At 49.6% G+C, this 57,671-nt stretch carries 51 protein-coding genes and 1 other RNA gene (2 of these 52 cut by a window edge); 30 read left to right on the top strand and 22 right to left on the bottom strand.

The genetic code is table 11. The features are described 5' to 3' along the window. Positions 1-322 carry the final stretch of a tRNA lysidine(34) synthetase TilS gene (tilS, locus tag ABC502_RS02190; RefSeq protein ID WP_345914752.1) on the top strand. It extends 1,019 nt beyond the left edge of the window, so the window shows 322 of its 1,341 coding nt (coding positions 1,020-1,341); its start codon lies beyond the left edge, outside the window; the stop codon is at positions 320-322. A 5-nt stretch (positions 323-327) separates the two neighbouring features. On the opposite strand, the gene ABC502_RS02185 is transcribed toward tilS, so the two are convergent. Together ABC502_RS02185 and ABC502_RS02180 are read right to left on the bottom strand one after the other, a co-directional pair. After that, positions 328-1,227 carry a GGDEF domain-containing protein gene (locus tag ABC502_RS02185; RefSeq protein WP_330087916.1) on the bottom strand — a complete coding sequence of 300 codons (900 nt, stop codon included), beginning with the start codon at positions 1,225-1,227 and terminating at the stop codon, positions 328-330. A gap of 153 nt (positions 1,228-1,380) precedes the next feature. Further along, on the bottom strand, positions 1,381-2,523 hold the full coding sequence (locus ABC502_RS02180) for a patatin-like phospholipase family protein (protein WP_330087915.1): 1,143 nt from the start codon (positions 2,521-2,523) through the stop codon (positions 1,381-1,383). 171 nt (positions 2,524-2,694) lie between these two features. Here ABC502_RS02180 and ABC502_RS02175 point away from each other — a divergent pair, with 171 nt between their 5' ends. Then, positions 2,695-3,597 (top strand): DUF3014 domain-containing protein, encoded by a 903-nt coding sequence (locus tag ABC502_RS02175; protein WP_345914751.1) that lies wholly within the window; start codon positions 2,695-2,697, stop codon positions 3,595-3,597. A 181-nt stretch (positions 3,598-3,778) separates the two neighbouring features. Then, positions 3,779-3,875: signal recognition particle sRNA small type (gene ffs, locus ABC502_RS02170), an RNA gene on the top strand. 11 nt (positions 3,876-3,886) lie between these two features. Here ffs and ABC502_RS02165 read toward each other — a convergent pair. Continuing rightward, a complete protein-coding gene (locus ABC502_RS02165) occupies positions 3,887-4,147 on the bottom strand; it encodes a late competence development ComFB family protein (protein ID WP_330087912.1) in 261 nt (86 codons plus the stop codon). A 134-nt stretch (positions 4,148-4,281) separates the two neighbouring features. Between ABC502_RS02165 and ABC502_RS02160 the strand changes: the two genes are divergently transcribed. Next, on the top strand, positions 4,282-5,376 hold the full coding sequence (locus ABC502_RS02160; protein ID WP_330087911.1) for a tryptophan 2,3-dioxygenase family protein: 1,095 nt from the start codon (positions 4,282-4,284) through the stop codon (positions 5,374-5,376). Here the strand turns inward: ABC502_RS02160 and ABC502_RS02155 are convergent. From ABC502_RS02155 to dinG, 4 genes are read right to left on the bottom strand one after another with little or no spacing between them, the layout of a single operon-like run. Then, on the bottom strand, positions 5,350-6,279 hold the full coding sequence (locus ABC502_RS02155) for a histone deacetylase (RefSeq protein WP_345914750.1): 930 nt from the start codon (positions 6,277-6,279) through the stop codon (positions 5,350-5,352). The genes ABC502_RS02160 and ABC502_RS02155 overlap by 27 nt on opposite strands. Before the next feature lies 1 nt (position 6,280). Continuing rightward, complete coding sequence (gene priC, locus ABC502_RS02150) at positions 6,281-6,832, bottom strand: primosomal replication protein PriC (protein ID WP_345914749.1); 552 nt, start codon at positions 6,830-6,832, stop codon at positions 6,281-6,283. A gap of 1 nt (position 6,833) precedes the next feature. Further along, on the bottom strand, positions 6,834-7,613 hold the full coding sequence (locus tag ABC502_RS02145) for a TSUP family transporter (RefSeq protein ID WP_345914748.1): 780 nt from the start codon (positions 7,611-7,613) through the stop codon (positions 6,834-6,836). An 11-nt stretch (positions 7,614-7,624) separates the two neighbouring features. After that, positions 7,625-9,667 (bottom strand): ATP-dependent DNA helicase DinG, encoded by a 2,043-nt coding sequence (gene dinG, locus ABC502_RS02140; RefSeq protein WP_345914747.1) that lies wholly within the window; start codon positions 9,665-9,667, stop codon positions 7,625-7,627. Positions 9,668-10,122: 455 nt separating this feature from the next. On the opposite strand from dinG, the gene ABC502_RS02135 reads away from it, so the two are divergent. Together ABC502_RS02135 and ABC502_RS02130 are read left to right on the top strand one after the other, a co-directional pair. Beyond that, positions 10,123-12,978 (top strand): TonB-dependent receptor, encoded by a 2,856-nt coding sequence (locus ABC502_RS02135; RefSeq protein ID WP_345914746.1) that lies wholly within the window; start codon positions 10,123-10,125, stop codon positions 12,976-12,978. Positions 12,979-13,208: 230 nt separating this feature from the next. Continuing rightward, entirely contained in the window at positions 13,209-14,978 is a 1,770-nt protein-coding gene (locus ABC502_RS02130) for a tetratricopeptide repeat protein (RefSeq protein WP_345914745.1), read from the top strand. Positions 14,979-15,076: 98 nt separating this feature from the next. On the opposite strand, the gene ABC502_RS02125 is transcribed toward ABC502_RS02130, so the two are convergent. Together ABC502_RS02125 and ABC502_RS02120 are read right to left on the bottom strand one after the other, a co-directional pair. Then, positions 15,077-17,941, bottom strand: coding sequence for a TonB-dependent receptor (locus ABC502_RS02125; RefSeq protein WP_330087904.1), 2,865 nt, complete (start codon positions 17,939-17,941; stop codon positions 15,077-15,079). Positions 17,942-18,182: 241 nt separating this feature from the next. After that, positions 18,183-18,545 (bottom strand): TraR/DksA C4-type zinc finger protein, encoded by a 363-nt coding sequence (locus ABC502_RS02120; protein WP_330087903.1) that lies wholly within the window; start codon positions 18,543-18,545, stop codon positions 18,183-18,185. A gap of 408 nt (positions 18,546-18,953) precedes the next feature. Here ABC502_RS02120 and apt point away from each other — a divergent pair, with 408 nt between their 5' ends. The 7 genes from apt to adk all read left to right on the top strand — a co-directional run bounded on the left by apt (position 18,954) and on the right by adk (position 27,651). After that, positions 18,954-19,502, top strand: coding sequence for an adenine phosphoribosyltransferase (gene apt / locus ABC502_RS02115; RefSeq protein WP_330087901.1), 549 nt, complete (start codon positions 18,954-18,956; stop codon positions 19,500-19,502). A gap of 24 nt (positions 19,503-19,526) precedes the next feature. Further along, positions 19,527-21,614, top strand: coding sequence for a DNA polymerase III subunit gamma/tau (gene dnaX, locus ABC502_RS02110; RefSeq protein ID WP_345914744.1), 2,088 nt, complete (start codon positions 19,527-19,529; stop codon positions 21,612-21,614). 55 nt (positions 21,615-21,669) lie between these two features. Then, positions 21,670-21,996 carry a YbaB/EbfC family nucleoid-associated protein gene (locus ABC502_RS02105; RefSeq protein ID WP_330087899.1) on the top strand — a complete coding sequence of 109 codons (327 nt, stop codon included), beginning with the start codon at positions 21,670-21,672 and terminating at the stop codon, positions 21,994-21,996. 14 nt (positions 21,997-22,010) lie between these two features. After that, the gene (gene recR / locus ABC502_RS02100) at positions 22,011-22,613 is read left to right on the top strand and encodes a recombination mediator RecR (protein WP_330087898.1); all 603 of its coding nucleotides are present in this window, start codon (positions 22,011-22,013) and stop codon (positions 22,611-22,613) included. A 141-nt stretch (positions 22,614-22,754) separates the two neighbouring features. Beyond that, positions 22,755-24,677 carry a molecular chaperone HtpG gene (gene htpG / locus ABC502_RS02095; RefSeq protein WP_345914743.1) on the top strand — a complete coding sequence of 641 codons (1,923 nt, stop codon included), beginning with the start codon at positions 22,755-22,757 and terminating at the stop codon, positions 24,675-24,677. 164 nt (positions 24,678-24,841) lie between these two features. Then, positions 24,842-26,773 (top strand): methyl-accepting chemotaxis protein, encoded by a 1,932-nt coding sequence (locus ABC502_RS02090; protein WP_345914742.1) that lies wholly within the window; start codon positions 24,842-24,844, stop codon positions 26,771-26,773. 233 nt (positions 26,774-27,006) lie between these two features. After that, a complete protein-coding gene (gene adk, locus ABC502_RS02085; protein ID WP_330087895.1) occupies positions 27,007-27,651 on the top strand; it encodes an adenylate kinase in 645 nt (214 codons plus the stop codon). A gap of 58 nt (positions 27,652-27,709) precedes the next feature. On the opposite strand, the gene tpx is transcribed toward adk, so the two are convergent. Further along, positions 27,710-28,321, bottom strand: a complete 612-nt coding sequence (gene tpx, locus ABC502_RS02080; RefSeq protein ID WP_345914741.1) for a thiol peroxidase — start codon at positions 28,319-28,321, stop codon at positions 27,710-27,712. A gap of 117 nt (positions 28,322-28,438) precedes the next feature. Between tpx and ABC502_RS02075 the strand changes: the two genes are divergently transcribed. Together ABC502_RS02075 and ABC502_RS02070 are read left to right on the top strand one after the other, a co-directional pair. Next, positions 28,439-29,458, top strand: coding sequence for a response regulator (locus ABC502_RS02075; RefSeq protein WP_345914740.1), 1,020 nt, complete (start codon positions 28,439-28,441; stop codon positions 29,456-29,458). Positions 29,459-29,460: 2 nt separating this feature from the next. Then, positions 29,461-30,453, top strand: coding sequence for a diguanylate cyclase (locus tag ABC502_RS02070; protein WP_345914739.1), 993 nt, complete (start codon positions 29,461-29,463; stop codon positions 30,451-30,453). On the opposite strand, the gene ABC502_RS02065 is transcribed toward ABC502_RS02070, so the two are convergent. The 4 genes from ABC502_RS02065 to sodB all read right to left on the bottom strand — a co-directional run bounded on the left by ABC502_RS02065 (position 30,448) and on the right by sodB (position 35,984). After that, a complete protein-coding gene (locus ABC502_RS02065; RefSeq protein ID WP_330087891.1) occupies positions 30,448-31,962 on the bottom strand; it encodes a SpoVR family protein in 1,515 nt (504 codons plus the stop codon). The two genes, ABC502_RS02070 and ABC502_RS02065, sit on opposite strands and share 6 nt — an antisense overlap. Before the next feature lie 20 nt (positions 31,963-31,982). Further along, positions 31,983-33,251 (bottom strand): YeaH/YhbH family protein, encoded by a 1,269-nt coding sequence (locus ABC502_RS02060; RefSeq protein ID WP_345914738.1) that lies wholly within the window; start codon positions 33,249-33,251, stop codon positions 31,983-31,985. A gap of 19 nt (positions 33,252-33,270) precedes the next feature. Continuing rightward, on the bottom strand, positions 33,271-35,193 hold the full coding sequence (locus ABC502_RS02055) for a PrkA family serine protein kinase (RefSeq protein WP_330087889.1): 1,923 nt from the start codon (positions 35,191-35,193) through the stop codon (positions 33,271-33,273). A gap of 206 nt (positions 35,194-35,399) precedes the next feature. Beyond that, positions 35,400-35,984, bottom strand: a complete 585-nt coding sequence (gene sodB / locus ABC502_RS02050; protein WP_330087888.1) for a superoxide dismutase [Fe] — start codon at positions 35,982-35,984, stop codon at positions 35,400-35,402. Between the two features lie 246 nt (positions 35,985-36,230). Between sodB and ABC502_RS02045 the strand changes: the two genes are divergently transcribed. After that, a complete protein-coding gene (locus ABC502_RS02045) occupies positions 36,231-36,575 on the top strand; it encodes a Grx4 family monothiol glutaredoxin (RefSeq protein WP_330087887.1) in 345 nt (114 codons plus the stop codon). Between the two features lie 39 nt (positions 36,576-36,614). Here the strand turns inward: ABC502_RS02045 and rnt are convergent, their stop codons facing one another. Next, positions 36,615-37,286, bottom strand: a complete 672-nt coding sequence (rnt, locus tag ABC502_RS02040; protein ID WP_345914737.1) for a ribonuclease T — start codon at positions 37,284-37,286, stop codon at positions 36,615-36,617. Positions 37,287-37,400: 114 nt separating this feature from the next. Here rnt and ABC502_RS02035 point away from each other — a divergent pair, with 114 nt between their 5' ends. Beyond that, positions 37,401-38,276, top strand: a complete 876-nt coding sequence (locus ABC502_RS02035) for an OmpA family protein (protein WP_330087885.1) — start codon at positions 37,401-37,403, stop codon at positions 38,274-38,276. Here ABC502_RS02035 and ABC502_RS02030 read toward each other — a convergent pair. The 4 genes from ABC502_RS02030 to mnmC form a co-directional block, all read right to left on the bottom strand. Then, positions 38,273-38,620, bottom strand: coding sequence for a hypothetical protein (locus ABC502_RS02030; protein ID WP_330087884.1), 348 nt, complete (start codon positions 38,618-38,620; stop codon positions 38,273-38,275). The genes ABC502_RS02035 and ABC502_RS02030 overlap by 4 nt on opposite strands. 83 nt (positions 38,621-38,703) lie before the next feature. Beyond that, positions 38,704-39,105 carry a response regulator gene (locus ABC502_RS02025; RefSeq protein ID WP_330087883.1) on the bottom strand — a complete coding sequence of 134 codons (402 nt, stop codon included), beginning with the start codon at positions 39,103-39,105 and terminating at the stop codon, positions 38,704-38,706. Next, positions 39,098-39,727 (bottom strand): response regulator, encoded by a 630-nt coding sequence (locus ABC502_RS02020; RefSeq protein WP_345914736.1) that lies wholly within the window; start codon positions 39,725-39,727, stop codon positions 39,098-39,100. The genes ABC502_RS02025 and ABC502_RS02020 overlap by 8 nt, the downstream gene beginning before the upstream one ends. Before the next feature lie 62 nt (positions 39,728-39,789). Further along, a complete protein-coding gene (mnmC, locus tag ABC502_RS02015; RefSeq protein WP_345914735.1) occupies positions 39,790-41,652 on the bottom strand; it encodes a bifunctional tRNA (5-methylaminomethyl-2-thiouridine)(34)-methyltransferase MnmD/FAD-dependent 5-carboxymethylaminomethyl-2-thiouridine(34) oxidoreductase MnmC in 1,863 nt (620 codons plus the stop codon). Between the two features lie 169 nt (positions 41,653-41,821). Here mnmC and fabB point away from each other — a divergent pair, with 169 nt between their 5' ends. From fabB to purF, 10 genes are all read left to right on the top strand, one after another. Beyond that, entirely contained in the window at positions 41,822-43,036 is a 1,215-nt protein-coding gene (fabB, locus tag ABC502_RS02010) for a beta-ketoacyl-ACP synthase I (RefSeq protein ID WP_330087880.1), read from the top strand. A gap of 72 nt (positions 43,037-43,108) precedes the next feature. Next, entirely contained in the window at positions 43,109-44,224 is a 1,116-nt protein-coding gene (locus ABC502_RS02005; protein WP_330088012.1) for a 4-phosphoerythronate dehydrogenase, read from the top strand. A gap of 30 nt (positions 44,225-44,254) precedes the next feature. Continuing rightward, positions 44,255-45,274 (top strand): aspartate-semialdehyde dehydrogenase, encoded by a 1,020-nt coding sequence (locus ABC502_RS02000; RefSeq protein ID WP_330087879.1) that lies wholly within the window; start codon positions 44,255-44,257, stop codon positions 45,272-45,274. 242 nt (positions 45,275-45,516) lie between these two features. Next, positions 45,517-48,042, top strand: a complete 2,526-nt coding sequence (locus ABC502_RS01995; protein WP_345914734.1) for a FimV/HubP family polar landmark protein — start codon at positions 45,517-45,519, stop codon at positions 48,040-48,042. Between the two features lie 129 nt (positions 48,043-48,171). After that, entirely contained in the window at positions 48,172-48,966 is a 795-nt protein-coding gene (gene truA, locus ABC502_RS01990; protein WP_345914733.1) for a tRNA pseudouridine(38-40) synthase TruA, read from the top strand. A gap of 138 nt (positions 48,967-49,104) precedes the next feature. Further along, the gene (accD, locus tag ABC502_RS01985; protein WP_330087876.1) at positions 49,105-49,965 is read left to right on the top strand and encodes an acetyl-CoA carboxylase, carboxyltransferase subunit beta; all 861 of its coding nucleotides are present in this window, start codon (positions 49,105-49,107) and stop codon (positions 49,963-49,965) included. Between the two features lie 19 nt (positions 49,966-49,984). Continuing rightward, entirely contained in the window at positions 49,985-51,271 is a 1,287-nt protein-coding gene (folC, locus tag ABC502_RS01980) for a bifunctional tetrahydrofolate synthase/dihydrofolate synthase (RefSeq protein ID WP_345914732.1), read from the top strand. Next, the gene (locus ABC502_RS01975; protein ID WP_345914731.1) at positions 51,268-51,921 is read left to right on the top strand and encodes an SPOR domain-containing protein; all 654 of its coding nucleotides are present in this window, start codon (positions 51,268-51,270) and stop codon (positions 51,919-51,921) included. The genes folC and ABC502_RS01975 overlap by 4 nt, the downstream gene beginning before the upstream one ends. 58 nt (positions 51,922-51,979) lie before the next feature. After that, positions 51,980-52,468, top strand: coding sequence for a CvpA family protein (locus tag ABC502_RS01970; protein WP_330087873.1), 489 nt, complete (start codon positions 51,980-51,982; stop codon positions 52,466-52,468). 44 nt (positions 52,469-52,512) lie between these two features. Next, positions 52,513-54,030 carry an amidophosphoribosyltransferase gene (gene purF, locus ABC502_RS01965; RefSeq protein ID WP_330087872.1) on the top strand — a complete coding sequence of 506 codons (1,518 nt, stop codon included), beginning with the start codon at positions 52,513-52,515 and terminating at the stop codon, positions 54,028-54,030. A 60-nt stretch (positions 54,031-54,090) separates the two neighbouring features. On the opposite strand, the gene ABC502_RS01960 is transcribed toward purF, so the two are convergent. Beyond that, the gene (locus ABC502_RS01960; RefSeq protein ID WP_345914730.1) at positions 54,091-54,690 is read right to left on the bottom strand and encodes a Yip1 family protein; all 600 of its coding nucleotides are present in this window, start codon (positions 54,688-54,690) and stop codon (positions 54,091-54,093) included. 228 nt (positions 54,691-54,918) lie between these two features. On the opposite strand from ABC502_RS01960, the gene miaE reads away from it, so the two are divergent. After that, positions 54,919-55,692: a tRNA isopentenyl-2-thiomethyl-A-37 hydroxylase MiaE gene (gene miaE, locus ABC502_RS01955; RefSeq protein WP_345914729.1), complete on the top strand. Its 774-nt coding sequence runs from the start codon at positions 54,919-54,921 to the stop codon at positions 55,690-55,692. A 100-nt stretch (positions 55,693-55,792) separates the two neighbouring features. Beyond that, positions 55,793-55,963, top strand: coding sequence for a hypothetical protein (locus tag ABC502_RS01950; RefSeq protein WP_330087869.1), 171 nt, complete (start codon positions 55,793-55,795; stop codon positions 55,961-55,963). Positions 55,964-56,021: 58 nt separating this feature from the next. Here ABC502_RS01950 and ABC502_RS01945 read toward each other — a convergent pair whose 3' ends face one another. Together ABC502_RS01945 and ABC502_RS01940 are read right to left on the bottom strand one after the other, a co-directional pair. Then, the gene (locus tag ABC502_RS01945) at positions 56,022-56,759 is read right to left on the bottom strand and encodes a UDP-2,3-diacylglucosamine diphosphatase (protein WP_330087868.1); all 738 of its coding nucleotides are present in this window, start codon (positions 56,757-56,759) and stop codon (positions 56,022-56,024) included. Further along, positions 56,752-57,246, bottom strand: a complete 495-nt coding sequence (locus ABC502_RS01940; RefSeq protein WP_330087867.1) for a peptidylprolyl isomerase — start codon at positions 57,244-57,246, stop codon at positions 56,752-56,754. Before ABC502_RS01940 ends, ABC502_RS01945 begins: the two co-directional genes overlap by 8 nt. Positions 57,247-57,367: 121 nt before the next feature. Between ABC502_RS01940 and cysS the strand changes: the two genes are divergently transcribed. Continuing rightward, on the top strand, positions 57,368-57,671 hold the 5' end (the start) of the coding sequence (gene cysS, locus ABC502_RS01935) for a cysteine--tRNA ligase (RefSeq protein WP_330087866.1). 1,097 nt of this gene lie beyond the right edge of the window; 304 of the gene's 1,401 nt are visible here — the first part of the coding sequence; it begins with the start codon at positions 57,368-57,370; its stop codon lies off the right edge, out of view.

The raw sequence follows: 57,671 nt of genomic DNA, 5'->3' as shown, positions 1-57,671 counted from the left end.
AGAGGTGCTGGATTTACCTGCAGGCCTTGGACAATTGCATTTTGTTTACGCTGAGAGTCCACCTGCGGCAGGCTGGTTACCATTGCCAGCCACTACGGATTTGCTTATTTGTTTTGGCCGTTTGAGCCTTAGCTTTAAGCCTGCGGGCGCGCTTCATAGTAAGCCTCTTAAGCAATGGTGCAAGCACTGGCAATTGGCTCCCTGGCAACGGCCTTTATTGCCTTTACTGCTGCATGACAATCAGCTTATCGCTGTGGCTGGAAAGGCCAGCGCTATTGCAGCAGAGTCTGCAACTTTGTGGTGTCGTTTCACTCAGCCATAGCAGTGTCAGGCTTGGCGCACCCGGTTCTTGCCGGCATCCTTGGCTTGATACAAGGCTTTGTCTGCAGCAGTGAACAGATCGCTGGCGCTTTGATTTGTTTGCCAACGGGCAATGCCGACGCTGGCTGTGACCTGATGCTGTTGGCAAAAGTGTTGGCGCAAAATCGCTTTAACTAAACGCCGGCCAATCAACTCGCTGCTGGTAACATCGTCACCAGTGAGTAAGACAGCGAATTCATCCCCGCCAAAACGGAACAAGGAGTCGGTAGCTCTTAGGGTTGAATGCATAGCGCTGGCTACGGCAATCAAAATATCGTCACCGGCAGTATGCCCAAAGCGATCATTGACTTGTTTAAAATTATCCAGATCCAGCAGCAGCACCGCACATTGTCCTTGGGTACGTTTGGATAGTTGGATTGCCTTGTCCAGGCTGTCATCAAAGAAGCGACGGTTACCAAGGCCTGTCAGGGTATCTTTAAGAGCCATTTGTTGCAGGCGGGTAACAATCAGAGCATTGCGTAACGGATACAGCCACTCTACTTCCAGCACTTGCAGTTTTTTGCACACCAAAGGTGTAAAGGGTTGATCGCTGCAGTACTGCAGCTTAGCTAAACACTGATCTTTTAGCATGAGCAGGCTACGCTGCTGGTACCTGGCCTGGGCTGACCCAGCGGCCTGAAACTCACCGACAGCTGTCTGCAACTCTACGCCGGATAGTGGCAGAATATTGCCAGCAGCCATCGCAAAAAGTTGCAGCTGCTCTTGCAGATCCAGACTGGTTTGTAACTGTGCCAGCAGTGTCTGATGTTCTTGCCCTTCACCACTATGCCAGTATTCATCCGTCGCAATAGCCGCGTAACTTAAGGCATGCGGCAGACTGATTTCAGAAAGTAAACACAAGCTCATATCTGTATCTCGCTTCAGTAGATACCAGTTTTATAAGCAATTACTAAGCCAATATAATTAAATGCTATGGATCAATCACTTGATACAAGCTATGGCTCGCAGTTGTTCTGCTACTGCCTGGATGACGGTTTCTTGACGATGAGTCAGTCGTTCCTATGTCTGTTGCAGGAACTGCATGATGTTGTCCAGTTGATGCATGCCGTCTTCATAGCCACAATCGATTAAACGGCGGGTGTACTCCTGTTCGAACAGCAGATAACTGGCAAGGCTGGAGTCAGAATGCTGACCAATACCCATCAACCGGAAGATGCTGCGAACGGCGATAGGCAATGATAAATAATGCTCGCTGGCAATCTGATTAAAGTTCTGACTGGGATTGATCAGCAAGCTATCAATGGGTTTTAAATTGGTTTGGATCTGGTGTTGTCGCATCGTTTCAATCGTATTGTTGATACGCTGCATTCGCTCGAGATCGGAGTTCAGGGTGTCGGCAAAGATGGTATCCAGCAAATGCCCTGCGATGGTTGCAAGTCCGGGGTGGTGAGGCAGCCGCTCACTAAAATCATGACTTCGGGGTTGCTCCAGGCCGATCACCAAAATTTTTTCTGCTCCTAAATGGATGGGAGCCGATAATGGCGAGAGCTGATTTACAGAGCCGTCACCAAAGTATTGCTGGTGGATTTGCACCGACGGGAACAGCACCGGAATGGCAGCCGATGCCAGCAAATGGTGAAGACCTAGCAGGGTACGCTGACCGCACCGTTTTGCGCGTCGCCATTCATCGGCGCTGTCAGATTGAAAAAAAGTGATAGAATCACCATTGTTGTAGCTGGAGGCGGTGACGGATACACTGGATAGATAGCCACCCAGAATATTGCGATCAATACGCTTTAGATCCAGGATCTTACTGAGCAACTGCTTTAATGGCGTGTTATCAAAGACGCTCACCGGGCGTTTATTGGCATAATCAGCCTGAAAAGCACTAAAGAGGCCACGCAACAGATGCCGGAATACACGCGGATAATCTGAGTAATAGACTTGATTCGTATGGAACTGCCGCCAGACCCATTCAATTTTTTTCACCCCCAGATGAAAGCACGATGCATAGCAAGCAATGCCGGTGCCATTGATGGCGCCGGCTGAGGTACCACAAATAATATCAAATGGGATTTTGCTGTTACGTGGGTACCGGGTCGCTATCGCTTTTAGCACCCCCACCTGATAAGCAGCCCGGGCACCACCACCCATCAGCAACAGGGCTGTCTTTTTTCGTGCTGTGGATGTAGTTGGACTCATGAGGCTGAACTTTTACTCCAATCAAGGCTCTGTTGACTTAACTTGCTGGCAATCTGGCAGATATTGCATTTCATCGTGGCCATTGTATGCTGAGCAAGATAGGAATGCGACCTGACTTTAGTCTGGCCGCAGAGCTGAATGAATGCAACTTTTACCTGCAATGAGGCAACTATGTCAGAGCACGAATCGTCTGAAGCATCCGCATCTGGTCAGCACTTGTATTATCTGGGACTGGCCGCTGTCGTCTTGGTAATCTTGGTTGCTGTTTGGTTACTGTTTCGGGGGGACCCGGAAATATCTGAACCAGAGGTGAGGCCAGTAGCTGTGCCTGAGCAGCCGGAAATAACCGAAGCACCGCCGCCACTGCCGGTTGAACCAGTGTTTGAACCCAGGGAGCCTGAGCTGGTGGTAGAGCCCATAGTGAGCCATGAGTCGGCTGTAGATGATGGATTGCAGGAGGATGAACAGCGTCAGGTTGCCCCTGAGCCAGAACTACCGGCCTTAAATGAATCGGATGCAGCCGTAAGTCAGTCGCTGTTGCAATTACCATGGCAACCTGGTTTGGCTGGTATCTTTGTGCGTGAAGATATGGTGCGCCGTTTTGTGGTACTGACAGACAACATCAGCCGGGGACAAATAAGCAGTGAGCATTTGGTGTTGCAAACGCCGCAGCAGCCTTTTGCTGTTAAGCGGGATGGGGAACAGCTGCTGCTGGACCCTGCTGGCTTCGTGCGTTATGAACCTTATCTAAGGTTATTGGAAAGTGTGCCGGCATCGGCTCAGGTGGCGTTATTGCGCCAGTACCAACCGCTGTTGGATGAAGCTTTTGATGAGCTGGGTTATCCGGATACATCTTTTGAAAGCCGTTTGTTGGAAGCTATTGATTATCTGCTGGAACAGCCTGTGATGGATGGTGTCTTTGAGCTGGAGCTGCCCAGTGTGATGTATCATTTTGCAGAGCCTCACCTTGAAACAATGAACGATGTGCAAAAGCAGCTGATCCGGATCGGGCCAGCAAATCAGCGTCGATTGCAGCAGCAGTTGATAAAGTTGCGTCAGGAGTTGCAACAATGATTCGAACGGCTAATTCGTTGGCGCTTGTCATCGGATTTGCAGCAAAAAGCGGCGGCTTTTAAAGTCTGATAAGCTGCACAACTGATGTTTTGTTGTGCAGCCAGTACTGTGGTAGTTGCAACTAAGGCCGGATTTGCGCATAATGCGCGCCTGCCATCTTGATGGCACACTATGGTAACCCCATGGGTCCTCTCGCAATGCTAGTAGGTGAACCCGGTCAGGTCCGGAAGGAAGCAGCCGCAGCTTATGACGCATGTGCCGGGATGTGGCTGGTGGGGTTGCCACCCACCTACCTTTGATTGCTCAAAAACTCCACTGCTTTGCGCACGGCTTCCTCCACTTTCATTTGCATCTCAAAACGCTCACTTTGTGGCAGGTAAAAAGCCATATCGACTTCGTAACGGATGTAGCGCGGCGGCAGCTGATTAAGAATAATGCAACACAAATCTGCCAGGTAGTCCTGATCTTTGTCAATATCCAGGCCCTGTGCCGAAATATATTCCAGCACCAGCTTTTCGTAATAATTATGAATATCATCATTCATTGTCATAGGTAAGGCCTCATTCGTAAAGCAGAAAATACTGTTACCAAGCATAATCGGCTTTCTGAAAAAAAACCACTGCATTGGTAATGCAGTGCTGCGTTGATACAATGGCGCTACTTTATCAGTATGAGCAAAGAAATATGCAAAAAAATCAAAAGCCTTGCTATTACGGCGACTATCTGCAGCTGGATAGCATCCTGAATGCTCAAGCGCCGGAAAGTGCCAATTACCATGCTGAAGCGCACGACGAGACCCTATTTATCATCGTGCATCAAGTCTATGAACTTTGGTTCAAGCAAATTTTGCATGAGTTGAAAGCAGTGTTGGCTGTGTTCGCCGCCGAGGAAGTCAAAGATGAGCAATTGACCGGCATAGTGCATAAGTTAAAGCGGGTGATTAGTATTCAACAATTGCTAAACCAGCAAATTGCAGTGATGGAAACCATGACGCCGCAAGACTTTATGTCGTTTCGTGATTACCTGGTACCTGCTTCTGGTTTTCAGAGTGTGCAGTTTAAAATGTTGGAAATAGGTCTTGGCTTAAAAAGCGATTACCGAATTGATTTTGATAAAAACTCATTTTACACCCGTCTGAACGAGAAAGATCGGAGTTTTCTGCAGGCATTAGAGCATCAGCCCAGCTTGTTCGAGTTGATCGAAAAGTGGTTGGAACGTATGCCGTTTCTGGAGTTTGGTGACTTTAGTTTCTGGCAATTGTACCAGCAGGCGACTCAAGCCATGTTGGATAGCGATGAAGCCATTGTGTTAGGCATTGAGCAGTTGGCCGACCAGGAGCGGGCTTTGCAATTGGCCGAAATCAACAAAACCCGGCAAAAATTTGCGGCCTTGCTGAATGAAGCAGAGTATCTGCAGTTACAGCAGCAGGGAGCCTTCCGGCTGAGTCAGCGTGCAATGTTGTCGGCGCTATTTATCAGCTTGTATCAGGAAGAGCCGGTGTTTAACCTGCCATTCCAGTTGTTAACTTGCCTGACAGAAATCGATGAAAACCTGACGATCTGGCGCTACAAGCATGCCATGATGGTACAACGGATGCTTGGTACTAAGATTGGCACTGGTGGTTCTTCCGGTCATGATTATCTGAAGCGGACTACCGAAAAAAATCGAATTTTCACTGACTTGTTTCACATGGCCACTTTTTTACTGCCAAAAACAGCATTACCAGCTTTACCGGTAGAGCTTAAAAAGCGTTTAGGTTTTTATTTTGCTGGCGATTAGATTATTCTCAAGCTCTAAAGCGGCTTTGAACAGTTGCAGGTGAAGCTGAGTTAGGGCTGCAAGATCACGTTGATAGCCACCGCCAATCACAGCTGCCACTGGTATTTGGTGCTGACGGCAGCTTTGTAACACCAAGCGATCGCGCTGTAATAAAGCTGCCGTACTCAGTTGCAGGTGCCCCAGCTCATCCTGTTGATGGCAATCGACTCCGGCATCATAGAGTACCAGCTCTGGCTGATACCAGTTTAGCAGGCAACTGAGTGCTTGCTCCACTTCTGTGAGGTAGTCTTGCTCGCTAATAGTGGCAGGTAGCGACAGATCCCAGTCTGATTGTTGTTTATAGTAAGGGAAATTTTTGTCGCAGTGCACTGAGCAAGTGATGATATCCGGATTATCAGCCAGCATCCTTGCTGTTCCGTCGCCTTGGTGTACATCAAGATCAAAAATCAGCAGACGCTTTACCCCTTGTTGTTGCATCGATTTAGCAGCAAAGACCAGATCATTGAATAAACAAAAACCAGAGCCTTGATCATAAAAGGCATGGTGATAACCGCCACTTAAATGCAGTGCAAGTCCATGCTGCAAGGCTAGTTCGGCGCAGAGTCGGGTGCCGGCAATCGAAGCCAGGGAGCGGGCGATAAGCTGTTTTGACCAGGGAAAGCCAATACGGCGCATTGCTTTGCCATCCAACTGACCCGAGCAGAGCGCATCTATGTAATGTGGACAGTGGGCCAGTTCAAGCTCATGTTGTTGCAATGGCTTTGGTTGCTGAAATTGGCTGGCTGGTACACCAAGTGCAAGCAGTTGTTGCTGCAGTGCATGGTATTTCCCAATAGGGTAGCGATGCCGCTCTGGCAGCATTAAAGCACTATAGCTGGGGTGATAAACCAGAGGTAGTGTCATATCAGCGCTTGTGCTGCTCCTGAAATTGGATTTGTTGCTCTACTTCACTAATAGCGCGGCGGCAACGGCCGAGCCGGGCCTGGACTGCCAGTTGCTGTTGTACATCTTTATTCTGCTGCTGAGCAAGGCGTAGCATATCTTCCAGTCGTTGCTCGTACTCTTTGTACTGGCTTAGTTGATGGTAGAGATCACGGCTGGATTGGGTTAATTGCTGCACCACTTTTTGTACTTTGCGCTTAGTCACTTTAAAGTTTTTGCGGGTGTCACTGTTGGCAAAAGCACGCGTTAAAGCGTTGCACTGTGCCGCAATACGCTCGGCCAGCCGTTGTTGCTGCTCGGAGCTTGCTGCTTGTTGGCCACTGCTGCATAGTTGCAACCGATGCAGCTGCTGCATGGCTTCATCCACATAATCGGTGAGGTAGGGAGAGTGGCAACTGAACAAATCGGTTTGAAACCAGTCCTGAGGTTTGCCGGCTATAGGTACCTGATCCAGTATTTTGGCTTGTTGGCGAAGTTGCGTTAAACGTTGTTTTAACTCAGTAAGGGCAGACATACTAACTCCAGGCCTGCCAGGCCAGTCGAAGGGCAATTGCCACTACCACGCTGATAAATACCGGGCGGATAAAGCGACTGCCAAAACGAATGGCTGAATGAGCACCAAGCCAGGCACCTGCCATCAGGCAAAGCCCCATCGCCAGGCCTAGCAGGATAAATACATGGCCCAGTAACAGGAATACCGCCAGAGAAACACCATTACTAATGAAGTTCATGGTACGAGCCACACCGCAGGTAAGCAATAGGTTGATACGGTACAACGCCATGGTAGAAACCATCCAGAAAGCACCGGTACCGGGGCCTGCAACCCCATCATAAAAACCAAGCGCCAACCCCTGGCTGCGTTGTTGCCAAAACAAGCGACGGTTTTGCCTGGGCAACTCCAGTTGGTCATCCGGTACAATACGGTTAAACAGGGTGTAGATAGCTGCCAGCAAAATCACCACCGGCAAAAACTTTTCCAGTGACTCACTACTGAGCTGATCGACCAGCAAGGTACCCAATACGGCACCGATAGCGGTATAGAGCAAACTACGGCGCCAGAACACAGGATCAAACAAGCGTTTACGATAATAGGTCACGGAGGCAGTGAAGGAGCCAAAAGTCGCAGCCAGCTTATTGGTGCCAAGCGCCAGGTGAGGCGGCAACCCTGCGGTCAAGAGTGCAGGTATGGTGAGTAAACCACCACCACCGGCAATCGCATCGATAAAACCGGCCACAAAGGCAACAGTGCAAAGGATAACAAGCACACTGGGGTCGATAGCAAATTCAGCGAACAAATCGGCAGGCCTTAATAGTGAATGTTGCGTTTAAATGGCGGCAGCGCATCGAGCATTGCTTTACCATAGGTCTTGGTTACCAGGCGGCGGTCCAGAATAACAATCTGGCCGCTGTCTTGCTCCTGACGAAGTAGTCTACCACAAGCCTGCACCAGTTTCTTTGCCGTTGCAGGTACCGTCAATTGCAAAAATGGATTGCCCCCTTGTTTACTGATGGCTTCACTCATGGCTTCCTCCAGCGGCGAGGTTGGCACCGCAAAAGGCAGCTTGGTGATCACCAGATTGGTGAGCAAGTCACCCGGTAAATTGAGCCCTTCAGCAAAGCTCTGAGTACCAAACAAGATGCTGGTTTTTTGCTGCTGTACCTGCTGCGCATGTTGCTCCAGCAATTTTTGCCTGGCGACTTCTCCTTGCACCAGTATGTTGTAGCCTTGCTGTCGCAACACTGTTGCTACCTGATTCATTTGCCAGTAGGAGGCAAAGAGCACCAAACTGGCCTGGCCTTTGGGCAAATAATCCGGTAACACCTGGCATAGCTCATCCGTAAAGCCATTAGCCGTTGGCTCATGCTGCATTTTAGGCAGTAGAATACTGCCTTGCTCTGCATAGGCAAAAGGTGAACTTACCTGCAGCGTACGCACAGCTTCCATTTGGTCCAGCCCCAGTTCACGCAGCGGATAGCTAAATGAATTCAGTGCCGTTAGGGTAGCCGAGCAAAGGATGCATGCAAAAGCTGGTCGGAACAACAGACGTTCCAGTTGTGCCTGCACCCGCAATGGGCTGGCGCAGCCAAGCAGTTGATGCTGTTGTTCTGTTTGTTCCACCCAGCGGGCCTGATACACTCCAGACTGCTGTGACTCGGACCAGAGCCGCCACAGCGCTTGTTGCTGGCTAAACTTTTGATCGAAAAATGACAATTCCTGCAGGGTACTGCTAATCGAACGGGCGGGCAGTTGCTGCTCCAAAATGGCATCCCGTACTTTTTGGTGCAGTTGCTCCAGTTGATTGACCACCTGCTGGCTTGATTTTGCCAGCGACTCGGCCTGCTGGCTTAACAGCAGGGGCAAGGCGGCGTCAACAAAGCGGAACTGTGAGTTGTCCTTGAACCAGCTTGTGGTAAAAGCAGGAAGTTGCTGCTTGACTGGCTGGTAATCGCGGCGATAGTCATCTATCAGCTCCTGCAACTTAATGGCAGTTTTGAGTGCTGATTCGGGCAAATTACTTTGCATGCGCTGGCTAAATTTCAAAGCTTTCTCCAGCCATACCTCTTGTTGCAACAAAGGCGCGCTGGCAGACAAAAAACTGCGGGCGCTATCGACCAGATGATGGCCTTCATCAATCACATAAATACAGTCTTCTGGAGTTGGCAACTGCGCTGAGCCGGCTTCTAAATCGGCCAATAAAAACGCCTGATTGGTTACCAGTACCTGGCTGTCACTGATTTCAGCCCGGGCCAGGTGAAAAGGGCAATGCTGATGATGGCGGCTGCCGCGATGGCAATGGTAGGGATCGGCCTGAATGTGCTGCCAGAGCTCATCTGGTACAGCAAAAGGCAAACTGTCAATGTCGCCAAGCCAGCGCCTTTCTTGCCAGGCTGTGAGCAGTTTACTGGCTAAAGCCTGCTGCTGATTGCTTGAATCCGGGAATAGTTCAGGTTGTTGCAGCATTTCTTGCAAACGTTCAATGCAGGCATAACGCTGTCGTCCTTTCACCAAACAAAACTCAAAATCAAGGCCAGCGTGTTGTTGAAAGAATGGCAAGTCTTTTTGCACCAGTTGCTCTTGCAGTGCCACCGTGGCGGTGGCTATGACTAAGGTTTTAGTGTGTGACAACGCGTAGGGAATACAGGCCAGTAAGTAAGCCAATGATTTGCCTGTTCCAGTGCCCGCCTCTACCAGAGCAATGCGATGGTGACGATGGTAGCTACCGGCTATGGTATGGGCGATTTCGGCTATCAGCTGGTTTTGGCCAGGCCGCACACGGTAATTGGATAATGAAGCACGAATTTGCTGCTGAATAGAGCGTATTTGTTGTTGTAGATCGCGTGAAAGCATGTGATGGCTGGATAAAAATACAGTTTTTCGATTTTAACGCATATGTCTTATGTGCACTATGGTATTTTTGGCTAAGTTCAATCTGTATTCTAAAAAATAGTCTTATACAGCTGCGCTGCATGTACATAATTGTTTACGAGTGAGCTTGGTAATAACTCGGTGTGTGCCTTATTTGTTTTCTTTATGTTTTGCTTTGTTACTGTTTTGGGTTTTATTGGCAGGCGGTATGGCCTCAAAGCCAGCTATAGCAAGTCAAAACGCTTTTTTTAAGTGGCTTGAGTTCATTTCGTGGCGAAAGTTCCGTAAAAGGAGTTGACCCTGCTGAAAAATTACGTTTATCATCAATGAGCCTTAGATCGGGTTGTTCCGATTTTTGCGGAGTGCCAGACGCCGATTAAAGATCTGGTCAATGTGAAAAATAGAATCACTACTCATAGTGGTCCAGGGAGAAATACATGTATACAAATAACAAATTAAGCAAGGCTGTGCGCTTAGCTATTGCTTTTGGTGCGGCTTCTGTGTTTGCCGGAAGTGCCATCGCACAGCAAGATCAGCTTGCTGAAGAGGCTTCTGCAAATGTAGAGCGTATCAATGTAACTGGTTCTCGTATTCGCTCTACTGATATCGAGACTTCGCAACCTGTATTCACAATTAGCCGTTTAGACATTGCAAATCAAGGTTTCACCTCTGTCATTGATATCCTGCAAAACATGTCTACAGCTGGCTCACCGCCTATCAGCCGTGCTCAGCCGTTGAGCGCAGGTGAAGCTGCAGGTGGTAACTATGCCAACTTGCGGAACTTAGGTACAAACCGTACCCTGGTTTTGGTGAACGGCAAACGTCTTGGTATTACTACCAATGGCCTGCAGGATCTTTCTGCCATCCCTATGTCAATGGTTGAGCGGGTGGATGTTTTGAAAGACGGTGCCTCAACGCTGTATGGCTCTGATGCAATGGCCGGTGTTATCAACATTATTACCCGTAAAGATTTTGAAGGCTTAGAGCTTTCGTTTTATGGCGGTGAATATGACGAGGGCGACGGTGCTAAAAAGAATGTCAGCATGGTCACTGGTATTGCAACCAATCGTGGCTCAATCATTCTTGGTGCAGAGTGGCGTGATGAGAAGCAGGTTTGGGCAAAAGACCGTCCATTCTCGTCGCAAGGTTTCCCTGGTTATGATATAAACAATAACCTTACCCTGGTTGGTGCTTATGGCCGCTTCCGTTATGACGATAAGTGGTGGATCGCATCACGGCCAGGTGAGGCGGCATCTTTCCCAGATGATTTTGAAGAGCAAACCTTTGCCAACGGTGCCAGTAACCCTAACGACCAAATGCATCTTGCTGGTCCTTTGAGTGCGCGTTCAATCTATATCAGCACCAATTACAACATCAAAGACGATATCCGTTTTACCAGCGATCTTGGCTACAGTGAGCGTCGTGCCACGCGTCAGATTGCAGGCTACCCACTGCAGTCTACTTCAAGCTTTGGTAACGTCAGTGGCTGGTTCCTGGATGCTGACAGCTATTTTAATCCTGTTGGCGAGGATGTACGTTTTGATCGTCGTGGCTGGGAAGTGCCACGGGTTAGCACCAGTGATCAGAACACCCTGCGCTTTACTGCTGCGCTAGAAGGTTCCTTCGATATTGGTCATCGTTATTTTGACTGGGATATCGGTGGTGTATACTCTCAGAGTAAAATTCTGCAAACTGGCTTTGGCGACTACCAGATCCCGAATGTTGTAGCTGCGACAGGCCCATCATTCTTGAATGCACAGGGTATTGTGCAATGTGGTACTGCCGATGACCCAATTCCTGCATCGCAATGTGTGCCTTGGAACCCATTAGCCGGTCATGGCGCTGGAACTGTAGCCAATTCACTGGATGATCCAGCTGTACGAGATTTCTTATTCCCTACAACGCATGCACGCGGTGAAACAACCACCAAAATTTATTTTGCTAACATCAGTGGTGTATTGCACACTTTACCTGCGGGCGATTTGACATTTGCCGTCGGTGGTGAGTACCGCAAAGAGGATGGCTTATTTGTGCCAGATGCGATGGCGCAAGCTGGTATGACCTCTACCCTGGCTGCTGGTGCCACTGGTGGTGAGTATGATTTAAAAGAGTTTTATGCAGAGTTAAATGTTCCAATTCTTGCTGATATGGATGGAGCCAAAGAGCTAAGCGTTAGCCTGGCAACCCGTTACTCTGATTACAGCACTTTTGGTGATACCACCAATAGCAAAGTTGGTATCAAGTGGCGCCCGGTAGATTCTTTGCTGGTTCGTGCCACCTGGTCGGAAGGCTTCCGCGCTCCAACCATCAGTAACTTGTATGGCGGCGGCTCGCAGTCTTTTGTAACTGGTTTTATCGATCCTTGTGATTCTGTGTATGGTGTTGCACGCGGCAGTAATCGCTGTTTGCAGGATGTACCAGCAGACTTCCGTCAGTTACAGCAAGGTTTTGTTCCTACAGAAGGCCCGTCTGCACAGACTCCGGTACCATTTAACAGTGGTTCTAACCCGTTGCTGCAGCCTGAGACTTCAAAAACTAAGACCGTTGGGATTGTATACAGCCCAGAGTTCCTTGAAAACCTGAATGTCATCGTAGATTGGTGGAGCATTACCATTGAAGATACAATGGTTACTGATAGTGCAAACCAAATTTTGGACGATTGTTATGTCGGTTTGGAAGAAGCTCGTTGTGCCATGTTCAAGCGCGATCCTAGCACCTTTATCGTCACTGATCTGACCTTTGGTCTGCGTAACGCAGGTTTTACCAAAACAGACGGTTATGATGTGGGTTTGAATTATCGCCACGAGACTTCATTTGGTGTATTTAGCACCAAGTGGAATACAACCTATGTTAACAAATACTTGAGCAAATCAACGAATGACCCAGAAGCCAGACTGACACCATCTGTAGGTTATGGCTCTACTTTCCGGGTTCGTTCAACGCTAGGCATCAACTGGAGCCTGGGTGATTTCAGCGCAAACTGGAACGTACGTTATTTCTCTTCCATGAAAGAGCGTTGTACCTTTACAGCGGATAGATGTAATATCCCTGATTTCAGCGCTGATTGGACCAACAATACGGTAACTCCTTACCATAAAAATGGTTCAACCACGTTCCATGATATTCAGTTCAGCTACAATGTGCCTTGGGATGGTCGTATCTCTGTAGGTGCGAACAACGTGTTTGAGAAGCAAGGGCCTATTATGTTCTCACGGCCAAACTCTAACTACTCGTATTACGGTGGTTTTGATATTGGTCGCTTCTGGTACGTGCGTTACGAGCAACGTTTCTAACACAAGCTTTGACAGTGTTTGAAATGTAAACTTCAAAAACAGCATCATGCTTCATGATGCTGTTTTTTTGCATTCTGTACACGACAAAACTAGTTTACATGTACTGGTAATAAACCCTTGGTTTTGCTTGTTAGCTATCTTATGTTAAATTCAACAAGCCTACTAACTCCAGTTGTTATGAGTAAACGATGCACAACTCAATCTCATCCATGCTGAACAAAGCGCGATACTTGCTGCAGCAAAATGCTGAAGCGGAAGCGGTTAAATTATGCCAGGCGATTTTAAAGCAAGACGCCAGTCATGCCGAGGCTTTGCAGCTTTGTGCACTTGGTTTAAAGCATGCATCACCTGCTAAAGCAGATGTATATTTCCGGAAAAGTCTGCAGTGTTCCCCCAATAATAGCTACTTTCTGGGCAACTACGCCAACTTTCTTGCGGGGACAAACCGTGATGATTTGGCGGAGTCCATGTACAAAAAAGCACTATCATTCGAGCCTCGCAATCATGATACTGCGTTTAACTACGCAGTTCTGCTCGGATCGCAGCACAGGTACAAGCACGCCATTCTCCTTTTAAGCAAACAATTGACCCTGGGTGCTGAACAGGCCAGATTCTATAGCCTGCTTATTACCTACTCTGAAAAAGTCTATCAGTATGAAGATGCGTTGGCTTATTGCATGGCCGGGCTTCGGATAGACAGTTCGAATTATCAGTTGCGTTTGCAGCATGCGCAGTTATTACGAGAGTTAAGTGAACCAAAGGAGGCTCTGGCTTTACTGAAAAATTTAAGGGAGCAGTTTCCAAAGTCTGCAGAGATCCATTACCTGATTGGTTGTATTTATTTTGATCTGCAGCAGTACCATGAAGCGGAAACGGCATTAAATGGCGCTATCAGCCTGGCCCCCGATTTTCTGGATGCACATAAAGCACTGAATAAGCTATTGTGGGAAAATGGTGATGAGCGTAAGTTTTTAGTATCCTTTGCTCAAGCCAGAGCCCAAGTGTCTAATCCTCTCCGGTTATGGCTGGCCGAGGTTGAGCATCTAATCTCCAGTAAGCATCTAGCTGCAGCAGAACAGATCTTGTCTGATTTAGAAAAATCGAATCAGCAGCAGCCAGACATTCTTTATTTTCAAAGCTTAGTATCAACAGCGCAAGGAGCTTATGAGCAAGCTTTAGCTAAACTCAAGTTAGCAAGAAAGAAAAGGCCATCCCATACCCGTTACCTGATTGATGAAGCCGCTATTTATATACGGATGGAGCAGTACAAGCGAGCGTTAAGCTTGCTTGATTTAGCTCAGAAAGCTGCGCCAGATAATCAGGAAATAATTGCTTATCAGGCCTTGTGCTGGCGATTACTTGGGAATGAACAGTATGATTGGTTGTACAATACCGAACAGTTTGTCCGGCCTTTGCAGCTTGAGACTCCTGCTGGCTACGCAACACTAACCGACTTTATGGACGAGCTAAAGCTGCTTATTTCGGGGCTGCACAATGCCAAAAACCAGCCGATTGATCAAAGTGTTCGAAATGGAACTCAAACGGTAGGTCGATTATTTTCATCTCAGCACCCAGTGATAACTCAGTATCAAAACGCATTAAGAAATGCGATTCAATGTTACCTGGATCGTTTGCCTCAAGACAAGCGCCACCCTCTGCTGCGAAGAAATACTGGAAAATTCAACTTTAGTGGTAGCTGGTCTGTACAGCTTTTACGTGATGGTTACCATAGCAATCATATACATCCTGCCGGCTGGTTATCTGTTTGCACTTACCTTGAGGTGCCGCCGGCAATCTGCCGTGAGGACCCAGCAAAATCTGGTTGGCTTAAATTTGGAGAGTCTTGTTTAGCTCTGGGCGATAAAGAGTCCATTATCAAGACAGTCTGCCCTGAGCAGGGAATGAGCATTATATTTCCAAGCTATTACTGGCATGGCACAAACCCGCTTTGCGCAGATAAGCCAAGGATAACGCTACCATGTGATATTGCACCCATATGATGTTGGTCGCAGACTGTTTTATCTGTTGGCTTGGTTGAAAGAAATAAAAAAAGCAGTGAGTTACCTCACTGCTTTTCGCTTAGTGACTGATTAAATCATTAAAAGCGCAACGTGATGCTCGCATGCAGATAACGACCCAATGTATCGTAGTAACCCGCAACAGTGTTTGCATTCTGTGCAAGTGTAGCACCTACCATTGGTGGCTCTTTATCAAAGATATTATTCATACCGATGAGTAAAGCTGCATAATCAGTTAATTCAAAGGTTGCATTTACATCAAAGTAGCTTTGTGAGGCAATGCCGCTACCAATGATCTGATCAACGGAGCCCACATAGTCAACGCCCCCGAAGTAACGCCATTTTGCCTGTGCAGTCCAGAAATCACCTGTGCTGTATGACAAGGTCATTGTATGACGCCATTTTGGCTGAGGGAAACATGCCGTGCTGATTTTACCTGAACAGTCATAGATGGCTGAATCAAGGCCTGGCAGTGGCTCATACTCTTTCTTGAGACTATAGCTACCAATCAACTTAGCGGTAAAGGTACCACCCAACAAATCTGTTTGGTAGTTAGAGCTAACATCAATACCACGCCAATGACGGCTTGCTAAATTGATGTCTGGGGCAATCACATAGCCTGCGTCTCCACGCCAAAGGCCGCCAGTATTGTCCCGAACAATGTTATCACAGAAGGCTGCAATGCCTGTCAGGGCACACTGTGTTATTTGCAACTCAGGATTCACTGAGCCAATCACTTCGTCGATAACAATATCAAAGTAGTCAATGCTGAAGTTAAAGCCCTCAATCGGATTGGCTACTATACCAAAGGTATAGGTATCGGCGATCTCAGGTTTCAGGTTGACGTTGCCACCAAACAAACCATTGTATTGCGATGCAGGGCTTTCTGTGCCAGCGTTCCCATATTGGCTAGCATCCATACCAGTTAATGCACATTGCTCCTGGCTCAGGGTTGGTGAGGTACCTGCACATGGATCAGCACCGCTCCATAGACCAATGCTGGTAGACTCAAACAACTCTGAAACATTTGGCGCTCGTACTGCTCTGTTGTAACTGGCACGAACTTTCCAGTTATCAACAGGTGTCCAATCAATACCCACTTTGTAGGTGCTTTCTCCACCTGAGGTATTGTAGTGCGAATAGCGGGCACCTAAATCCAGAGTTAAATCACGTACTGCAGGCATATCTTCCAGCAATGGGATACTCAACTCACCAAAGATTTCTTTTACATTGTAACTACCTTTCAGGCTGGGGATCGGGCCGCCCTGGCCAGCAAGTTGACCTTGAGCAAATACTTCATCCGAGTTGTTCTCGAAACTAACTTCCCGATTTTCGAAACCAAGAACTGCAGCGATAGGATAAGAGTGGCTTGGCACTGTTACACCTAAGTCGCCTGTCACAAAGCCATTCACAATTGTTTGCGTCGTTATCCCTGCACGAATACCTGTGCCGCCCAATAAAGCTGCCGATTCAGGGGTAACACCGCCCGGCTGGAAAACAAGGTAGTCTGGGATACAGCTGCCAGTACAATTTGAACCTATTGCGCCTAGTGCATCAGCGAATTTCGGCGTGTAGTAGTCGTTCATGTACACTGAGCTGGATGAGGTTGAGCCATACTGCAAGGATATATCATACATCCAGTTGTCGTTCAGAGCACCCTCAGTACCTATCACTAAGCGGTAAGAGCTGTGTTCCAGGATATCTTGCCGAGGTCCACCTTCCGAGTTGCGTTTACCAATTTCAGCCCATACCTGAGTGACATCAGGACCAAACTCCGCTGCTAATTGCTCACGTTGTGCTTCGGTAAAGGCAGGGCTTGTGATGTCAAACGCAAAGCCGCGGAAGAAAGTACCAGACTCCGCAATCTGTGCTGTAGTACGGTTATGCATGTAACTCACTTCAGCGTAAGGACGGAAGCGATCACTTAGCTCATAATTAATGAAAGCTCCTAATGTATAGCGCTCATCTGGCCGCATAAAGTGGTTGATCGGAGCGTAGTTATACAAATTGTCAGCATACGGAGCGAAGCCGTTTGCAGTTTGCATCCAGAATACTTCATGGTCGTAGTCTGGTTCCGGGCCTGCGCCCTCTGTTAACTCGCGATAGGGCGAAATAAAGAAGTTAGGGATTGGCGATGTGGCTGAGCCACCACAGGCAGTACCTGCATTATTAAAGGCACAAGACGAATAGTCTCGGGCACCTTGCCGCAGTTCTTCTACTTTACGCCAGGTTGCATAGACAGTCGCATGACCTCTGCCGCCATCGAAACCGCCACCCATAGTTAAATCAATGTTGTAGGTGCGACCATCGATGCCTGTGCTGCCGGTGGGATACTCAAACCCGGCATTATCCATTAATCCCTGAAGGTATTTGTTCCGGTTTTTATGTTGGTAGCCAGAAGCACCAGCGACAATCTCAATACCCTCGAAATCATCCTTCATAACAAAGTTGACAACGCCAGCAACGGCATCTGCACCATAGGTGGCAGAGCCTCCACCAGTTAGAACTTCAACACGCTCAACTAAAGCAGCTGGTATTTGGTTAATATCGGCAGATTGGGTACTAAGGCCACCAGGCTGCAGCCGGCGGCCATTGACCAGAACCAATGTACGGGTTGCGCCCAGGCCCCGCAAATCAAGTGTCGCTGTACCGCTGGCACCATTCGCAATAAATGCAGTTTGAGCTGCTTCTATTTGCGGCAAGCTATTCATCAAGTCTTCAACACGTGTAAAGCCGGACAGCTTAATTTCTTCGGATGAAGTAATCTGAATTGGACTTGAAGTTTCCATATCAGTACGACGAATACGCGAACCGGTGACTTGAATGCGTTCAACGTCAGCCGACTGCTCTACTTCTACAGCAACAGCTGGAACTGAAACTGCTGTCGCCGTAGCCCCCAAAGCAATAGCCAAGCGCACGGCTTTGCTCAATTTATGTGTATACATGTATTTCTCCCTGGATCATTAATTTATGATTCTATAATTAGGCTTCAACTTGCTTGGAACTAAATAATATCTAGCCCAGCTAAATTCATAGCGCATCTACGCAGGGAGGTCAACAAATTTACATATATTGCGGGGATATACAGACTATATTGTATCTAACTTAGGTAAATTAACATGAAGTATTGTTATTTCAGCATCTCTTATTCCGTGCTGTTTTAAATGTAACAAATTGGTTGAGTGCTTATGATGTAATCTGTGTTTTATGATTGGTGCAGCGAAAACAACGTTGTTCAGCTGGATCTTGCTCCAGTCGCTGTGCATCAATTCTGCTTTCACAATCACTGCAAATGCCATACAAGCCAATTTCCATTTGGCTCAGTGCAGCCTGGACAGCTTCCAGTCGAAGACTTAACGGCTTTAGATCCGGCGTATGCCAATGCAACAAAAGCTCAGGCCAGCGGGGGAGAGGCAGTTGTTGTAGTTTCAGGCTTAGTTGTTGGTAATCGGGGTTCTGCTGATTGTTTAAAAAATGCATGATCTGAGTCTGCAATTGCAGTTGCTCTTCCAGCAGACGGGTACGTAAGTGGTTAAGGCGGATGGACATAGCGCACCTTTATTGAAAGCCATCATATGGCCTGAGTATGATACAGTTGCCGCTGGCATGTTGTGATGTACATCAAAAGATAGTGCTTTGCCCCAACCGGAACTGCTTGCAGGTTATTTCGCTAATCCCTGCTTACCAGCGCAGATTTGCTAGCGGCTTTGCAACGAAAGGGATAGTGCATCTGTCTTTGATCCGCTAGAATAATGCGTTCTTTGCAACGAATTCGATGAGGTATCAAGTGGCAGACGACAATTTCAAAGAAAGCTTTAACTTAAAGCAGTTTGTGGTTTTTTTGTTGGTGTTTGTAGGCTTGCTGCTGCAAGGTCCCATAGTGCGTTGGTTGCAGTTGTTTAGCTAAATCCAATAAGCACTAAGCTGCCTGCTATTTTATAGGACATAAAAAAGACCATGATAAACAAAGCCCTGACGGAGCAACTAAAGCAAGTGATTAAAACGGTTCCGGATTACCCGAAACCAGGCATTTTATTTCGTGATGTGACCAGCCTGATGCAGGATGGTCCGGCTTTTGCCAAAGTAATTGATGCGTTAAAACAACATTTCTCTGAGCATGGCATCAGCAAAGTGGTGGGTACTGAATCACGCGGTTTTATCTTCGGTGCGCCCCTGGCTTATGCTCTGGGTGTTGCCTTTGTACCGGTACGAAAAGCCGGCAAGCTGCCGCGAGAGCGGATCCAGCAAAGCTATCAGCTTGAGTATGGTGAAGATATCCTGGAGTTGCATTTGGATGCAATTCAGCAAGGCGATAAAGTGCTGATGGTGGATGATTTGTTGGCAACTGGTGGCACCATTGAAGCAACCACTCAGTTGATCCGCCGTTTAGGCGGGGAAGTGGCACATGCTGCTTTTGTGATTGCTTTACCTGAGCTTGGTGGTATTGAACGGCTGGAAAAATTAGGCCTCGAAGTACTGTCATTGGTGGACTATGACGGCCATTAACATGGCCGTGAGCAAGGAGAAAGCATGAGTTACCAGGTGCTGGCACGAAAGTGGCGTCCGCAGCAATTCAGTGAATTGCTGGGACAGCAGCATGTCAAGTCAGCCCTGAGCAACGCTCTTACTTCTGAGCGTCTGCATCATGCTTACCTCTTTACCGGTACTCGTGGGGTGGGGAAGACCACCATCGCCCGTATTTTTGCCAAAAGTCTCAATTGTGAACAGGGGGTCAGTGCGACGCCTTGTGGTCAGTGCAGCAGCTGTCAGGAGATTGAAGCGGGCCGTTTTGTGGATTTGCTGGAAATCGATGCAGCATCGCGCACCAAAGTCGAAGATACTCGTGATTTGCTTGACAATGTGCAATATGCGCCTACCCGTGGGCGATTTAAAGTGTACCTCATCGATGAAGTACATATGTTATCTCGGCACAGTTTTAATGCGCTGCTGAAAACGCTGGAAGAGCCGCCCCCGCATGTTAAATTTTTACTGGCGACTACGGATCCGCAGAAACTGCCGGTTACCGTCCTATCGCGTTGCCTGCAATTTAGTCTGAAAGCCTTAACAGAAGCCGAAATTCAGCAGCAGCTAACCATGGTGTTGCAGTCCGAGGAGGTTTCGGCAGAGCAAGAGGCGCTGGTTCTGCTGGCGAAAGCAGCCCGTGGCAGTGTGAGGGATGCACTTAGCCTGACCGATCAAGCCATTGCGCAAACCAATGGCAGCATCACAGCACCTGCAGTGCGTGATATGCTTGGGTTATTGCCGCAGCACTGGGGGCAGCATCTGCTTCAGGCTATACTGCAGCAAGATGTCGCCATGATGCGCCAGCAACTGGATGAGCTGATGCTGCAAAGCAGCCAGCCGGAACAGGTGCTGGATGATATTTTGTCTTTGTTGCATTTCGCCGCAATTAGCCAGTTTCAACCTGATGCCGCCGGCCTGGCCGCTGAGCAAGCCGCTTTTGTGACAGAACTGGCGGCGACGCAGAGTGCTGAAACCTTGCAGCTGTATTACCAATTATTGATCAGTGGTAAGCGTGAACTGCCTTATGCGCCGGATAGCCGTAGTGGCCTGGAAATGGCATTGCTTCGCGCTTTGCTCTTTGTGCCGGCCAGTGCAGATATGCCAACCACAGCTTCGACACCCCGGTCTGGGAGAAATGGCGGCAATCGAATGGGCTCTGCGTCCATGGCAACCACTGCAAAGCCTGCCGCATCGCCCATGCCTGCTCTTTCAGGACCAGCGGAGTTGCCAGTAACAAAGAGCCCGGCCAGTCCCAGTGAAGGGGCAGTACCAGATAGCCTGATAGAGCCAGAACCAGAGCCTTTGGGCGAGGCGGAAACAACTGCCATACATCAGATGGTTGCAGCGACTGAGACAACGGCAGAACAACCAGTCGCAGCGGCGATAACTGAACCGCCGATGGATGCAATCACAGCCAGTATCATGGCCAGACGCGGGGTGCAACTGCCACCATCCGGAAGTGCGCGCGCAGTTGTGGCTTCTCCTGCAGCAAAGCAGAGCGCAAATAGCACCCCGCAGCAGGTGAGCTTGAGTGCAAAGGCGGAGCATCCTGATTTTGTCAGTGCCAGCGAGCAGCCTCGCTCACTGGCCCCTGAACCGGTGCATGCAGCAACGGACGACCATGGGGAAGATGCTGGAAAAAAGCCTGAGCGCCCGCAGGCGCAGCAGTTGCTGAAGCAGGAACTGGATGCGGCAGGTTTTGCCTATCGTTTTGCCCATCAAATTGATGACTGGGCCGGACGAATTGAGCAAGTAAAGGCGAGTGGTTTGTATCGTTTGTATTTGTTGCATTCTGTGCCAGCCCTGCACGGCCAGATGTTGGAGCTAACCGTCGCCAGCTCGGAGCAGCACCTGGAAACGGATGATTTTCGGGCTCGGATAGAGCAATTGGTACTGGCGGCATTTCCGGAAGCAACCGCAGTGCAGATCCGCTATCAACCCGAGGTGGCAAGCTGTCCTCGGGATATTCAGCAGCAGTTGGACCAGGCCCGTTATCGCTATGCGGAGCAGGTGATGCAGCAAGACCCGGTATTGCAGACACTACGTCAGAATTTGGCGGCCGACTTTATTGAAGGCAGCCTGGTGGTTAATTAAATTTATTTTGTGTATGCTGGCGCCCACGAAAGGGCGACAATTAAGGAGACAACGCATGTTTAAAGGTGGTATGGGTAACATGATGAAGCAGGCGCAAGCCATGCAGGAAAAAATGCAAAAAGTGCAGCAGGAAATTGCCAGCATGGAAGTGACTGGTGAGTCTGGTGCCGGTATGGTTAAAGTGACCATGACAGGTTCGCATCAGGTCAAGCGGGTGCATCTGGATGACAGCCTGATGGCGGATGACAAGGAAATGCTGGAAGACTTGGTGGCAGCAGCCATCAATGATGCGGTGCGTCGGGTTGAAGAGACCAACCGGGAAATGATGGCCCAGGTTGCTGGGGGCATGCAGTTGCCGCCAGGTTTTAAAATGCCATTTTAAGCAAAGCAATGAAGATGCCTGCCAGTTCCCCCTTGCTACAGCAGTTGATTGATGCATTAAAAGTGTTGCCTGGTGTTGGGCCAAAAACCGCTCAGCGTATGGCTTTTCAACTGTTGGAGCGCAACCGTGAAGCTGGTAAAAAGCTTGGTAATGCGTTACTGAATGCTATGGAGCACATAGGCCAGTGCCGTTGCTGTCGAACCTTTACCGAAGCTGAGCTTTGTGCTATTTGCAGCGATGATGTCCGAAGTCAGTCGCCTTTGCTTTGTGTGGTTGGCTCCTCTGCCGACTTACAGGCCATTGAGCAAACCGGGCAGTTTGACGGCCGTTACTTTGTGTTGATGGGGCAGTTATCGCCGCTGGATGGTATTGGGCCGGCGGAGCTTGGCCTGAATGTATTAGAACAACAATTGGCACAAGGCGGCATTGCGGAGTTGATTCTGGCCACCAATCCAACGGTGGAAGGGGATGCCACCGCCTATTACATTGCGGAGCTTTGCCATCGGCATCAGGTAACTGTTTCGCGTCTGGCACAAGGTGTGCCCGTCGGTGGTGAGCTGGAGTATTTGGATGGCTCGACCTTATCGCATGCTTTTAGTGGTAGAAAGAGTTTTTAACGCTTGAAATCCTCGCTTCACTTCCCCATATAAATACCACTTCGGCGCTGGCAGGTCCGGCGCCAATGCAGTACATCAGCTTACCGATGATTTCTGCATTCAATCAGTGCTAATGACTAAATGAAAGAGGACTTTGTTGCTATGGCTGAAACTGCTCAAAAGCAAACGCATGGTTTTCAGGCTGAAGTAAAGCAATTGCTTCACCTGATGATTCATTCACTCTACTCCAATAAAGAGATCTTCCTGCGTGAGCTGGTATCCAATGCATCTGATGCGGCGGATAAACTGCGTTTCCTGGCGCTATCTGAACCGGGTTTGTATGGTGACGACGGTGATTTGCGTGTTCGCATCAGCATGGATAAAGACGCAAAAACGCTAACCATCAGCGATAATGGTATCGGCATGACCGAGCAGGAAGTGATGGAGCACCTCGGGACTATTGCTAAATCGGGTACAAAAGAGTTTTTCTCGCAGTTATCGGGTGATCAAAGCAAAGATGCCAACTTGATTGGCCAGTTCGGGGTTGGCTTTTACTCCGCCTTTATTGTTGCCGATAAAGTGACTGTGCGGACCTTAAAGGCCGGTGCCTCTCCGGAGCAAGCCGTGGAGTGGGAGTCTGCTGGTGAGGGTGAGTACAGCCTGGCAGCCTGTAATAAAGCAAGTCGTGGCACCGACATTATTCTGCATCTGCGTGATGGTGAAGATGAATTTTTGGAAAAGTACCGGGTTCAGTCCATCATTACCAAGTACTCGGATCACATCAGCATCCCGGTTGAAATGTGGCAAGATGAGCAGCCTGAACAAAAAGGCGACACCGACGAAGAGACTATCCCGGCGGTACCTGGTCACTGGAAAGCGATTAATAAAGCTACTGCACTTTGGACCCGGGATAAATCGGACATCAGTGACGAAGAGTACCAGGAGTTCTACAAGCACATCTCGCATGACTGGACCGAGCCACTTAGCTGGAGCCATAACAAAGTAGAAGGCAACAGCAACTACACCAGTTTGTTGTATATCCCGAAAAAAGCCCCATTCGATTTGTGGAACCGCGAAGCACGTCATGGTTTAAAGCTGTATGTACAGCGCGTCTTTATTATGGACGATGCCGAAGAGTTTATGCCGAGCTATCTGCGCTTCTTCAAAGGTCTGCTTGATTCCAGCGATTTGCCACTGAACGTTTCACGCGAAATTCTGCAAGATACCAAAGCCACCCAGGCGCTACGCAAAGGCTGCACCAGCCGGGCGCTGAAGATGCTGGAAAAGCTGGCTAAAGACAGCGATCAATACCAGCAATTTTGGACTGAGTTTGGTCAGGTGTTAAAAGAGGGCCCGGCGGAAGACTTTGCCAACAAAGAGAAAATTGCTGCTTTGCTGCGCTTTGCCTCCAGCCATAATGACGATGCGGTGCAGAATGTTTCACTGAGTGATTACATTGGCCGGATGAAAGAAGGCCAGGAGGAAATTTATTTCCTGGTGGCGGATAACTTTGAAGCAGCTAAGCACAGCCCGCATCTGGAAGTGTTCCGCAAGAAAGGCATTGAAGTCCTGCTGCTATCAGATAGGATCGATGAGTGGTTAATGCAACACCTGACCGAGTTTGAGCAGAAGAAATTCCGCTCCATCGCCAAAGGTGGGCTGGACCTCTCCAAACTGGATGATGAAGCCGATAAAGAAGCACAAAAGCAATCGGAAGAAGCTTTTGCCAGCACCGTTGAACGCTTTAAGACGGCGCTTGGTGAGCAGGTCAAAGACGTCAAAGTAAGTCATCGTTTAACCGATAGTCCGGCCTGTGTCGTGACCGATGAGTTTGATATGAGCACTCAGATGATGAAATTGATGGAGTCGGTAGGCCAGAAAGTGCCGGAAGTAAAGCCGATTTTTGAAATCAACCCGGACCATGAGCTGGTGAAACATGTTGCGGATGAGCAGGATGAAAGTCGCTTTAAGGAGTGGGCTGAAGTCTTGTTGGAGCAAGCTTTGCTAGCCGAGCGTGGCAGCCTGAAAAACCCGGCTACCTTTGTTGGACGGCTAAATAAGTTATTGCTGTCGCTGACACGCTAACAACAAAGTAGCGTATCCGGTACAAACGCGGGCCAGGTGCTCGCGTTTTTTTATATCAGTTCGTAAAGCCGGTAACCAGCCTATCCGCTGGCACTTCATAAGCCCTCGTCTATACTAGATAAACTATAATAATCAGAATTACTTAAAGATACAGGACCGACATTATGAAACAAATGTGGAATAACTTCTCTTTTGGTTTTCGCTTAACCTGCATTATGGTCTCCATGTTGTTTGTTACCATCGTATTGCTGAGTAGCTTTTTTTACCTGCAGTACTACAACACCCGTGTCAGCAACATTATGCAGACGCTGGAGGGGCGAGGAGAAACCAGTACCATGGCAATGACGCGTTGGTTAACCATGCGTCAGAGCGATATGCGTTATCTGGCAACAGTAGATGCAGCAAAACAGCTGGATAAGTCGGTTTTACAAGGCTTATTGCGCGATCTTGCTCAATTGCAGGGAACCTGGGATACCATTTTTGTGGTGATGCCTGATGGTCGAGGTTTACTTGGGGTAAGCTATGAGAACGGTAGAGCCAGAGTATTGAGCGATGACGAAGCGCAGGCTTTTATGGTAGCAGACCGAGATTGGTTTCGCCGGGCTGTGCGCGGTGAGGATGTATTTTCAGAGCCAGTGGTTTCAAGGGCAACAGGGAATACCGTCAGCACCATAGCGACGCCAATCCGTCACAACAATCAGGTCGTTGCCGTGATGCGTGGTGCCGTTCAGCTAGAGACGATCTATCAACAAGTCGCAGCTCTGCCCAGAACCTCTTACACCGAAATATTTATTCTGAGCCGGCAAGGGCTGGGGATAACACCATCACCTTCAATACCAGATCCAGGCCGCGCCCTGGAAACTGAAGCAGCTCGCGCTTTGGCGAATGGCCGAAGTGGCAGCGGTATTTATACCGATGCCAGAGGCCAGACCGTGATGGGGGCATACAACTACATCCCCCTGTTAGGTTGGGGGCTGGTCGCAGAGTCGAATCAGCATGCCGCCCTGGCATCCGCTCGTGCGATGTTGTGGCAAGTGGTGTTGATTGCAGTGGTGGTTCTGGTTGTTGCTGTGCTGATCGTCCTACTGGTGGTTCGCTCAATTATCCGCTTGTTGGGAGGTGAGCCTGAATACGCTGCCAAAATGGTGAAAGAGGTAGCCCGAGGGGATTTAACGCAGCGAATTCAATTGAAGTCAGATGACAGCAGTAGTTTGCTATACGATATAGCTCAAATGCAACAGAGTTTACGTAGTATGCTCACCGAAGTGAGTCAATACGCAGAGCAGGTGGCGTCATCCTCGACCGAGCTGGCCCAGACCAATGATGCAACCAATGATGGCATTGAGCAACAGCATCAGGAAATCAATAACTCAGCGACAGCCATGAATGAAATGACCACTACCCTGGAGGAAGTCGCCCGCAATACCCAGGAAGCAGCAGATGCCGCACAAACGGCCAACCAGGCAGCCGTTGGGGGCAGGGAGGTGGTGCAGGCAACCATTGCTGATTTAACTGCCCTAAGTGGCAATATGCAAGCTGCGGTGACCATCATTCATTCGCTAAAGTCGGACAGTGATAGTATTGGTAATATTTTGCAGGTGATTGAAAGCATTGCCGAACAAACCAATCTGTTGGCCTTAAATGCCGCTATAGAAGCGGCCCGTGCCGGAGAGTCTGGCAGGGGGTTTGCTGTTGTAGCCGATGAGGTCCGCAGTCTGGCCAGTCGTACCAAGGACTCAACGCTGGAAATTCAGGGAATGATTGAACGCCTGCAGCAAGGTGCTGACAAAGCGGTGCATGCCTCTGAGCAAAGTGCGAATGCTACTACTAAAACCTCAGAGCGTGCTCAGCAAGCTGGCGATGCTCTGGCTCAGGTGAGTCATGCGATTGAGTTGATCAACCAAACGGCTCAGCAAATTGCCAGTGCCACTGAAGAGCAAACCACGGTATCGCGTGATATTAATAAGAATATCCATAAAATAAGCGATATTTCCTATCAAACTTCAGAGAATATGCAGCAATCAGTTTTGGCCAGTGAAAACCTGTCAAAACTGGCTGAAGAAATGCAGCGCATCGTGCGACGGTTTAAAGTTTAAATTTGGCGGTAGCGAATGCGACCAAAGTCGTAACCTTGACTGAAAAAAGCGCCAGGCCGTGAGGTCTGGCACTTTATTTTGCTGATTTAGCCCTGCTCAGCTCATTCGACTAAAAGCGAGTGGCCTGAACGCCCTGCCAACCGATGCGGACAAATTTCTTGTTTCAGTGCCGGCATTGTGTAAAGATCCCGAGCGTCCATATTTGAAAAATTTAGAACACATGAGGGTGTTGTATGCGGATTATTTTGTTGGGTGCCCCAGGTGCCGGAAAGGGGACTCAGGCTCAGTTTCTGATGAACAAGTTTGGCATCCCGCAAATTTCTACGGGTGATATGCTGCGGGCGGCAATCAAAGCAGGAACTGAGTTGGGCCTGGCAGCCAAACAAGTGATGGATGCTGGTCAACTGGTATCCGATGATATCATCATTGGTCTGGTAAAAGAGCGCATTGCAGAGCCGGATTGTGCAAAAGGTTTTTTACTGGATGGCTTCCCTCGTACGATTCCGCAGGCAGAAGCCATGGATGCGCACGGTATTGCTATTGATCATGTGATTGAATTTGATGTACCGGATGATGTCATTGTTGAGCGGATGGCCGGCCGTCGGGTGCACCCTGCATCCGGTCGGGTTTACCATGTAGTGTACAATCCTCCGAAGGTGGAAGGGAAAGACAATGAAACAGGGGAAGAGCTGGTGATCCGCGCTGATGACACTGAAGACACAGTGCGTAAGCGCTTAGCTATTTACCATGATCAAACCAAGCCTCTGGTTGATTTTTACCGTACGGCTGCGGATGCTGGTAAAACCCGCTATCATCACCTGGATGGTACTCAGAAGGTAGATGCCATTGCCAGCCAGCTAACTGATCTGCTGGCCTGAGGTTTCAAGCTGATAAAAAGCGATGTTCGTAGCATCGCTTTTTATCAGCTGCTTTGTGCTAATCCTTGGCCAGCATCAGATTTAATGCGTCCAGTGCATCCTGATAATCCGGTTCATTGGCCAGTGATTTTACTTTTTGGATATACCGGATTACACCTTTCTGATCAATTAACAGTACCGTTCTGGCCAGCAAACCCATATCTTTGATCAGTAAACCATAATTGCTGCCAAAATCACGCCAGACCGCATCGGATAACACCTGCAATGCGTCTACAGCTTCTTGCTCACAGAAGCGGCGCTGTGCAAAGGGCAAATCAGTACTGATGGTCAGCAGCACCACGTCGGCTGGCAGCCTGGCTACTTCTTCATTAAAACGCTTGGTTTGCAATGAACAAGTGCCGGTATCGACACTTGGCACTACACTGATCAGCACAGGCTTCCCTGTAAAATCAGCCAAAGACACAGCTTTGAATTGTTGGTCCACCACCCGGAAATCAGGTGCTTGCTGGCCCACCTCGACGGGATGCCCCTGTAACACAACCTGCTGCTGCCCGGCCCGTACGTCGCTCAACCGGCTGGGTAGCTGAGCGGTTAAGTCGATGGCTTGTATTGCCACACTGAATAGGCTGCTACAGATAAAAGTGCCGAAAAGCAGAGGGATTTTTTTCATGGTTGATGTCTCCTAAAGGTTTTTTTAAGCCTAGCACAGAACCTTCCCGCAGCATGATGGCTATTTACTCGACCTGCGTATAAACTGTAGGCAAAGACACTGAAAAATGAAGAGCCTATGATCCCTGCGGTAGTAATTTGCGATGACTCCAATCTGGCAAGAAAGCAAATGGCGCGATCTTTGCCGGAAAGTTGGCAAAGTAATATCCAGTTTGCAGCCCATGGTGCAGAGGCTTTGCAATTGCTGAAATCACATGCGGTGGATCTGCTGTTTCTGGATTTAAATATGCCGGTGCTGGATGGCTATCAGGTGCTGTCCGCGCTAAAGGAAATGCAATCCAGCGTCAAGGTGATCGTGGTATCCGGTGATGTGCAGCCTGAAGCCTTCGAGCGTGTGATGCAGTTAGGAGCTACTGATTTTGTAAAAAAACCGGTGGATAACAAAAAAATAGCGGCTCTGCTGGATACCGTGGCCGCTGATCGTAAGGCTACACCGGCTAAAGCCGAAGTGACAACAAAGCAGCTATCCAAATCCATTGAAGTGGATGCAGAGCTGCGGGATGTGTTTCAGGAGCTGACCAATGTGGCGATGGGGCAGGCTGGGGATTTACTGGCGCGCTTACTAAATGTCTTTGTCAAATTACCCATTCCTAACGTGAATCTGATTGAAGTCAGTGAGCTGCATATGGCACTGGCCTCGGTGGAAGATGAAAGCAGTACTTCTGCGGTTTGTCAGGGTTTTATTGGTGGTGGAGTTTCAGGGGAAGCCTTACTGATTTTAACCGATTCCAGCTTTAAAGATATTGCAAAGCTGATGAATTACCACGGCAAATTGACGCATCAGGTTGAACTTGAGCTACTGATGGATATTGCCAATATTCTGATAGGCTCTGTACTGAAAGGTCTTGCTGAACAGCTGGATATGGGCTTTAGCCAGGGGCATCCTGTGGTGCTGGGGCAACATGCTGCTGTCAGTGAGTTAATCAAGGCAAACTCTGGGCGCTGGCGTAAAACCTTAGCCATAGAAATAAGTTATGGCATTGAGAACTACAACATTATGTGTGATTTGCTGTTGCTGTTTACCGAGGACAGTGTAAAGACATTAAAACATAAAGTAGAGTTTCTATTGGAAGACTAGTTATGGCAGATGTACAGGTTGACGTTTCTGAAATTCACTGGCTGATGGAGATGTTCCAAACCGTTGATGTTGGCTTGGTGGTCGTCAATTGCGACTACCGGATCCAGGTTTGGAATGGCTTTATGGAAAGCCACAGCGGCCTTAGCCCGCGGCAGGTACGCGATCGTTATCTGTTTGACTTGTTTCCAGAAATTGATGAAGACTGGCTGCGACGTAAATGTGATCCTGTGTTGCTGCTGAAAAATCGAGCTTTCACGATATGGGAGCAGCGGCCTTATATTTTTAAGTTTCGCAATTATCGGCCGATCACAGGCTCTGCTGAGTTTATGTATCAGAACAGCACTATTTTCCCGTTATCGAATACCCGGGGAGAAGTAACCCATCTTTGTTTGATCATTTACGATGTCACCGATGTCGCAGTTAGTCGGCTTGAACTCGAGTCAATGAATCATCGCTTGCATCAACTGTCAAAGACCGACTTTCTTACTCAGTTGCACAACCGGGGGAGCTGGGAGAATACCTTGGTGCAGGAATACAAGCGGATCCAACGCTATCAGCATGTCAGCAGCCTGCTGATGATTGATATTGATCACTTCAAGCGGGTTAACGATGATTATGGCCATGCTGCGGGGGATGAAGTGATCCGTGAAATAGCCACTCTGGTAAAGAAAAACTTGCGTGAAACGGATATTGCCGGACGCTATGGTGGTGAAGAGTTCGCCGTATTGCTGGTTGATACGCCGGAAGCGCAAGCGCTGTACTTTGCAGAGCGCTTACGTAAATTAGTGGATAAAACACCGGTCACTTATCAGGATACAGTCATCCAGTGCTCAGTTAGCATTGGCGTTGCAGAGTCATGGCCGCAGATGGAAAACCACCGGCAGTGGTTAGAGCGCGCTGATAAAGCATTGTACCTATCAAAAGCCAATGGCCGTAATCAGGTGACGCTGGCAAGCCAGATGCCGGTTGAGCCAGTCGCCCCCGGCATCTCATAATGTCGTTGGGCAGCGACATAGCTCGCTAATGCTACCGTCTTCATGTTGCTGCTCAAGGCTAACCTGGAAACCCCAAAGCCGATGCAGGTGTTTCATCACTTCCTCGGTGCTTTTGGGCTCCAGCGGAATGCCGCGTTGTGGAATATACCGCAGCGTTAATGAACGATCACCGCGCACATCCACATTGAACACCTGAATATTAGGCTCCAGCTGGCTCAAATTGTATTGAGCAGACAGCATCTGGCGAATACTCTGGTAACCTTCCTGATTATGGATGGCAGCCACCTCCAGGCTGGGGTCCTTGCTATCATCAACAATGGCAAACAGGTGGAAATCACGGATCACTTTGGGTGACAGGTATTGGCTGATAAAGCTTTCATCCTTGAAGTTCTGCATAGCAAAATGCAGGGTATCCAGCCAGGGGGAGCCGGCAATATCCGGAAACCAGATTTTATCTTCATCAGTAGGAGCCTCGCAGATCCGGCGCAAGTCGGTAAACATCGCAAAGCCTAAAGCGTAGGGATTGATACCAGAGTAGTAAGGGCTATTGTAAGGAGGCTGCGCTACCACATTGGTATGAGTGTGCAAAAACTCCAGAATAAAGCGCTCACTAACCACGCCTTCATCATACAAATGCTGCAAAATGGTGTAATGCCAGAAGGTCGCCCAGCCTTCGTTCATTACCTGGGTTTGTTTTTGTGGGTAGAAGTATTGCGAAATTTTACGCACTATGCGTACCAGTTCACGTTGCCATGGTTTTAGCAGTGGGGCATTCTTTTCAATAAAGTACAGGATATTTTCCTGGGGCTCCTCTGGAAAGCGCTTATTGCGTTCCACTTCGGAGCTGGGTTTGCTTGGAATTGTGCGCCACAAGTCATTCACCTGAGATTGCAGATAAGCCTCCCGCTCCTCCTGGCGCTTTTGTTCTTCTTCCATGGATATTTTCTGGGGCCTTTTGTAGCGGTCTACCCCATAGTTCATCAAGGCATGGCAGGAGTCGAGCGTTTCTTCAACTTCTTTGATGCCGTATTTTTCCTCGCAACGACTGACGTACTCTTTGGCAAACAACAGGTAATCAATGATGGAGGATGCATCGGTCCAGGTTTTAAACAGGTAGTTATTTTTGAAAAAGGAGTTATGGCCATAACAGGCGTGGGCCATCACCAGCGCTTGCATGGTAATGGTGTTCTCTTCCATCAGATAAGCAATACAGGGATTGGCATTGATCACAATTTCATACGCTAGCCCCATATAGCCGCGTTTGTAGTTCTGCTCGGTTTGAATAAATTTTTTACCATAGGACCAATGGTGGTAACCCAACGGCATGCCGATGCTGGAATAGGCATCCATCATTTGCTCTGCGGTAATCACTTCTATCTGGTTAGGGTAGGTATCCAACTGGTAATGTGCTGCCACCCGAGCAATCTGCTGGTGGTACTCTTCTAACAGCTCAAAGGTCCAGTCAGGCCCATCGGATAACGGGACAGGTTTTCGTTGTGCCTTGGCCATTGCAATACCTCCGCTGAAGGTTAAGCTGCTTGTTTCTTAAATAGTTCTCTAAATACCGGGTAGATATCCGCCACATCACGGATAGGTTGAATGGCAAAGTTCTCGAACGCAGGTAACAGGGCTTCGTACTGCTGCCATAAACTCTGGTGCGCCCGTGAACTGATCTCTATGTATGCATAGTAACGTACCAGCGGCAGGATCTGATTGCGCATAATTTGCTGGCACAACGGGCTATCATCAGTCCAGTTGTCGCCATCAGAAGCCTGAGCGGCATAGATATTCCATTCCTCCGGGTTAAAGCGCTTTAGCACTATCTCGTGCATTAACTTCAAGGCACTGGATACTATGGTACCTCCCGTTTCCTGTGAATAGAAAAACTCCTGTTCATCTACCTCTTTAGCCTGGGTGTGGTGGCGGATATAAATGACTTCGACATTTTTGTAGCTTCGGCTCAAAAACAAATACAGCAGAATATAAAACCGCTTGGCCATATCCTTTGTGGCCTGATCCATCGAGCCGGAGACATCCATCAAACAAAACATTACGGCCTTGCTGGTTGGCTCGGGCCTTTTCTGGTAATTACGGTAACGCAGATCAAAGCTGTCAATAAAAGGCACCGCTGCAATGCGTTGCTTTAAAACCGCGATTTGTTGTTCGAGCTGCAGGCATTGATGTTGATCTGGCACCGCCTCATGCTGCAAAGCCTCTAACTGCGCTTCCAGCTCTGTCAGGGTACGCTTTTTTTCGGCCGACATGGCGATACGTCTTGCCAGCGAACCGCGCAGCGAACGCACGATATCAATATTGGTTGGCACCCCCTCTGCGCGGTAGCCGGCTCGTACCTGTTTGTACTGCACTAGCTTATCGAGTTGATTTTTCTTCAGATTTGGCAGTTCCAGATCTTCAAACAACAGATCCAGGTACTCATCTTTGGAGATGGAAAACACAAAGTCATCGCTGCCTTCGCCATCGGCGCTGGCATCGCCCTGACCACTGCCCTGGCCTTGTCCGCCATCGGGACGTTTTATCCGATCACCCGGGCTAAACTGATCGTTACCCGGATGAACAATCTCACGGTGGCCGCCTTTGCCATGATGAAACATCGGCTCCGTGATATCTTTGCTGGGGATGGTAATGCTTTCACCGCTATCAATATCGGTGACACTGCGTTTGCTGATGGCATCGGATACTGCCTTCTTGATCTGCTGTTTGTAACGGCGCAAGAAGCGCTGCCGGTTGACAGCACTCTTGTTTTTTCCATTCAGTCGTCGATCAATAAAATGCACCATACTGCCTCCGGTACCTGTTTTACTGCGATTTTCTCACCCGCAGGTACCACTCCGACAACAGTCGGACCTGCTTGCGGGTGTAGCCTTTCTCCATCATGCGATTGACAAAGTCGTCGTGTTTTTTCTGATCCTCGGTCGAGGTTTTGGCGTTGAACGAAATGACCGGTAACAACTCTTCAGTACTGGAAAACATTTTCTTCTCTATCACGGTACGCAGCTTCTCGTAGCTGGTCCAGACCGGGTTTTTGCCGTTGTTTTTCGCTTTGGCTCTAAGCACAAAATTCACGATTTCATTGCGGAAGTCTTTCGGGTTGCTAATACCGGCAGGCTTTTCAATTTTCTCCAGTTCTGCATTCAGAGCAGCCCGGTCAAACAATTGGCCTGTTTCCGGATCGCGGTACTCCTGATCCTGGATCCAGAAATCGGCATAGATGACGTAACGATCGAAGATGTTCTGCCCATACTCTGAATAAGACTCCAGATAAGCCGTTTGGATTTCCTTGCCGATAAACTCGACGTATTTGGGTGTCAGATAGCCTTTTAAGTATTCCAACAGGCGTTCGGCCATATCGGTCGGGAATTGTTCTCGCTCGATCTGTTGCTCCAGCACATAAAATAAATGCACCGGGTTGGCTGCGACTTCGGTGGAGTCAAAGTTAAACACCCGTGATAGGATCTTAAAAGCAAAACGTGTGGACAGCCCGGTCATACCTTCATCGACACCGGCGTAATCCCGGTATTCCTGATACGATTTTGCTTTTGGATCGGTGTCTTTCAGGCTTTCACCATCGTATACCCGCATTTTGGAGTAGATGCTGGAGTTTTCCGGTTCTTTTAGCCGGGATAGCACCACAAACTGTGCCAGGCTGGATAAGGTACCAGGCGCACAAGGTGCTTCACGAAGCTCGGAGTTGTCGATCAGTTTATGGTAAATATTCTGTTCTTCGGATACCCGCAGGCAATAAGGTACCTTCACAATGTAAACCCGATCTAAAAAAGCCTCATTGTTTTTATTGTTTTTAAAGCTCTGCCATTCCGACTCATTGCTGTGCGCTAAAATCATGCCATCAAAGGGCAGGGCAGCCAGCCCTTCCGTACCGTTGTAATTGCCTTCCTGGGTTGCTGTTAAGAGTGGATGCAGCACCTTGATAGGCGCTTTAAACATTTCAACAAATTCCATCAGGCCTTGATTAGCCCGGCACAAGGCTCCAGAGTAACTGTAGGCATCCGGATCATTCTGAGCATAGTGTTCAAGCTTGCGGATATCGACTTTGCCTACCAGCGCCGAAATATCCTGATTGTTCTCATCGCCGGGCTCAGTTTTAGCAATGGCAATCTGGTTCAAAATGGATGGATGGCGTTTGACTACCCGGAACTGGCTGATATCGCCATTATACTCGTGCAGTCGTTTGCTGGCCCAGGGCGACATAATGGTAGATAGATAGCGCCGTGGAATGCCAAACTCCTCCGCCAGCAACTGGCCATCTTCATCGGCATCGAACAGACAAAGCGGATGGTCACATACCGGCGAGCCTTTCAGGTAATAAATTGGCACCTGTTGCATCAGATACTTGAGCTTTTCAGCCAGTGAGGATTTTCCTCCGCCTACAGGCCCTAATAGATACAGAATTTGTTTCTTTTCTTCCAACCCCTGAGCGGAGTGCTTCAGGTAAGACACGATCTGTTCGATGGCATCTTCCATACCATAAAAGTCGGCAAAGGCAGGGTAGCGGCTAATAACACGGTTGGAAAATAAGCGACTGAGTTGTGGATCTTGCGATGTATCAATGAGTTCAGGCTCACCGATAGCCAACAGCAAGCGCTCGGCAGCACTGGCAAAACAACTTTTGTCGGTTTTGCACAGCTGCAGGAACTCTTGAATGCTGTACTCCTCTTCTTTGGTGGCTTCGTATCTGGACTTATAGTGCTCAACAATGCTCATATGCACCTCCGATCAACTGACGAAAATAGGTACCAGTTCCTTTAAGGTTAGACAGTAAAAAATAAGTTCGCTCAGAATTCGTCGAAAAAAGATGGATTTATTTACCGTTAAAAAACAACAATGGTGTGTATTTCTATACGGCTGTCAGCGGCAGAAGATCAAAAAAGCCCGGCATGCTGGCCGGGCTTTTGCACAATTAGTAGCGCTTAGGCAGCAAAGTTTTTGCTGGCGAAGTCCCAGTTAACCAGTGCCCAGAATGCATCCAGGTAGGTAGGGCGGGCATTGCGGTAATCAATGTAGTAAGCGTGTTCCCACAAATCAACCGTTAATACCGGCGTCAGACCTTCGTGAGCCAGCGGGGTATCAGCATTGCTGGTGTTGACGATGTCCAGGCTACCATCGGCCTTTTTCACCAGCCAGGTCCAGCTGGAACCGAAGTTATTAACTGCTTTATCATTGAAGGCCGCTTTAAAATCAGCAAAAGAGCCCCATTTCGCAGCGATGGCGTCAGCCAGAGCACCAGTGGCCTCACCGCCGCCATTTGGGCTTAAGCAGTGCCAGTAAAAGGTATGGTTCCAAACCTGAGCTGCGTTATTAAATACACCACCCTCTGAAGTACGAACAATCTCTTCCAGTGATTTACCGGCAAAGTCAGTACCTTCAATCAGACCATTCAGCTTTACCACATAGGTGTTGTGGTGTTTACCATAATGGTACTCCAGGGTTTCTTCAGAGATGTGAGGAGCTAGTGCATTTTTAGCATACGGCAAGGCGGGTAATTCAAAAGCCATTTTATTCTCCATTGCGTTGTTAAGAGTGTCTGCACGGGTTAGACTACAATACCTGAGTAAAACACTCAAGCATTAACCAGTCTGAAGCGCTGCAATAGGCGCTGGTTTTATACAACACTGCTGTGTTTTTATTACTACCGCCTAGCAAGATTGGGTCGGTTGCAGGAAAAACAAGGGGCAGAGCATGAATTCCCAATGGGAACAAGGTACAATAGTGACACAGCCGAATTGATACGAGGATATGCCATGGAAACCCTGGATAAAATCAAGCAGCAAATTGCTGAAAACCCAATACTGTTGTACATGAAAGGCTCACCTAAATTGCCAAGTTGTGGCTTTTCTGCCCAGGCTTCGCAAGCGCTGATCAGCTGTGGTGAGCAGTTTGCGTACGTCGATATTTTGCAAAACCCGGATATTCGTGCCGAGCTGCCGGTTTACGCGAACTGGCCAACCTTTCCTCAGCTTTGGGTCCAAGGTGAGCTGATAGGTGGGTGTGACATCATTCTGGAAATGTTTCAGCGTGGTGAACTGCAACCGCTGATCAAAGAAGCTGCGGTTCAGCAAAGCCAGAGTGAAACCGCTGGTGAATAACACCAATTAGCATAAAAAAAACCGCCGCAGCGGTTTTTTTTATGCTGGGGTACCGGCAGATTCTTCTGTCGAAGGCTCTAAGCTTTGTGGCAATGGCCAGCCACCCAGTTGCTGCCACTGATTGACGATGTAACAAAACAGCTCTGCTGTCCGCTCCGTATCGTACAAGGCACTGTGCGCTTCCTTGTTGTTAAAGTCAATGCCAGCCTGCTTACAGGCTTTTGACAGCACGGTTTGCCCGAGTGCCAGCGCGGACAGGCTGGTGGTATCAAAAGAGACAAAAGGATGAAATGGGTTGCGTTTTAAATGGATGCGCTCGCAGGCCGCATTAAAAAAGCCCTGATCAAAAGCTGCGTTGTGTGCCACGATCACAGAGCGCTGACAACCTGCCGCTTTTTGCGCCTTGCGCACAGCTTTGCAAATTTCGGTAATGGCTTCACGCTCTGGGACAGCGCCACGCAATGGGTGGTCTGGATCTATGCCATTAAAAGCCAGCGCACTGGGTTCGAGATTGGCTCCAGCGAATGGCTCCACATGAAAATGCAGGGTTTGAAGCGGCTGCAACATACCCTGTTCATCCATCGTCAGCAAGGTGGCGGCGATTTCCAGTAAGGCATCGGTCTTGGCATTGAAGCCGGCAGTTTCGATATCAATCACTACCGGGAAATAACCCCGAAAGCGTTGTGCCAGCAAAGTAGTTGATTGTGCCATAGAGCCGCCTGCTATAATTAAAAGTCGCAGTATGCCAAAAAAAACAGTGTAAATCTCGTCCCGGCATGGTGTTTGCTAGGTTTTACTCAGATTTATTACCAAGGATATCGCTGTATGCGGTTTATGCTTTCACTCTCGGTTTTTTTGCTTTGCAGTCCGTTGGCGTTTGCCGGGCAAAGTTATATCCGGCAATATTCTGCCGGCCTGGAGCAGTCGGAGTGGCAGTTACGGCACAACACACCGCTACGCTGCGAAATCAGCCATTCGATCCCTGGTTTTGGTGAAGCCATATTCCACAGTGAAGCCGGCAAAGAGCTCAATCTTTGGTTTGAGCTGAAAATGCTACAGCAACCTGATGGTTATGCGTTGGCTGAAGTGCTGTCTTTACCACCACACTGGCGGCCTGGTGAGCAAGCCCGGGCAATTACCAGCATGCGGTTATTAAAGCAATTTGACGGTGATTTACCCAAAGAGTCAGCCTGGACCATGTTGCATGAGCTGGAGCGCGGCTACCAACCGACCTTTTATTTTTCTGACTGGTATCGGCCAGAAAATAAAGTCGTGGCCAGTTTAAACCCGGTGCAGTTTCCTGCTGTGTATCAGCAATTCAATCAGTGTGTGTCTGCCTTGTTGCCTTATCGCTTCGATGACATTGCTTTTACTGTATTGAGTTATGAGGTGGGGGGCGATCAACTTACCCGTGAGTCCAGACGACGCTTGGCGGTGATTGCCGAGTATCTGAAGCATGATGATGCGATTGAAGTGGTGCAGATCCAGGGGCATACCGATACTTATGGTGGCCGCTGGATGAATGAGGAGCTGTCGGTGCGCCGGGCTGAAAAGGTAAAAAGCTTTTTTGTCGAGGCTGGGCTGGCTGAAGCGCGGATCGAAGTGGAAGGTTTCGGTCAGCGCCGCAATGTGGCACCCAATCAGCGACTGCAGGACAGAGCCATTAACCGGCGCGTAGTAGTGCAGATGAACCGGCCTTAATGACTTGTGGCCTGTACCATCATATCGACCTGACGCCAGTCTTGCTGCTCGGAGATAATCAGCCGGATCTGCTGCTCAGCTTGAACATACACCAGCTCCAACTGGCCGTAGCGACTTTTCTGCTCGGCTGGGGCGCCTAAAGCATCCAGGTAAAACTGTTGCAGTTGCTGTTGGCTTTGGCGACTGAAATAGGTCAGAACAGCAGGCAACTTATCATCCAGCCGGGCAAACTCACGCGCATCTTGCGGTCTGGGCCATTGCTCAAAGTCAACGGCAGCTGACGCCACCGGTACCATCAGTAGTAAAGCCAACAGCATGGCAGGTCGAGTGAAATAATGCGTCATGGTTTTTCTTCCTTATTCTCTTTAATTCAAGGCCTTAAGCATGGAACGTTCCGCCGGGGAGCAGCAGCATCGACGGCAACGGATTATTGTGCACGAAAACGCTCGTACAATCGCAGAGCCGCCAGAATTTTATCACCAGTAAAGGGTTTAACAATAAAGCTGGCAGCACCATCGGCCATGCTCTGTCTGACATTGTCGAGCGTGCTGACGCCACTAACCATCACAATAAAGCAGTCCGGCTTCAGCGCTTTGAATTTTTTTAACAGCTCCAGGCCAGAGGCATCCGGTAGCTCAATATCTAAGAAGACAATAGCCGGCAACTGCAGGCTAAATAAGTCCATCGCCGCAGCTGCTTTGCTGGCATTGAAAAAGGTATAGCTTTTATGGCTAACTTTGCCGCTTTGGCAAATCGCCATAATGTTATTACGCAATAGTTGACGGGTATAGTCCACATCATCCACCAGTAAAATTTTGTGTTCAGCCATGGTTTGCTTCCTGCAACAGCTGACTTAATTTAGTAACCAGTGGTGCAAAGGAAGTTACCGGTTGTTGTTGCTCTATAGCTTGTTGCAGCCGATTGGCGGCGGTGCTGATTTCAGGGTAACCAAAACTACCGGCTGAGCCTTTAAGCTTATGACTCAGTCGTTGCAGCTCTTGCCAGTTCTGCTCCAGGTGGCAACGGCTTAACTGAGTGTGCAGCCCAGGCAAGCTGTGCAAAAATTGCTGTAGCAGTTCCGGCGCCACCACCAGTGGGACTGGTGCTTTGTAGCTGTGTTGTTGCAGCAGCTGGTATACATCTTGTTCTTGCAATGGTTTGGTGAGTACTGCAGTGAAACCATCCGCGGAGACTGGATCGGCTGACATGGCGTATATAGGACGCTCGTAACCCAGTTGTCGTAGCAAGGTCATCGCCTGAATACCGTCACAGACTGGCATCTGAATATCCATCAGTAGCACATCGAACTCATAACTAAGCGCCAGGCTGACCGCCTCTTCACCATTGGCTACGGCAGTGACCTTTGCGCCCAGCGCCTCACAGTGCATCTGCAGTAATTGCCTTAAAAACTCATCATCCTCGGCCAGGATCAAGCGAGTGGTTTCCGACATCGGGATACCTTGCTGCTAAGCTTATGGTTATATTGCGGTAAATTTATACCGGAAACAAGTTTTTAGCACTGAAAACGTGCAGCACTTAGCATCTGTTGCCAATTGAGTGGCAACGGGCTTGGCTCTTGTGTCAGCTTAGCTGCCAAAGCCTCTGCCAGCAGGGGGGCAAACAACAGGCCACGTGCTCCCATTCCGGTCAGCACCTGGCAGCTTCCCTCTGGTATAGACCAGGGGCCATAAAGTGGCCGGTGATCTGGCACTGTCGCGCGAACACCGGCCCGCGATTCAATCACCTGAATGGCCGACATCCAGGCCGGTTGCTGCAGGCTGTTGTTAACCAATGCCAGATTATCCGCATCATCAGTTGGTAGTATTTCGTCACTGCTGCGACTGCGATCAAAGGTCGCGCCAATGGCCTGCAATCCTTGCCAACTGGGTGTGATATAGCCTTTGTGGCAGAGTACTGTCTTTAACTGGCTCAGGGGCTCTGCTGCAACGTAGCTAACCTGGCCGCGAATACCGCGCAGTGGCAGAGGCTGCATCCCTAGCAATTGATTGCTTTGGTGGCCCATGGCCACTACCAGATGTTCCGCCTGCTGAACCGGACGGTTACTGCTGTGTAGGCACCAACCGTTGTTGCTTGCCTTCAGTTGCTCAATCGGCCACTGGTAGTGGATCTGCATACCCGGCTGAGTTGCCAGGTAGTGAGCCGCCGCCTGACAAAATTGCTGTGGACTTACCCAGCCAGCGTTTGGGTACCAAATGCCCGCAAAAGGCAAGGTCAGGCCAGCCAGCTCGCTGGCTTGCTGCGCTGTCACCGCTTGCACCAACTCTGCCGGCCAGTAACTTGCCAATTTATCCAGCCTTTTTTGCAACTGAGGGGTGCAAGCCTGATGCAGTACACCACACCAACTATGTGGAAACTCAAAAGTGCTCTGGCAACGGGAAAAGAACTGGCGTGCAAAACCAAAGCAACTGGCCTGGATCAGGCTGGGTGCTGACAGCTCAGCATGCAGATTAGGGTAGAGTGCACCCTGACGATTTTTGGAAGCACCTTGTGCCGGGCTTGCATCTGCACAAAACAGTTGTACCCGAATACCTTTAGCCAGCAGGGCCAGACTCAGGCTGATGGCTGCAATGCCCCCGCCAAGAATGGTGACTTCCCGGGCTGGTGCCGGTAGTGAAGGCTGGTCATCAAGTCCGGGAAAATACGCTGTCAGCATCTCACGCTTTCGGCCAAAGCCTTTGACTTTGGTGACATGAAAGCCAGCCTGCAATAAGCCACGCCTCACTACTCCAGCAGCAGTAAAGGTTGCTACTGTGGTACCTGCCTTGCTGTGTCTGGCCAGTTGTTGAAAAAGAGCATCCTGCCACATCTCCGGATTTTTACTGGGAGCAAAGCCATCCAGGAACCAGGCATCGACGGCAATCGTCGGGTCGCGTTCGGGCAAGGTGTCCAGCACATCGCCGAGCCAGAGATCCAATATCACAGCACCGTGGTCAAATATCAGCCGGTGACATCCCGGAGTTGCTGGTGGGTATTGTGCCAATAAGGCTTCTGCTGGCTCACTCAGTGCGGTCAATGGGGCAAGAGCCCGGGCCAGATCCTGTTGGCTAAGAGGAAACTTCTCAAAACTGGTGAAATACAGACGTTTACAGTCTGCACCCGGGTGCTGCTGGCGGAATTGACGAAACCTGAGCCAGGCCAACAAAAAATTGCAGCCGGTACCAAAACCTGTCTCGGCAATATGAAAAAATGCAGCCGGATGCTTTAACCAGCGCTCAGGCAGCTGGTTGTGTTGTAAAAACACATAGTCGGTTTCTGCCAGGCCACCATCATTGGAAAAATAGACATCGTCAAAGCTTTCAGCGACAGGTGTGCCCTGAGCATTAAAATGGATCTTAGCGTGTTGAACTACTTTCATCAGAACCCTGGCAAAATACTTGTAGTTTTGCTGCCAAGACGACAAAATAGCCGTCAGTGTACAGGTGTTCGCTGAAAGCGGACCACTTGGCAGGCAAAAATTCGTAAAATAGCCACAAATTATAGTGCAATCAGGGTCGGTACTGCGAGTACCGTGACAGGAGTAAACCATGAAAAGAGCCGTAATAACCGGCATGGGCATTGTGTCCAGCATTGGCAACAATCAGCAGGAAGTGTTGGCATCGCTGCAGGCTGGACGCTCAGGCATCACTTTTTCTCAGGAGTTTGCCGATATGGGCTTACGTTCACAGGTCTGGGGTGATCTGAAAATTGATCCTTCCAGCCTGATTGATCGCAAAGCCATGCGCTTTATGGCGGATGCCTCTGCCTATGCCTACATCGCCATGCAAGAAGCTATGGCCGATGCCGGCCTGACTGCCGAGCAGATATCAGACCCCCGCATTGGCCTGGTGGCTGGTTCTGGCGGAGCCTCGTCCAAAACCCAGGTGGAAGCGGCAGATATTTTGCGTGAAAAAGGTGTCAAGCGGGTTGGTCCTTATGCGGTGCCTAAAACCATGGCCAGTACCTGCTCCGCCTGTCTGGCTACCCCGTTTAAAATCAAGGGTGTTAATTACTCCATCAGTTCTGCCTGTGCCACCAGTGCCCACTGTATTGGTCACGCTGTCGAACTGATCCAACTGGGCAAGCAAGACATCGTTTTTGCCGGTGGTGGCGAAGAGCTGCATTGGACGCTTGCGATGGAGTTTGATGCGATGGGAGCTTTGTCCACCAAATACAACGAGACGCCGGAAAAAGCTTCCCGTACCTACGACGCGAATCGTGATGGTTTTGTCATTAGTGGTGGCGGTGGCATGGTGGTAGTGGAAGAGCTGGAACATGCGTTGGCACGCGGTGCTACTATTATTGCCGAAGTGGTAGGGTACGGCGCTACCTCGGATGGCTTTGATATGGTTGCCCCAAGTGGTGAAGGCGCGGTACGCTGCATGCAGATGGCCATGCAACAGCTGGATGGCCCGATCGATTACGTCAATACGCATGGCACCAGTACCCCGGTAGGGGATGTCAAAGAGCTGGCTGCGATTCAGCAAGTTTTTGCTGGTCAGTCGCCAGCTATCAGTGCAACCAAAGCCATGACTGGCCATTCACTGGGTGCTGCCGGCGTGCATGAGGCGATATACTCCTTACTGATGCTGAAACACCAGTTTGTGGCACCTTCGATCAATATCGAGCAACTGGATGAAGCGGCAGCAGGTTTGAACATCGTAACCAACATGACCCAATGCGAGCTGAATACCGTGATGTCAAACAGCTTTGGTTTTGGTGGAACCAATGCGACGCTGGTGATGAAACGCTACCAGGGGTAGAATAGCCACTGGTGACTTTTCGAAAAACCACCGCTGGACGGTGGTTTTTTTATGCGCAAGGAGCAAGCCCTGATGATCATTTATGCCGATGACAACATGCCTTATGCCGAGCAGTTTTTTGCCGGCTTGGGTGAGGTTCGTATGTTTGCGGGGCGCTCTGTGCAGCCAGAGCAATTGCACGATGCTGATGTGTTGCTGGTGCGTTCCATTACAGCAGTGACCCAGGATCTGCTGGCAAGAGCAACACGGTTACGCTTTGTGGGTACTGCCACCATTGGTACCGATCACATTGATCTGGCGTATCTGGCCAGACAGAACATTGCTTTTAGCAGTGCGCCAGGCTGCAATGCCAGAGCCGTGGTTGAATACATCCTAAGCAGCCTGTTCTGTTTGGCTGAACGTTATCAGTGGTCATTAACCGATAAAGTGATTGGTATCGTTGGTGTAGGCGCTATTGGTCAGGCTCTGACCGAGGTGCTGCAGTTGCTGGGTTGCCAGGTACTGCTGTGCGATCCGATACGAGCAGAGCAAGAGCCGGATTTCCCACACCTGGCTTTTGAAACTATCATTGCGCAGGCCGATGTACTGAGTTTTCATGTACCCCATAGCACTTCTGGGCCTTACCCGACCCATCATCTGGTGAATGCTGCCAGCTTGCAGCAACTAAAACCGGATTGTGCCTTATTAAATGCATGCCGTGGTGCTGTGTTTGATAATCAGGCATTGCTGGCTGAGGCACAAAGTGGTGGGCAGCGACCGTTGGTACTGGATGTCTGGGAGCAGGAGCCGGCTATTTTATTACCATTGTTACCTTATCTGGATATTGCGACAGCTCATATTGCAGGTCATAGCCTGGAAGGCAAAGCCAGGGGCACCGAATACCTGTATCAGCAACTGTGCCGGCAGTTGGCAATACCTGTCCAACACAAGCTTGACGACTTTTGTCCGAGACCCGCAATCTCTGCAGTGCAAATAACTGAAAATTTTGGGCTTCCAGATGTCCAAAATCTGTTCAGATTGGTATATGATGTACGACGGGATGACGCATTATTGCGTCATCACATTCACAAGCAAGGGTTTGACTGGCTCAGAAAGAATTATCCAGCCCGGCGCGAATGCAGCACCATTCAGCTGTCAGGGGCAGGGGTGCCTGACTGGCTGTATCAAATTGGCTTTAGCCGAACATAGCGAGCATTAGCAAGAAGAGGAAGAGATACTATGGCTCAGCAGTACAATGTTGCCGTTTTGGGTGCTACCGGCCTGGTTGGTCAGCACTTAATCGAACTTCTGGAACAGCGTGACTTTCCAGTCAATCAATTATTCCCTTTGGCCAGCAGTCGCTCTGCCGGCAGCAAGGTCACTTTCCGTGGTAAAAAGGTAACCGTACTGGATGTTGAGCAATTTGACTGGACACAGGCTCAAATTGGCTTGTTCTCAGCAGGCGGCAGTGTATCAGCGAAGTATGCCCCTAAGGCAGCGGATGCCGGTTGTGTGGTGATCGACAATACCTCGCATTACCGTTACGAGGCGGATATCCCGCTGGTGGTGCCAGAGGTGAATGCAGCTGCTTTGGCCGATTTTCGCAACCGCAATATTATCGCCAATCCGAATTGCTCTACTATTCAGATGTTGGTGGCATTGAAACCGATTTACGATGCTGTTGGCATCAGCCGTATTAATGTGGCTACGTATCAGTCGGTCAGTGGTGCAGGCCAGCAGGCGGTGGAAGCGCTGGCGCATGAAACGGCTCAGTTAATGAATGGCCGTCCTATTGAAGAAAAAGGTCAGTTTAGTCGTCAAATCGCTTTTAATGTGATTCCGCAAATCGATGTGTTCCTGGATAATGACTACACCAAAGAAGAGATGAAGATGCACTGGGAAACCCAGAAAATCTTTGGGGATGACAGCATAGCGGTCAATGCTACTGCGGTTCGGGTACCGGCTTTTTATGGTCATGCCGAAGCCGTTCACATTGAAACCCGCCAGCCGCTTGATGCTGAGCAGGCCAAGGTGTTGCTGGCCAATGCGCCTGGTGTGGTGTTGCTGGAGCAAAACGAGGATTTCCCAACTCAGGTCAGCCATGCGGCTGGTCATGATGAAGTCTTTGTCGGGCGGGTGCGTAAGGATATTTCGCATGAGCTGGGACTTAATCTGTGGGTGGTGGCAGACAACATCCGCAAGGGTGCAGCGACCAATAGCATTCAGATTGCTGAGCACTTGATCCGTGACTACCTGTAAGCTCTGGATCTGAGCATGAAAAAGCCGACCTTGTGTTGGCTTTTTTTTGGTCTGCAGCTGTCGCTTGGCTGGCAGCAACTTAAGTTCTGTTTTATAGTGCCGTTAAAGAACGGATGGAATGGTGTTTGCATAGGTTCTGTCAACGATTAGTAAGCATTCGATGCGGGAATTATTCCGTGGCGGTGGGAAAGCAGTGATTCCCTGGTAAACCCCGGCCCGGCCGGTTGGATTAGGAAGCATACATGCAGCTCTGGCGAATTCTTTTTCTGATTTGTCTTGTCAATATTTCGACACTTGCTGTCGCCAGTGATGGCGGCACCAGCATTCGTGGGCCCAGAGCTACGGATCAGCAAAGTCGTCTGCAGCAATTAGGGCCAATTACACCGACAGATACCTTATGGCGGCTGGCGCAGCAAGTGCAGCCCGAGGGTACGGATATGTATCAGGTGATGTATGCCCTGTACCTGAAAAATCCACATGCTTTTTTAGATAATAATTTCAACCATCTACGTACAGGCGCCATGTTGGAAGTGCCTAATTTACGTGAGATCCGTGCTGTCGACCCTGCCGTAGCCCGGCAAAAATCAAGTGCCGATGATGAAAGCTGGGCCCGCCGGATGCGAGCGGCCAGACAAACTGCAGCCGAACCTGCGGCAGAAGCGCCCAGCCAGCAATTGCAGCAAGCCGTCGAGCGGTTGGAGCAAGAGCAGCAACAACAGCTGCAGCAACTTCGCCACCGCTTTGGCGAGTCTATGTTGTTGGTTGAAAGCATTATGGAAGACAACCAAAGCTTAAAGCATAGCCTGGGATCGCTACAGCAGCAGTTGGATGCGCTGAAAGAACAGATGGCACAAGATGCCGAAATGCAGCGTGAGCTGGAACAGATGGTCCGTTTGCAAGCCGAGTGGATGGCACAGCAGCAAGCTCAGTTGGAAGCGGATGCTGAGCGTGGCTTTGCCGCATCCTGGCAACAGCTTGCCGCCAATCCGGCATTTTGGGTGTTGTCTGCATCGGTGCCTGCACTGGGTGTATTGCTGGGTTTACTATTTTGGATTAAGCGGCGTAGTAAGCGTGCTGAGGCAACTATCGAAGCCGCTACCTCCGAGCCTAAAACGGCGGCGAACTACCAATCGCCATTGCCTGAGGTCGATGACAATCTGGATATTGACGACTCCTTGTTTAGCCTGGACGACTCGTTGCTGGATGATGCCTTTAATGAAGAGATGGACGATAGTCCGGTCGATTTAACGGATGATCTGCTGGATGATGAAGTGCTGTTGGATGATAGCAGCATCCAGGAGGATAGTTTGTTTGATGACGATGATGCCTTGTTGGATGATGATTCGTTACTCGACACAGATTTGTCCTCAGATACTTCCTCAGCAGGAACTACTGAGCTGGATGAGGCTGATGCTTCGGATGCCTTTGATCCGGATAATATCTTATCTGGCAGCGATCTCGACTCCTTATTTGCAGAGTCTGATGAGACTGAGTCCGTGCTGGATGATACTTCGGATGAGCTGGAGGATGAGCTGCTGGAAGAAATTGAGCTGGATATTCCAGAAGACGAACAGGAGCTCATGACGGATCAGGAGCTCACGGCCGGGATAGATACAGAGCTTGAGACCGACCAGGAACAGCCGGAAATTGAGGGCTTAGCAGAGGATTTGGTTGCTGACACTGACTTTTCACCAGAGCAGGAGCTGTCGGCAGATCTGACGGATTTACTGGCGGATGAACCCACAGAAACTGCAGATACAGAACTGGTACAATTTAACAGTACAGAGCTGGATGCATTTGCTGAAAGTCTGGTTGAAGAAAGTCTGGAGCAGGAGCTGGATGAGCAAACGATGCCACCAGAGCAGGAACTGGCAGAAGAGCTGTCTACCGATGCTTTTGATGAAGACATGAATGATGCCGATATAGACGCCTTATTAGCAGATAGCAGCACCAGCGACAGCTCTGACGAGCTGGAAGAGCAGCAACTGGAGGCTGCAACGGAGGCTGAATACCTGAATGACTATGCGGATCTTGAAGATGATTTCCCATCGGATGTGCCAGTTGAGCCTGAACAGGAAGCTCCAAACCTGACCGAGCAAGATGATAACTCGGTGCAGCCACCTTCGGCCGCCAGTCTCTCCGTTGAAAACCCGAGTGAAGTACTGGAACAGTATCCTGAACTGGAGCTGAGTGCTGAAGAGCCTGCCAGTGGCTCGGACACCAGTGAAGCCGAATATACAGCGGATGGCGACTTTGACGATGCCATTCTGGCAGAGCAAGAGCCAGCGGAGGATATGTCCGAAGATGCCATCGAAGGGATCCAACTGGATGATGACGATACAACGGATTTCGACCAACTGCTGTCCGAGCTGGAACAAATGGCGGAGCGAGTCTCGGAGCATGAAGATGGCACGCCGGATGTAACCGAGCCTCTTACCGATGAAGCAACCGCAACTGAACGCCTGGTGTCCGATGACGACTTTCAGGATATTGACCAGCTTTTGGCTCAAGCGGCGGACAAATCACTGCAGCCGCAAGAGCCAGAGTTTGATACTGAGCTGGAAGATGAGCCGCAGGGGCCGGGGCTTGATGCCGTGGCCGGATTGGATGATGAATACGCAGCTCAGTTGGATTTGATCCATGCCTATCTTGAAATGGATGATGTCGAAAGTGCAGAGCAAGTCATCAAAGAGGTGATGAACTCGGATGCACCGGAAGCGATTAAACAGGAAGTCAGTCAGTTGCATCCAAACACCAAAAAAGACTAATACCCTCGGGAACCCTGTCCGCTTAGCATGGCTGGGCAGGGATTACTTGCATAGGGTATAATCCTTGTATCACTAAACCAGGCGGTTGCGACCTTGCCTGGTTTTTTATGTTTCTTTTATGAGGTGAGCATGCGGATTGCGCTTGGTATTGAATACGATGGCTCGGAGTTTTATGGCTGGCAACGTCAGCAGGAAGTCGCCAGCGTACAGCAACATCTGGAGCAGGCCTTGTCAAAAGTTGCCAATGAGCCAATACTCACTCAGTGTGCCGGTCGTACTGATGCCGGGGTGCACGCGACCGGGCAGGTAGTGCATTTTGATAGCAGTGCCGTACGTTCGGATAAAGGCTGGATAATGGGGACCAACAGCCACTTACCGGCAGGTATCAGTGTGCGTTGGGCCAAAGCGGTGCCTGAAGATTTTCATGCCCGCTTTGCTGCTACGGCAAGGCGCTATCGCTACATTATTCTTAACCAGCGATACCGGCCGGCAATTCTACAGGCAGGCTTAAGCCACTACCACCAGCCACTGGATGCAGCACGTATGCATCAGGCCGGACAATGCCTGCTTGGTGAGCATGACTTCAGTGCTTTTCGGGCGATACAGTGCCAGTCAAAGAGCCCAAACCGCTTTGTGCATCATCTGAAGGTGCAGCGGGTCGGCCCTTACGTGGTGCTGGATATCAAAGCCAATGCCTTTGTGCATCATATGGTCCGAAATATTACCGGCTCTTTGTTGGAGGTTGGTATGGGGCGGCAACCTGTCACATGGCTGGCTGAATTACTGGCCGGTAAAGATCGTACCAAGGCAGCGGCAACAGCCAAAGCTGGAGGTCTGTATCTGGTCGAGGTAGACTACCCGGAAAGCTATGCGTTGCCGCAGTCTGCACCAGGCCCATTGTTTTTGCCTGCGCAACTGGACTGACTACTAAGACCAGTTTTTTATATTAACATACGCCGTTTTTATGCTTTAATAGCTACCGTTTTTCAGAATTTCGGTGCATTTAACACCAAATAAGCAAGGCTTTCCGGTTAAATAACCAAAAGCTGATTAGGAATCGATATGAGTTGGTTAGAAAAGATCCTTCCCCGTACTTCGACTTCTGCACGCCGTAATATTCCTGAGGGCGTCTGGACCAAATGTTCTTCCTGCGATGCGGTATTGTACAAAGCCGATCTGGATCGACAACTGGGCGTTTGTCCGAAATGCGATCACCATATGAGAGTCAGTGCCCGTGATCGTCTTACCATGTTTCTGGATCCGAACAGTACCACAGAGCTGGCTGCAGAGTTAGAACCTCAGGATTTGCTGAAGTTTAAAGACAGTAAGCGTTACAAAGATCGCATTACCGCGGCACAAAAAGAAACCGGCGAAAAAGATGCTATGTTGGTAATGCATGGTCAGCTTAAAGGCATGCCGGTGGTAGCGTCTGCTTTTGAATTTAACTTTATGGGCGGCTCCATGGCCTCTGTAGTGGGCGCCAAGTTTGTCAAAGGGGTGGAGTACGCGATTGAGCATCGGGTGCCTTACATTTGCTTTTCTGCCAGTGGCGGTGCCCGGATGCAGGAAGCTTTACTGTCATTGATGCAGATGGCCAAAACCAGCGCAGCTTTAGCCAAGTTGAGTGAGCAGGGGCTGCCTTATATTTCTGTGCTGACCGATCCAACCATGGGGGGGGTTTCTGCCAGTCTGGCCATGCTGGGTGATATCAATATTGGTGAACCCAAAGCACTGATTGGTTTTGCCGGTCCGCGGGTTATTGAGCAAACCGTGCGGGAAAAATTGCCGGAGGGTTTCCAGCGCAGCGAATTCCTGCTGGATCACGGTGCCATTGATATGATTGTTGACCGCCGCGAAATGCGCGATACAATTGCCCGACTTGTGGCTAAATTTATGCAGTTGCCCACTCCGGAACAGGAGTAACCCAACTGCTCAGGGGTTTATGAGCACCTTCACCTCCCTTACCAGCCAATCGTGCCAGACTCTGGACGATTGGCTTTGCTTTATTGAGCAACAACATCCGCAGCATCAGATCGAGCTTGGTCTGGACCGTGTGCGGCAGGTTGCTGAGCGGGCTGCTTTGCAACAGTTACCTGGCCGGGTGGTATTGATTGCGGGTACCAATGGCAAAGGCACTACCGCACGTTGTATGGAACAATTGTTATTGGCGCAGGGTCATACTGTAGCCGTGTACAGTTCGCCGCATTTGTTGCGGTTTAATGAGCGTTTGCGTGTGAACCAGCAGGATGTCGCGGATGCCGACTGGGTGAAGGCGCTGGCTTTTATTGAACAGTTGCGTCAGGACATCGAGCTGACGTACTTTGAATTCACTACTTTGGCTGCTTTTTATCTAATTAAAGCGTACCAACCGGATGTAGCGCTGATCGAAGTGGGCTTAGGCGGGCGTTTGGATGCCACCAATATTGTTGAGCCCGATCTGAGTGTATTAACCACCATCGACCTGGATCACCAGGACTGGCTGGGCAGTGATCGTGAGAGCATTGGTCGGGAAAAAGCAGGGATTTTTCGGGCTAACAAACCGGCGGTGGTTGCTGAGCTGCAGCTACCAGCCAGTGTTATCGAGGTTGCTGCTAAGCTTGGAACTGAACTCAAATGCGCCGGAGTGGATTTTCAGTGGCGGCAACAGGCAACAGCCTGGCATTGGCAAAGTGAGGCTATAACCCTGGCTGAATTGCCGCTGGTGCCAGTGCCATTACAGAACGCTGCCACGGCCTTAAAAGCGCTATTACAACTGAATTTATTGCCACAGCCGGAAACCATCCGTCAGGCGTTGTCGCAAGTGACTTTGCCCGGGCGTATGCAATGGTTGCAACAACAGCCCGCAGTCTTGTTGGATGTTGCCCATAACCCTCAGTCCATTCAGTATCTGGCAGAGCAACTGCAGCAATTAAAGCCTCGGTTTAAGCGGATCTTTGCACTGTGCGGTATGATGCGGGATAAAGTGAAACCAAGGGCCCTGGATGCGGTGCTTGCATGGGTAGATCACTGGGCGCTGGTAAGTTTGCCGGGACCTCGTGGGGCTGATAGCGCATTATTGCAGGCGATAGTGCCTGCGGACACTAGTCTGCAATGCTATGACGATGTCTCTGCCGGTTATCGACAGCTACTGACGCAGTTGCAACACGATGATTTATTGCTGGTGTTCGGCTCTTTTGTTACTGTGTCTGCCGTACTGAGCCAGACAACACCCCCTGTGGAGGCAAAATGACACGAGCTTTTAAACAACGGTTATTGGGTGCCTGCATTTTAATGATTGCAGCCGTGGTGTTTTTACCCGATTTGCTGGATGGTGAAAAACAGGTGCTGAAAGACGACTTTGAACAAATTCCGGCCCGGCCAGAATTTCAGGGCGTGCAGGAACAACAACTGTTGGATACTGCCACTGTGCTAGCCCGGCGTGAGCAGGCTCTGGCGGAACCACAGGTTGATCTGGAGCCCTCAGATGCGGCGGCAACTACCACTGACAGCGATGAGTTGCCTTCTCAGCAGTATGCACAGGTGACTGTTGGCGAAGCGAACAACAGCACAGCCACCACTCAGCGTCCCCCAGCGTCAACGGCTGCCTCTGGCTCAGCAAATAATACAACCCAGGCACTGACGGAAAGAGCCTGGACGGTCCGGGTGGGGAGCTTTGGCCGGGTGCAAAATGCCGAAGAGTTGGTAAAACGCCTGAACGATGCTGGTTTTCGTACCTATACCCGACAAGTAACCAATAGCCAGGGAGTGCAGTTGACCAGTGTTTTTGTCGGGCCGGATCTCCGCCGCGATGCGTTGGAGCAGCGCTTAGCTGAACTGAGAGCCATTGCCCGTGATGATCGTCTGGTGATCAGCAACTACCAGCCGCTGGAAAATAATTAGGCAAGGGCCAGCGACTTTGGTAGAATGCGCGCCGTGATCAGGCATCCTTTGGAATTACATGGTTTGGATTGATTTTGTCATTCTGGCTATTATCGCCCTTTCAACGGTGATTAGTCTGGTGCGTGGCTTTGTCAAAGAAGCGGTCTCTTTGATCGTCTGGATCCTTGCCTTTTTTATAGCCAGTTATTATTACCCTCACCTGGCAGCCTATTTCACCAGCCTGGATGATGAAATTCTCCGTAACGCCCTGGCCATCGCTATTCTTTTCGTATGTTCTCTTATTCTTGGTGCCTTAATTAATTTTTTAATCAGCAAGTTGGTGCAGTCTACTGGCCTAAGTGGTACCGATAGGGTGCTGGGGCTTATTTTTGGGGCTCTGCGCGGTGTCTTGCTGGTCAGTGCGGTGTTATTTTTTGTCGATGCCTTTACCGGTGCCGGTAAAACCGATTGGTGGCAGAACTCCAAACTTATTCCTGAATTCCGATTTATCATTGAGTGGTTCTTCGATTATTTGCAGCATCACTCGAGTTTTATGCAACAGCCCTAATACCTGTTTGTTGTGGGTGATTAGTCTTAGGCGAGGAAAATTCCATGTGTGGTATTGTTGGTATTGTTGGTAAGTATCCGGTCAATCAGGCGCTGTACGATGGCCTGACGGTGTTGCAACACCGGGGACAAGATGCTGCTGGCATCGTGACGGTGGATAACAACACCTTGCGTTTGCGTAAAGCGAACGGTCTGGTGAAAGATGTGTTTCACACCCGCCATATGTTGCGCCTGTCCGGCAATATTGGCATCGGTCATGTTCGTTATCCAACGGCCGGCTCCTCCAGCACTGCCGAGGCACAGCCCTTTTATGTCAACAGTCCTTTTGGCATCGCTATGGCCCATAACGGCAATTTAACCAACTCAGAGCAATTGACCGAAGAAATTTTCCGCCGGGCGAGACGCCATATCAACACCACCTCGGATTCCGAGATCTTGCTGAATGTCTTTGCGCACGAATTGCAGCAGAACAATACCTTATCATTGACGGCAGAGGATGTGTTTCAGGCCGTTACTGCAGTACATCGTAAAGTCCGCGGCGGTTATGCCGTGGTATCCCTGATTATTGGCCATGGTTTGGTGGCTTTTCGTGATCCGAACGGTATCCGACCTCTGGTGATCGGTAAGCGTGATACGGAAGCGGGTACTGAGTACATGGTGGCGTCAGAGAGCGTTGCACTCGATACCGATGGTTTTACCGTAATGCGGGATGTGTACCCGGGTGAAGCGGTCTATATCACTGAAGACGGTGAGCTGTTTACCCAGCAGTGTGCTGAGAACCCAGGCTACAGCCCGTGCATTTTTGAGTACGTCTATTTTGCCCGGCCGGACTCCACCATCGACAATATCTCGGTCTATGCCTCGCGGGTGGCTATGGGCACCAAGTTGGGTGAAAAAATCAAACGTGATTGGTCGCATCTGGACATTGATGTGGTGATCCCAATTCCTGAAACCAGTAATGATGCTGCACTGCAAATTGCGCAGGAGCTTGATTTACCTTACCGTCAGGGTTTTGTAAAAAACCGCTACATTGGCCGTACTTTTATTATGCCGGGCCAGGTAGAGCGCAGAAAATCAGTGCGCCGCAAGTTGAATGCCATTCAACAGGAGTTCAAAGGTAAGAATGTTCTGTTGGTCGATGACTCCATTGTACGGGGCACTACCTCGCAGCAAATCATTGAAATGGCTCGTGATGCCGGTGCCAAGAAAGTATACTTTGCCTCTGCCGCGCCAGAAGTGCGCTTTCCGAATGTCTATGGCATCGATATGCCCTCTGCCAATGAACTGATTGCTCATGGTCATGATGTTGACAGTATCTGCGAAAACATCGGTGCTGATGGGTTGATCTTCCAATCACTGGAAGATTTGATTGCGGCTGTTCGTTCGGTCAATCCGGATATTAAGCGTTTCGAAACCTCGGTATTTGATGGGGTTTATGTCACCAATGACATCGATCAGGATTACCTGAACCGGTTGGATCAACAGCGCAGTGATGGGGCAAAGCACCGCAATGCTGCCATGGCGATGGCGACCAATCTGGAAACCTACAACGAAGCAGATTAAGCGTTTGCTGCAAAACACAAAAGCCGCAATTGCGGCTTTTGTGTTATCTGTAAAGGTTCATTAGTGTGTAAAGGCCGGACCAAAGCCGGAACTCCACAAGATGGCAGTACCGGTTAGTACACATACCAGCAGAATCAAACCACAGGTCACCACTGAGCTGGCGTAAATAAAACCACGCTCTTCCGGAATATGCATCAAAATGGGTACTCCTACATACAGTAGATACACCGAGTACGCCAATCCAGCCAGCCCGACCAGCATCACAAACCACAGCTCTGGGTACAAGGCAGCAAAGCCTACCATAAACAAGGGGGTGGAAGTATAGGCTGCCAGCTCCAGAGTTTGGGTATAGGTTGGTTCAGAGCCAAAAGTATGCGCCATCCAATGTGCCAGAAAGGCCAGTGCAAAGACGCCAGCAATCAAGGCAAAGTACATGGCAACTGACAGCATCAGGGCACTGTCCGAGGTTAATTTAATGGTATCACCAACGCCGATACTCCAGCCGATATGCACGGCCGAGTAATAAGCACAGATGGATGGAATTAGCGCAATAATCAAAATGTGCGCCAGGCTGTAACGAAAACTTTCATGGCGCTGGTCGATGGTATGCCACTCTTCTTTCGGGTGGGCATAGAGTCCCCATAGGTGGTTCAATATCATAATTATTATCCTTCACACTGCCTATAACTTAAGCAATTGGTACTGTTGTACCAATCGGGCTATACCAGAGTACCTCCTAGGTATAGTTCAGTTATGGCCAAATTTTGTCCGGTCGTCAAGTTATGTTGCACAAAATTTGATCCGGATCAGTTTTGGCCGCCTGATAGCTGGTTGCTTGAGCTTGAAAACGTTATAATGCCGTTTTTTTACAAAGCTGTAGATGCATTGATGAATACTGCCGAACTAGCTGTGTTGCTGGCTCCCATCCACCAGTTTTTGCACTGCCGAACGCCGGATGTCTGGCTTGAGCGTGCTGCCTTGCCTGAGCAATTACCGGCTTTGTTGATTGACCATATGCATTGCGAGCTAAAAGCAGCGCAAAGTGCTGCTTTGTTAATTCGCCGCTATGCCACAGATAACGATTCTGCTAAATCTTTGCTGGCTTGGCTGAAGCCTTACGAGGACTTTGTCTATCGGAAAGTAGGAGATGGCCATTTTACCCAAAGCAAAAATGCGCTGATAGGTGAACTCCATGCTAAGGGAACGCAGCCTTGGCAACAGCAAGTGCTGGATAAAATGGTGCGCTTGATTAAAGAGGAGTTGCATCACTTTGAGCAGGTACTGGCTTTTATCCGTCAGCGTGGTATTGCCATCCAGCCCCTGAGTGCTGCCGGCTATGCTTCGGGCTTATTGCGGCATGTGCGTAGCCGGGATCCGGCCATGCTGGTCGATAAACTGATTATTGGGGCTTTGATTGAAGCCCGCTCCTGTGAGCGTTTTGCCGCTTTGGCTCCTTTGCTGGATGACGAGTTACAGCGTTTTTATATCTCTTTGCTGCGCTCGGAAGCGCGTCATTACCAGGACTACCTGCAACTGGCCGCCGACATCAGTGCTGAGCCGATTGATGAACGGGTGCAGCAACTGGCGGCGATTGAAGCGACGCTGATTTTACAGCCTGATGTTGAGTTTCGTTTTCACAGTGGGGTGCCGGTAGCTGCTTAAAAGCTGTGCTGCTTGATAAATAACCAGTTGTCGATTAAGCTTAGCTTCAGCATCGATGGATTATGATGCTTGTGTACGCTACCGGTGAAGGAGACACACCATGAATGCACTACCACAACCGCAAGAGACTGCCCGCAGTTCAAATCAACCCAAAGACCATTACCAACCAGCACGTCGCCATTTTGGTGAGGCGCCATCCTTATTGGCTGGTAATAAACCTTTTAGTGAGCGGCCAGAGTTAGAGCCAACCGCTATCCTCGGCTACAACTAAGTGAGCCGCCAGTTCCGACGGTTGGTTGCTTTGTATGCAGGATCTTACAGCTCGTGCCTTACAGATCCTGAAAGAACAGCTGCCAGTCGTCGGCACTGACTTTCAAATAGCTGGCTTGCTGGTACCAATCACCCAGCACATAGCGCTGGCCAGGCCCTTGCGCCAGGGGGACCTGGTGTACTTTGGGTCGGTGGGTGTGGCCATGGATCAGATGGCGCACTCCAGCTTCTTCCATCACCCGCACCACTTCTTCCGGGGTCACATCCATAATCTGATGGGCGGCACCGGATAACGTTGCTTTATACGCTGCACTTTTACGGCGGGCTTTTTTGGCCAGGTGTTGGCGATACCAGAGCGGCATGGATAACATCAGGTTTTGCCACCAGCGCTGATCCCACCAGCGGCGAAACTTTTGGTAGTCGAGATCCAAGGTACAGAGGCTATCACCATGCATAATCAGGGTAGGGGTACCGTACAGCTCAACGACCTTGTGCGCCGGTAATAACTGCATGCCGGCACTTTCCGCGTAGCGCTCACGTAGCAAAAAGTCACGATTACCGTGAATAAAGTACACCGGTATCTGCTGGCTTAATTGCTTTAGCTGGCTGGCAACCTCGCTGAGCAGTGGTTCCGGGTTATCATCGCCAATCCAGACTTCAAACAAATCGCCTAAAATATAGAGCGCATCCGCCTGTACGGCATCTTGCTGAAGAAACTGCAGGAAAGCGCTGGTGATATCGGCTCGCTCAGCGCTTAAATGCAGATCGGCTATAAACAGTGTGTGCGGCTTAGCCATTCAGCTCAGCGCGCTCAATCACCACCGGCTCGGTAGGAACATCGGCGTGAGGGCCATGGCGACCAGTTTGTACCGCCGTGATTTTCTCCACTACATCCATGCCAGCACTGACTTTGCCAAATACACAGTAGCCCCAGCCCTGGCTGTTTTCTGCCCGGAAGTTCAGGAAGTCGTTATCTGCCACATTGATAAAAAACTGGCAGGTGGCTGAGTGTGGATCCGAAGTACGGGCCATGGCAATGGTGCCAAGAGTATTGGCTACCTGGTTGTTGGCTTCGTTTTTAATGGCTGCTTTGGTGGGCTTTTGCTGCATATCGCTGGTAAAGCCACCACCCTGGATCATAAAGCCCGGGATCACCCGGTGAAAAATGGTGCCATCAAAAAAGCCGTCTTTCACGTAGCTTAAAAAGTTCTCGACCGTGGCAGGTGCTTTGTCGGCGAAGAGTTCCAGCGTAATGACGCCAAAATTGGTATGCAATTGAACCATGGGATTTTCCTTCTAAGAAAAAAAGCCATTGTAGCCTTTTTTTGCCTGTTGCGACATAGCGCGAAAGGGCGGTGCGGTGCTAAACTAGCGCTTTCGTTCAAAGAGCAGGCAGGAGTCACGAGTGCAGATCTTCAATACCCTTACCCGACAAAAAGAGACCTTTCAACCACTGGTCGAAGGTAAAGTGGGTCTTTATGTGTGTGGTATCACGATCTACGACTACTGTCATATTGGCCATGCCCGCACCTACGTGGCTTTTGATGTGATCAATCGCTATTTGCGTTTTTCCGGCTACGATGTCACCTATGTGCGCAATATCACCGATGTGGATGATAAAATCATCAAGCGGGCAGCAGAAAACAATGAAAGTTGCGATGCACTTACCGCGCGCTTTACCAAGGCCATGCACGAAGACTTCGAAGCAC

Source organism: Alkalimonas sp. NCh-2 (assembly GCF_039631345.1).
In the GTDB taxonomy this organism is placed as follows: Bacteria; Pseudomonadota; Gammaproteobacteria; order Enterobacterales; family Alteromonadaceae; genus Alkalimonas; species Alkalimonas mucilaginosa.
This window is presented reverse-complemented; position numbering and strand designations above follow the sequence as displayed.

Bases quoted from the DNA above. Each gene is read 5' to 3' on its own strand.
- ABC502_RS02185 (WP_330087916.1), bottom strand. From the start codon at position 1,227: ATGAGCTTGTGTTTACTTTCTGAAATCAGTCTGCCGCATGCCTTAAGT.
- ABC502_RS02180 (WP_330087915.1), bottom strand. From the start codon at position 2,523: ATGAGTCCAACTACATCCACAGCACGAAAAAAGACAGCCCTGTTGCTG.
- ABC502_RS02175 (WP_345914751.1), top strand. From the start codon at position 2,695: ATGTCAGAGCACGAATCGTCTGAAGCATCCGCATCTGGTCAGCACTTG.
- ABC502_RS02165 (WP_330087912.1), bottom strand. From the start codon at position 4,147: ATGACAATGAATGATGATATTCATAATTATTACGAAAAGCTGGTGCTG.
- ABC502_RS02160 (WP_330087911.1), top strand. From the start codon at position 4,282: ATGCAAAAAAATCAAAAGCCTTGCTATTACGGCGACTATCTGCAGCTG.
- ABC502_RS02155 (WP_345914750.1), bottom strand. From the start codon at position 6,279: ATGACACTACCTCTGGTTTATCACCCCAGCTATAGTGCTTTAATGCTG.
- priC (WP_345914749.1), bottom strand. From the start codon at position 6,832: ATGTCTGCCCTTACTGAGTTAAAACAACGTTTAACGCAACTTCGCCAA.
- dinG (WP_345914747.1), bottom strand. From the start codon at position 9,667: ATGCTTTCACGCGATCTACAACAACAAATACGCTCTATTCAGCAGCAA.
- ABC502_RS02135 (WP_345914746.1), top strand. From the start codon at position 10,123: ATGTATACAAATAACAAATTAAGCAAGGCTGTGCGCTTAGCTATTGCT.
- ABC502_RS02125 (WP_330087904.1), bottom strand. From the start codon at position 17,941: ATGTATACACATAAATTGAGCAAAGCCGTGCGCTTGGCTATTGCTTTG.
- ABC502_RS02120 (WP_330087903.1), bottom strand. From the start codon at position 18,545: ATGTCCATCCGCCTTAACCACTTACGTACCCGTCTGCTGGAAGAGCAA.
- apt (WP_330087901.1), top strand. From the start codon at position 18,954: ATGATAAACAAAGCCCTGACGGAGCAACTAAAGCAAGTGATTAAAACG.
- dnaX (WP_345914744.1), top strand. From the start codon at position 19,527: ATGAGTTACCAGGTGCTGGCACGAAAGTGGCGTCCGCAGCAATTCAGT.
- ABC502_RS02105 (WP_330087899.1), top strand. From the start codon at position 21,670: ATGTTTAAAGGTGGTATGGGTAACATGATGAAGCAGGCGCAAGCCATG.
- recR (WP_330087898.1), top strand. From the start codon at position 22,011: ATGCCTGCCAGTTCCCCCTTGCTACAGCAGTTGATTGATGCATTAAAA.
- htpG (WP_345914743.1), top strand. From the start codon at position 22,755: ATGGCTGAAACTGCTCAAAAGCAAACGCATGGTTTTCAGGCTGAAGTA.
- ABC502_RS02090 (WP_345914742.1), top strand. From the start codon at position 24,842: ATGAAACAAATGTGGAATAACTTCTCTTTTGGTTTTCGCTTAACCTGC.
- adk (WP_330087895.1), top strand. From the start codon at position 27,007: ATGCGGATTATTTTGTTGGGTGCCCCAGGTGCCGGAAAGGGGACTCAG.
- tpx (WP_345914741.1), bottom strand. From the start codon at position 28,321: ATGAAAAAAATCCCTCTGCTTTTCGGCACTTTTATCTGTAGCAGCCTA.
- ABC502_RS02075 (WP_345914740.1), top strand. From the start codon at position 28,439: ATGATCCCTGCGGTAGTAATTTGCGATGACTCCAATCTGGCAAGAAAG.
- ABC502_RS02070 (WP_345914739.1), top strand. From the start codon at position 29,461: ATGGCAGATGTACAGGTTGACGTTTCTGAAATTCACTGGCTGATGGAG.
- ABC502_RS02065 (WP_330087891.1), bottom strand. From the start codon at position 31,962: ATGGCCAAGGCACAACGAAAACCTGTCCCGTTATCCGATGGGCCTGAC.
- ABC502_RS02060 (WP_345914738.1), bottom strand. From the start codon at position 33,251: ATGGTGCATTTTATTGATCGACGACTGAATGGAAAAAACAAGAGTGCT.
- ABC502_RS02055 (WP_330087889.1), bottom strand. From the start codon at position 35,193: ATGAGCATTGTTGAGCACTATAAGTCCAGATACGAAGCCACCAAAGAA.
- sodB (WP_330087888.1), bottom strand. From the start codon at position 35,984: ATGGCTTTTGAATTACCCGCCTTGCCGTATGCTAAAAATGCACTAGCT.
- ABC502_RS02045 (WP_330087887.1), top strand. From the start codon at position 36,231: ATGGAAACCCTGGATAAAATCAAGCAGCAAATTGCTGAAAACCCAATA.
- rnt (WP_345914737.1), bottom strand. From the start codon at position 37,286: ATGGCACAATCAACTACTTTGCTGGCACAACGCTTTCGGGGTTATTTC.
- ABC502_RS02035 (WP_330087885.1), top strand. From the start codon at position 37,401: ATGCGGTTTATGCTTTCACTCTCGGTTTTTTTGCTTTGCAGTCCGTTG.
- ABC502_RS02030 (WP_330087884.1), bottom strand. From the start codon at position 38,620: ATGACGCATTATTTCACTCGACCTGCCATGCTGTTGGCTTTACTACTG.
- ABC502_RS02025 (WP_330087883.1), bottom strand. From the start codon at position 39,105: ATGGCTGAACACAAAATTTTACTGGTGGATGATGTGGACTATACCCGT.
- ABC502_RS02020 (WP_345914736.1), bottom strand. From the start codon at position 39,727: ATGTCGGAAACCACTCGCTTGATCCTGGCCGAGGATGATGAGTTTTTA.
- mnmC (WP_345914735.1), bottom strand. From the start codon at position 41,652: ATGAAAGTAGTTCAACACGCTAAGATCCATTTTAATGCTCAGGGCACA.
- fabB (WP_330087880.1), top strand. From the start codon at position 41,822: ATGAAAAGAGCCGTAATAACCGGCATGGGCATTGTGTCCAGCATTGGC.
- ABC502_RS02005 (WP_330088012.1), top strand. From the start codon at position 43,109: ATGATCATTTATGCCGATGACAACATGCCTTATGCCGAGCAGTTTTTT.
- ABC502_RS02000 (WP_330087879.1), top strand. From the start codon at position 44,255: ATGGCTCAGCAGTACAATGTTGCCGTTTTGGGTGCTACCGGCCTGGTT.
- ABC502_RS01995 (WP_345914734.1), top strand. From the start codon at position 45,517: ATGCAGCTCTGGCGAATTCTTTTTCTGATTTGTCTTGTCAATATTTCG.
- truA (WP_345914733.1), top strand. From the start codon at position 48,172: ATGCGGATTGCGCTTGGTATTGAATACGATGGCTCGGAGTTTTATGGC.
- accD (WP_330087876.1), top strand. From the start codon at position 49,105: ATGAGTTGGTTAGAAAAGATCCTTCCCCGTACTTCGACTTCTGCACGC.
- folC (WP_345914732.1), top strand. From the start codon at position 49,985: ATGAGCACCTTCACCTCCCTTACCAGCCAATCGTGCCAGACTCTGGAC.
- ABC502_RS01975 (WP_345914731.1), top strand. From the start codon at position 51,268: ATGACACGAGCTTTTAAACAACGGTTATTGGGTGCCTGCATTTTAATG.
- ABC502_RS01970 (WP_330087873.1), top strand. From the start codon at position 51,980: ATGGTTTGGATTGATTTTGTCATTCTGGCTATTATCGCCCTTTCAACG.
- purF (WP_330087872.1), top strand. From the start codon at position 52,513: ATGTGTGGTATTGTTGGTATTGTTGGTAAGTATCCGGTCAATCAGGCG.
- ABC502_RS01960 (WP_345914730.1), bottom strand. From the start codon at position 54,690: ATGATATTGAACCACCTATGGGGACTCTATGCCCACCCGAAAGAAGAG.
- miaE (WP_345914729.1), top strand. From the start codon at position 54,919: ATGAATACTGCCGAACTAGCTGTGTTGCTGGCTCCCATCCACCAGTTT.
- ABC502_RS01950 (WP_330087869.1), top strand. From the start codon at position 55,793: ATGAATGCACTACCACAACCGCAAGAGACTGCCCGCAGTTCAAATCAA.
- ABC502_RS01945 (WP_330087868.1), bottom strand. From the start codon at position 56,759: ATGGCTAAGCCGCACACACTGTTTATAGCCGATCTGCATTTAAGCGCT.
- ABC502_RS01940 (WP_330087867.1), bottom strand. From the start codon at position 57,246: ATGGTTCAATTGCATACCAATTTTGGCGTCATTACGCTGGAACTCTTC.